The sequence below is a fragment of the Paenarthrobacter sp. TAF1 genome, from assembly GCF_052113825.1.
In the GTDB taxonomy this organism is placed as follows: domain Bacteria; phylum Actinomycetota; class Actinomycetes; order Actinomycetales; family Micrococcaceae; genus Arthrobacter; species Arthrobacter nicotinovorans.
Genome location: NZ_JBFRDO010000007.1, coordinates 1 through 56,892, shown reverse-complemented (window position 1 = coordinate 56,892; position 56,892 = coordinate 1). Strand labels below are relative to the sequence as shown.

The following is a 56,892-nucleotide window of genomic DNA, read 5'->3' as shown; positions in this document are numbered from 1 at the left end:
ACTCCCATTCCGCCCCACGCGAATCCGGGCCGGGAGAAGTACCAGCCCTCCCCGCCGACCGGTGTGGCCGGGACGTTGGCGAAGTGGACCGTGCCGCTCGGGATTTCCTGCAGGCCGCGTGCCGTCCATACCGGGGTTTCCGCGCTCACCCCGGGGTCCTTCAGGTTAACCGCGAAGGCGGCCCTGCCGCCGTCGTCGGGAAGATGCGCGGTGATCACCGCGCCGTCCAGCTGTTGGGCCAGGGAGCACCACGGCTTGGATCCGTGCAGGACGTAGCTGCCGTTCGCTGTGCGTTTGGCTTCGAGCTTCATGCCGGGTCCCTCCGCCGCGAACACTCCCCAGGCGCCTGTCGTGGTGGTTTCGCTTCCGGCCTGGGCGAGGATCGCGAGGGCGTCCAAGTGGGGTTCCAGCACTCGCCCGGCAGCGACATCCACGGCCGTCACTGAAGCCAGGAGTTCCCAGAGCTTGGCTGTGCTGCCCTCCCCGGGCATGGGAGCTGTCTGGCCGAGTTCCCCGGCGATGGCAAGCAGGGCCGGGACATCGCCCACGGCAGCCTTGATCTTTTCCAGGGCTGGTTCCAGGGCTTGGAGCTGTACAGGGACCGAGCTGATGCGTACGGGCTGGGGGTCGGGTGCGCTCATGGACCCAGCCTATTCTAAGCAGCCTTAGTTTTGGCGCGGGTGGAAAGAAGCGACGGCGGGAGAGGCTCCCGCCGTCGTTCGCATTGCTTTGTTTTCGGGTGCTAGATGATCAGGTTCATGGCGTTCCAGCCGGATCCGACCAGGCCGCGGGGGAGCCAGCCTCCTTGGCCGTTGCTGGGGTAGAGCCACAAGGCACCGCCTGCGTCGCGGGCCAGGAGATCCACATTGCCGTCGCCGTTGAAGTCGCCGGGGCCGACGATCGCGGTCATGGCGTTCCAGCCGTAGCCGACCGTGTCGGGGCCCATATATCCCGTTTTGTAACCGGAATACAGGCGTAGAGTTCCCGCTGCATCGGTGGCCAACATGTCCACCATTCCGTTTTTGTCAAAGTCTCCCGGGCTGACCATCGATGTCAGGACGTGCCACCCCGTTCCAAGAAATGTTGACATGATCAGTCCTCCACTCCCGAGGCCGAAATAATGCAACAGTCGCCCTTCTGGGTTGCGGGCTACGACGTCTGCGGTGCCGTTCATGTCGAGGTCCCCCGCGGCGACAATCATGCTGAAGTCACTCCAACCCTGCCCCACTTGGACTCGAGCGAACCAGCCTCCTCGGCCGTTGCCCGGATAGAGCCAGAGTGCGCCGCTGCCATCACGTGCCAGTAGGTCGGCATTGCCGTCTCCATTGAAGTCTCCGGGGGCCACGATGGACGTCATCACGTTCCAGCCTTGCCCAACCTGAATCCGCGGAAACCAGCCACCGTTCCCCTGGCCGGGGTAGAGCCACAGATTTCCATTTCCATCGCGGGAAAGAACATCGGGCTTCAGGTCGCCGTTAAAGTCGTGCCCGACCTTTGCGGTTTTGATCGTGATGCTTATTTGTGGGCTGACACCATCCGGACCATAACCATTGCTGGCAGCGATGCGGAAGGTGTACGTTCCCGGGGTGCTGGGAACGCCCGACAATCCTCCGGTTGATTGCAGTGTCAGCCCCGGCGGCAGTGCTCCGCTGGCAACCCTGAACTGGGGCACGAACGAGCCGCTCGCCGTGAAGAGGTGTTGGTAGAGGACTCCGACAGTGCCTGCGGTGGGAGGGATCGGGGACGTGAAAACCGGTGCAACGTTTTTGCCGTCAATAATCCGGATTTCGGCGGCACCTGCGTCGAGGACGTAGATCTTGTTCGTGGCTTGGTTCACCTCCAGGCCCGCCGGGTTGTTGAAACCTTGGACGTCACCCAGGAGTTTCGCCTGTGAATCATAAACCGTCACCCGGTAACCGTAAAGTCGGATGCATAGACTTTGTTAGTGGTTTCATTGACTGTAATGCTGTGATAAAAGGTTTTGGTGGTCGGCGTGTTAGTTACTTTCAGCGTGGTCCCGTCGATTGCCGTCAGGTACCGCTCACCCTCATCTGATGCATAGACCATGTTGGTTCTGCGATTAATCGCCATGACGCTGGGGCGGGCGCCTGTTTCGGTTCCTACGATCGTCACGCTGTTTGCTCGTCCACTGAGGACCGCAATTGCCTTTGTGGACGGGCAAGCGAAAAAGGCCTGCTGCGTGATGTCGTTCACTACCGCAGACTGTGCCACACAACCGACTTCGACAGTGCTGAAGGCGTGGTCGGCGCCGTCGAAGACCCCAATCTGTTTGCTGGACCAGTCCGTTATAAAGACCCTGTTTGTTGACTCATCGACAACCATCGATTCTGGAATCAGGGGGGCGGGCAGATAGCTTCCCGTCCGAGTGGCTCCGTCAATAACAGAGATTCCGCCGGTCCGGTGGCTAACGAAGATTGTGTTGGTCTTCTTGTTGACAGCAATGGCCGACGCGAGCGAGGTGATGGGGATCGTAGTTGTCGATTCGGACGAGCCGTCGATAACCGTAATCAGGTTGTTGCCGTCATGAGCGACGTATACCTGGTTAGTCACTTCATTGAGAGCAATTTCTTTGGGATATGCAGCAACGGCAATTGATTTGGACGTCATGGTATATCCGTCAATAATCATCACTGATTTACCAAAGTAATTGGCGACGTAGACTTTGTTGGTCGTGGAGTTCAATGCTTCGTCCGCAGGGCGGCTGCCTGCGAATTTTTGATCCGTGAGCATGTCTGCCTGGGCTGGCTCGGCTGCGACGCCTACGAGGACCGTTGCCATCGTGATCAAGGCTAGGAATCCGGCAGCAAGACGCCTCCCGGTGCCCCCAGCAAAAGTCATCAATGTACCCTGAGCAGCCAATGCTCAACCCCCCAAAATCCGGTGCGCGACTATCGCTTCAACCAGCGAAGCTTACAGCCAACTATCAGGAAAATGTGATCGGGGACGCATTGTTTCTCGCGGGCGCTCAAGGGCCAGTTGCCTCCAACGAGCCCACACCGTGCAAAAGTTCCCCCGAGTCCCCGCATGACGCCATATCTTCACAACTTTTGTCATGCGTGTCACATGTACTTGTCACTGACAGTGACAGATTCCGTAGCTTGGAAGGGTCAGCACCTTCCGAGCCAGGAGAACCAATGCCTCAGCCCAACGAATCCGCCTCCGTCCCCACCGACTCCCACAGCCCGCCGGGCCCGGGAACAAAGAAGCCAAGTTTCCTCAGCAACCTCGGTGCAGATCTCCCTGCCTCACTCGTGGTCTTCCTCGTAGCCCTTCCGCTTTCCCTTGGAATCGCCGCAGCCTCCGGTGCTCCGATCATGGCCGGGCTCATTGCCGCAGCCGTTGGCGGGATCGTCGCGGGCAGCCTTGGCGGCTCCCCGCTGCAGGTGAGCGGCCCCGCCGCGGGACTGACCGTCGTCGTCGCCGGTCTGGTCGCAGAATTCGGCTGGCAGGTGACGTGCGCAATCACCGCTGCAGCCGGCGTCGTACAGCTGCTCATGGGCGTCAGCCGCATAGGCCGGGCCGCGCTGGCAGTGTCGCCAGTGGTGGTCAAGGCGATGCTCGCGGGCATCGGAATCACGATTATCCTGCAGCAGCTCCATGTCCTCCTCGGCGGGCAGGCTGCAGGCTCCGCCGTCGAAAACCTCACCGCACTGCCAGCCGCAGTCACCAACGTTGAGCTGCACTCGGCACTGCTGGGACTGGCCGTCGTCGCGATTCTGCTGACGTGGAAGTTCCTCCCCGCTGCGGTGCGTAAAGTGCCGGGACCCCTGGCCGCCGTCGTTGCCGTCACCGCGCTGTCCGTAGCGGTGGCGCCGGGCGTGGAGCGGATCAGCTTCACGGGTTCGATTTTCGACGCCGTCGCACTCCCCAGCCTGCCTGATGGCAACTGGCGCGCCGCCGCCATGGCCGTTATCACGGTGGCGCTGATCGCCAGCATCGAATCGCTGCTGTCCGCCGTTGCCGTGGACAAGATGCACGGCGGAATCCGGACCAACCTCAACCGCGAACTCGTCGGTCAAGGCTCGGCGAACATGGTCTCCGGCATGCTCGGTGGATTGCCGGTCACCGGGGTCATCGTCCGCAGCGCCACCAATGTCGAAGCCGGCGCGAAAAGCCGGACGTCCGCCATCCTGCATGGCGTTTGGGTCCTGGTCTTCTCGGCCTTATTCGCCGGTCTCATCCAGCTGATCCCGCTTTCTGTCCTTGCCGGTCTGCTGTTGGTGATCGGCGCGAAGCTCGTCAAAGTGGCCGACATCCGCACCAGTCTGCGCACGGGCGACCTCCTGGTCTATGCCGTCACGCTGGTGTGCGTCGTCGCGCTGAACCTCCTGGAGGGCGTCATCATAGGTCTGGCACTCGCCGCCCTGTGCGTGCTGTGGCGGGTCCTTCGTGCCCAGATCCAGGCGCACGCCCCGGCAGGAACCGGGCTGCCCTGGCGCGTAACGATCGCCGGCTCGTGCAGCTTCTTCGCGCTGCCCCGGCTCAACCGCGTCCTGCACTCCGTGCCCGAAGGCCAGGACGCCGTAGTGGAACTCAACGCCGACTACCTGGATCATGCCTTCCGCGAAGCACTGGTGGCGTGGGAGAAACAGCAGAGGAACGGCGGAGCAGCCGTGGTGGTGGAGGAGCACGGCACTACCGCATTCAGCGACGCCGAGGACAACTCGCCGCAGCGCCAGGAACCGCGCGAATTTCCGCTGCCGCCGCGTACGTCATGGCAGCCGGTCGATGCCGCCGGCCAAAGGAACGACGACGGCGACTCCCACCCGCCGCTGCGCTCCATCCTCCTGGGCATCGACAAATACCACCGCCGCCACGCAGACAAAGTCCGGCCCCTGGTCCAGGACCTCACCGAAGGCCAGAATCCCGACACCCTGTTCGTGGCCTGCGTTGATTCGCGGGTGAATCCGAACCTGATCACCAGCAGTGGTCCCGGTGATCTCCTCACCCTGAGGAACATCGGCAACGTGGTGTGCAGCGACGATCATGACGCCTCCATTGACTCCACGCTGGCCTTTGCAGTGAAGGCCTTGTCCGTGGACTCGATCGTTGTCTGCGGCCACTCCAACTGCGGAGCCATGAAAGCCGTGATCGCCGATGCGGAAGGATCAGCCGCTGGCCTGGGACGTGGGTTCGATGCCTGGCTTGAACATGCCCGCCCCAGCTACCAGGCACTCCTGGCAGGACACCCCGTGGCCCGCGCCGCTGAAGCAGAAGGTTTCGGCCGCCTGGATCAACTCAGCATGGTGAATGTGGCCCTGCAACTGGGCAAGCTGGCGGAGCATCCCGTCACCGGTCCGGCGTTGGCCTCCGGAACAGTGCAGGCGACCGGTCTGTTCTACGACATCTGCACGGCGAGGGTGGTCCTGGTGACCCCGGAAGGTATCGAGCAGTTGGATCCGAGCATGGCCGTCCGCTAAGCCTCAGCGGTGCACCGCCACCACCTACTTTCGATCCCATACTGCCCCGACACTCCGTACCCGCGGCGTGTCGGGGCAGTTTCACGTTCAGAGTGGGTGGTGGAGGTACAGCCTGTCGGTTTCGACGACGGCGCGCTGGGTACGGATTAAGCACTGCAAGGTGGGGAATACTGGACGGAGAACCACGAATTCCGGCAGACGAGGGCTGCCGTTCGAGGAGGTGGCGGACACGATGAGTGCCGGGAACAACGCTTTCAGGCGGAAGCTGGAGCGCGGGGCCGAACTGAGGGCCGTACGCGGCTGGGGCGGCAACGCCCAGGAGGACGCCGAGCTTGAGGCCGCGGACGCCGAAGAACGCGAGAAGCGCCGAAAGGTGGATGACGCGGCCCGCGTCGAATACCTGATCCGGGACGCCATGAACCAAGGGAAGTTCGACAACCTCAAGTACGCGGGCAAACCGATCCCCGGGCTCGGCGAGCACTACGATCCCGACTGGTGGGTCAAGGGACTCATCCAGCGCGAACGGCTGAGCGGGATCGGCCCTCCTGCCATCTTGCTGCGCATTGAAGACGCCGAACTGGACGCGAAGCTGGATCAGCAATACGGCGAGAAACAAGTCCGGGACATCCTCGAGGACTTCAACAAACGCGTGATCGAGGCCCGGAGGCAGCTCCAAGGCGGGCCGCCGGTCATCACGAAACTCAGGGATGTGGATGCCGAACTCGAACGGTGGCGGCAGCGGCGTGCTGCCGCCTCCCCGCCGGAGCCGGAACCGCAGGCGCCGGGCAAACGGACTTGGTGGCAGCGCCTCTGGAACGGCTCGGGCTAATCCGGGCGCTGCCCGCTTGGGCGGGGCGCACACAACAGCAGCCGACGGCGGAACCAGGGTCCCGCCGTCGGCTGCTGTTTGTTGGTGCTGCCGTTAGGCGAAGCTGTCTTCCTTGGCCTCCGGAGTGGCCGCGGCGGGCTTTCCCTTGAGCAGCGCGGACAGGTGCGCCTGCTGCTGGCGGAAGTGGCCGTGCGCAGTGAGGCCGAACTCGTAAGCGGACTCGGCATGCTGGGTGAGGTCGACGCCGGTGATTTCGTGCTCGTGCGGGACCCGGAAGCCGATGGTCTTGTTGATGATCCGGCCAATGACCAAGGTGCCCACACCGGAGAGCGCGATGGTGATCACGACAGCCACGAGCTGCGCAACGAGCTGCTGGGGGCCGCCACCGTAGAAGAGGCCGCCGGCCACACCGTCCTGGGGGAAGGCGATGAAGCCCAGGGACAGGGTGCCGATGACACCGGCGCCGAAGTGCACGCCAACAACGTCGAGGGAATCGTCGAAACCGAACTTGTACTTCAGGTCAACGAACACCGCGCAGGCAGCACCGGCCACCAAACCCAGGCCCAGGGCGGCCAGCGGGCTGATGTTGGCGCAGGAAGGGGTGATCGCAACCAGGCCGGCCACGACGCCGGACGCTGCACCCAGGGAGGTGGGGTGTCCGTGGCGGACCTTCTCGACCACAAGCCAGCTCAGCATGGCCGCTGCCGGAGTTACCAGGGTGTTGACCCAGATCAGGCCGGCCTGCTCGGCAGTGGTGGCAGCGCCGCCGTTGAAACCGAACCAGCCGAACCACAGGATTGCTGCGCCGATCATGATGAAGGGGACGTTGTGCGGGCGGTGGTTGGGGTCCTTGGCGAATCCATGGCGCTTTCCCACGATCAATGCGAGGACGAAAGCGGCAGTTCCCGAGCTGACCTCAACTACCGCGCCGCCGGCGAAGTCGATGACCTGGCCGAAGACTTCAGTCACGGCCCCGCCGGCGCTCATCAGGCCGCCGCCCCACACCATGTATGCCAGCGGGCAGTAGACAACGGTGATCCAGATCGGCACGAACAGTGCCCAGGCGCCGAACTTGGCCCGGTCGGCTATGGCGCCGCTGATGAGGGCAACGGTGATGATGGCGAAGGTCGCTGCGAAGGTGGCCTTGATGAGGTCGGGCGTGCCCACCAGATCCTGCAGGCCGAAGTGTGCGAAGGGGTTGCCGAACAGGCCCAGGAAGCCATCACCGGTAGTCATCGAGTAGCCCCAAAGGACCCAGACAACACCCACGATCCCCGCGGAGATGAAGCTCATCATGATCATGTTCAGTGCTGCCTTGGCGCGGGTCATGCCGCCGTAGAACAGGCCGAGGCCGGGGGTCATGAAGAGCACCATTGCCGCCGACAACATCATCCAGACGTTCTGCGCAGAGATCTCCACCTGCGTTCCCTTCTTTCAAGCCTGTCCGAAACGAGCCGTGATTTATCCGGCTCCCGTAAAGCCCCCCGATCAATATTCGGTGAGCTATGTTTCCGACTCAGAAGAGCTAAGTTGCAGGTAAGTTACAGAAATCTCCCGTTCGTGAAGATCAGGTCACTGGCATGTTTCGGGGATGTTAACGGCGCTTCTCCCTGGGTCCGGCCGGGTAACCGCCGCGCCTGCTGGCGATGATGATGACCAGCGCTATCGCTGTAGGAACCGCCGCGGCAAGGGGCACCAGCTGGGCGCCCACAGTGGTGAGGGCGAACGCGCCATAGACAGCCCCGACGGCGATCCCCAGTTGGATGGTCACCACGGTGAGGCCGTTGGCAGCGTCCTTGTGCTCGCCGCCGGCCCGGAGAATCGCTGCCTGGTTGTAGATACCCACGGCGCCGAACGCGATACCCCACAGCGTCATCAGCCCGAACGCCCCCACCCAGGTGCCGCCCAGTGCCGGCAGCAGGGCGAACGCAAGAGTCAGGAGTCCGACGGCGGCAATCACCGACGCACGTGGACGGGAGTCGGCGGTCATGCCGGCAATCCAAATCCCCACCAGGCTGGCGATTCCCACCACGGACAGGGAGATGCTGGTGGCCGATTCCGGCAGCCCGGATGCCAGCAGGAAGGGCGCCACGTAGGTGAACAGGGTGAAGTGGGCCAGGAGCAGGAGGGGCCAGGCGATGGCCACGGCGATGACGCCCGGCAGTTTCATGGCAGCACGCAGGGACGGAGCCTTCTGGCTGGCGTTGTCGTGAGCGCCGGGAAGGAGCCAGAAAGCCAACACGGCCAGCAGCACGCCCACGCCCGCGAGAACCAGGAAGGAAGCACGCCAGGTCATCAGTGAACCCATGAGTGTGCCGATGGGAGCCCCCACTGCAAGTGCGATGCTGTTGCCGCTGAACACCACGGCCATGGATTTACCCACGGAGTGTGCCGGAACGATTCGTGCCACGTAGGGTGCCATGCTGGACCACAGCATTCCGTGCGCAATGCCGCCGAGTAGCCTGGCCCCGATCGCCCACCCCAGCTCGGGGCTCAACGCCAGCAGGACATTGCTGAGCGCAAAAGCCAGCACGGTGGCGATCAGCAGCGTCTTGCGGGGAACCCTGCCGGCCAGGAACCGGGATAGGGGGAGCGCCGTGAAGACGATGATCGCCGCATACACGGCGGTCAGCGAACCAACTGCCGACTCGTCGACACCGAGGTCGCGGCTGATTTGCGGAAGCAAGCCGGAAGGAAGAAGCTCGGTGGTTACCGCAGTGAACCCGGCCGCTGCCAGCACAAGCAGTCCGCCCCAGGGGATCTTCCTGGGCTGCTGCCTTTCAGCGGGTGACGCCGTGGGCGATGGTGTTTCGACGACCGAAGGGTCCTGCGTCAAAGATTGCTCCTCAGGGATGGGTCAAGCTCGGGGTGCTGTTTCATGGGGGTCCGTACAACGGTATGCAGCCACGGCGGTGTGAGGGAGTCCCTGTCAGACACCCCCTTGCAGCAACACACTTTGTCTCCCGGCCATTCCTCACGCAGACTGGGCCTGTGAAGCCCTTCCTATTGCTGGCTACCCGCGCCGAAGACGCCGCAGCAGATGACGAGTACCAGGCTTACCTACGCTACTGCGGACTGAAACCGGACGAATTGATCCGGATCCGGCTGGAATCCGGGCCTTTGCCGCCTCTTGAACTGTCGGACTACTCCGGGGTGATCGTGGGTGGAAGTCCCTACACCTCAAGCGATCCTGTGGAGGAGAAGAGCGCAGACCAGGTCCGGGTTGAGACGGAACTCTCATCCCTCCTGGACCGGATCGTGGCGGAAGACTTCCCCTTCCTGGGTGCCTGTTACGGTGTCGGCACGCTGGGAGTGCACCAGGGCGCAGTCATCGACCGGCGCTTCGGGGAGCCGGTGGGAGCTACGGAGATCACCCTGACGACGGAAGGGGACCGGGATCCGCTGCTGCAGGGTCTCCCGCGCCGGTTCGAGGCCTTCGTCGGCCACAAGGAAGCGTGCAGCCAGCTGCCCCCGAACGCAGTATTGCTGGCCAGCTCGGAGGCCTGCCCCGTGCACATGTTCCGCATCAAGAACAACCTCTACGCAACCCAGTTCCACCCCGAGCTGGACGCCGACGGACTCATCACGCGGATCAACATCTATAAGAACGCCGGATATTTCCCGCCCCACGAAGCCGATGAACTCATCGAGACAGCCCGGAAGTCATCCGTGACAGAGCCCATGCGCGTGCTCAGGAATTTCACGGAGCGCTACGCCCGCTAGCCCCTCCCGTTGTGAGGCCCGCTTTGCGCGCTGAGCGCGGGGAATGCCACGCAGAGCGGGCCCCGCAACGCGACGTCCGACGTCGGAAGCCCCCCCGGGGACGTCAACGTCACCTGTGGCACGGCTACCGTTGCGGCGCTGCCGGACTGGTGCTGGGCTGTTGGGCGGGTGGGGGAGCAGGCGCCACAAAGGGGCCGCTTGGGTAGAGCGCCGTGGCTTCCATCATGTAGTTCGCCCATTGCGGGCCGGCGATCATGTAGCCGTCCAAGGATTTGTAGAACTTGCCGTTGATGGTGACGTTCTGGCCCGCCCGCTGTTGTCCCGCCGTCGTGTCCCCAAAGAACGACGCCGTGGCGAGCGCCGTCGTGTACCCGGCCACCCAGGTGGCGCCGTTGTTGTTGGACGTTCCGGTCTTGGCGGCTACCGGGACCCTGCTTTGGACCTTGGGTTCGATGTAGACGCCGGATCCCATCTTGAGCACATCCTGGAGTACGGCATTTACGCCCCGTGCCACAGCCGGCTTGACGGCTTCACGGCATTCCGGCGTCTGCGCTTCGTATTCCCTGCCCTGGGCGTCGCTGATCTCCGTGATGGCGATGGGCTTGCAGTAGGTGCCGTCATTGGCGAAGGTGGCGTAGGCGCTCGCCAACACAAGAGGCGCGACGCCGATGGAACCCAGGAGATTGCCGATCTGGTGCATGTTGATTGGGGCATTGTCCAGCCCGCTGTGCAGGCCAACAGTGTCCACCATCCGCTGGATTCCGCAGAAGTCCAGCTGTGCCGCCGTGGCGAAAGTGGCCGTATTGATGGAGTTGTAGAGGCCGTAGTTGATGGGCATGGGGCGGTAGTAGCCAGGGTCGTTGTTCTGCAGGTCGTCATCCGCGCCAAGGTTCTGTGCCTTCTGTGCCGTACTGTAGCCGCCCAGCACCTTGCCGCAACTGGAACGCCAAGGGAAGCCCACGGGGTATACCCGCCGTGATGCGTCCACCACGGCGGTGGGGTTCTTGCCTTCGTTGAGCCACTCCGCATAGATGAAGGGCTTCATGGTGGAACCGGGCTGGAAACCTCCGGCACCGTTCAGGTCGTAGCCGTTCTCGTCTCTTGCATCCACGTTGAAGTTCAGCTGGGTGTCGAACTTCCCCTCTTGTGGAACGAACACCGTGTTCTGGGCCATCGCCAGGACCTTACCGCTACCGGGCTGCACGGTGGTCATGGCAGCACCCCATTTGTCCGGGTTATCACCGGCGGATGCGTCCACCTGTTGCTGGGCGATGGCCTGGAGCCTGCTGTCCAGTGTGGTGGTGATGGTGAGGCCGCCGCGATACAGGAGTCGTTCACGATCCTGCACCGTGTCACCGTAGGCCTCGTTGTTAAGGATGAGGTGCGAGATGTAATCGCAGAAATACGTGGCAATGGCAGCACCGGCACATCCTTGAAAGGATGGAGTGATGTTCAATTCCACCGGTGTTGCCACAGCCACGCCATGGTCCACGGGGGTGATCTTCCCCTGTTCGAGCATCCGGTCCAGCACCAGGTTGCGCCTGGCCAGTGCTGCCGCCGGGTCGACCGTGGGGTCGTAGATGCTGGGACCATTCACCAGGCCTGCCAACAGCGCCGCCTGGGGCAGTGTCAGCTCCGCGGCGGAGGTGCTGAAGAAGTAGCGGGACGCAGCCTCGATGCCGTAGGCATTCCTGTTGAAGAACACGATGTTCAGGTATCCCTCAAGGATCTGGTCCTTGCTGAAGCGTTTCTCCAGTTCCAGGGCGAGCTTGATCTCGCGCAGCTTGTCTCCCACTGTTTTCTCGCCGCTGAGTACTACGTCCTCGGGGCGGCCCTGTGAAAGCCGGGACTCGTTAAGTACGTTGGTGACGTACTGCTGCGTCAGCGTGGAGGCCCCCTGCTTGGTTCCTTTGGTCAGGTTGGAGGTCAGCGCCCGCATGATTCCGTGCGCATCCACACCCGGATGCTCGTAGAAACGGCTGTCTTCGATCGCTACGATTGCTTCGCGGATGAACGGCGACATGTCCTCGAGAGGAACCTTGACCCTGTTCTCGGCGAAAAACGTGGCGATGAGTTGGCCGTCAGCGGTGACCACCTTGCTGGAAAGGGAAGGTGACTCCACGTCGAGCTGGCTGGGAAGACTCTCGTAGAAACCTATGGACCCACCCACGGTTGTGCTGGTGAGGGCAACCACCGGGACCACGAAGCCGGAGATCAACACCCCGCAGAGCAGGCTCACGAAGAAGAACCCGAAGATCCTTAACAGGACCTTGCCCAGACCCAGTGGTCCTCTGTTGTTCCGCGCCATTTTCGTGCCAATCCGTAGGGATGCCAGGCTGAAAAGTAGCTACAGAATACGTCCGGAACGTCAGTTGTTCCATGGCTCAGGTACCCAATAAAGGTCCCAAATCGGACTCAATCCAGCGGCAGTGTCACCCGGACGCTGGTGCCCCGCCCAACCGCGGAGTCGATGTCGACCGTTCCGCCGGCGTCGTGAACGGCGATCGACATCAACAGCAATCCAAAACCATGCCTGCGGCCGCTGGGCGCAGCGTGGATCTCGAAGCCGTCGCCGTCGTCCGTGATGGTGAGCTGGATGCCATGGTAGACAGCGTTGAGGCGGATAGTGAGTTCACTGGCGTTCGCGTAGTTCAACGTGTTGCTGAACGCTTCCTGCGCCACGTGGTACAGGAGCCCTGCGGCGGAGGACGAGATCTCGATGCCGTGGTGGGGAGTATGCCAGTGGACCGTGACACCGGCGCGGCGAAGCGGCGCGGCAAGGCGGTCGATGCACCCTGCGACACCCAACGCGTAGAAATCCACGGGGTTCTGGTCCTGGATGATGCCCTTCACGGCCACCACCTCGTCGACGGCTGCTGACTGTTCCACTGGTTCCCCCACATCGTTGTGCTTCATACCGGAAATTCGTTGTCGGAACGCCTTTGTATTGGTATTCCGGCTGATTCCAGCGTGGCGCCGCTACATCAAGGAACCTTTTCGATTGGCTCAAGTTCGCATCAAGTTTGCGGGCGAGGCTTGCGGCGGGGACGCGCCTCGTGCAGTGACGCCCGACGGCGGCCCTTGCGGACCGCCGTCGGGTTGCGACTGGCGTGTGGTCAGCTGTCCTTCGCCAGCAAGGTGAGCAACAGCCGGCAGGCGCTGGGAACCGGTTGGATGATGGCGACGGAGGTGGACTCGGCAAGTCGCCGGGCGGTGGCACTGAGCGGGCCACCGGCGATGATCACTGCGTCCGCACCATCCATCTCCGATGCCGCAGACACAGCATGGGCCAGTTCCCGGTACTGCCTTTCGGGGTCGGCCGCCAGGACCAGGGGCTCGGACTCCGTCAAGCGAACACCGGCAAAGGACTCTTGGAACCCGTGGGCTGCCACCAGTTTGCCCAGTGCCTCCACCAGCAACGGTGTGCTCGTTGCCATGGCGAAACGGCGAAGGTGCCCGTCGGGGTGGTAGGCGGCGGCATGGAGGGAACCCTGACCGATCCCGACCACGGGAATCTCCAGCTCCCGGTCCAGTTGCTCACGCCCGGGATCGCCGATCGCCGCCACGATCACTGCGGCGACCCTGCCGCCGTCGGGTCCTGAAAGGTAGCCGTGGGCTGCTTCCCTGACGTGTTCCGCGGACTCGGCCAGACTCTCCGGGTCCACGATCATGGAGGGTCCGGCGGCTGCGGTGATTCCGGTGACCCGGAGGCCGTGTGACGCGAGAGTCTCCGCGGCGAGGTCCACCATCATGGCGGTGGTGTTGCTGTTGGTGTTCGGATTGATCAGCAGGACTGTTTTGTCCCTCGGCGCGTGACTGTCAGTGCCCATAGATGGCAGGCTCCTCGTCCTCGTTCGGTTCGGCGTCTTCTTCCAGGGGCTTGCCGAAGGTTTCCGGTGGGAACTGGACCACGACGGCCAGGACAATGAACAACACTGCCAGTGTGGTGAACATCCCCGGCAGTCCGGCCGAATCGAAGACAGCCCCTGAAATGAGCGGGAACAAGCCGCCGGAAAGGGAACCCGCGGCCAGGATGATGGACGTTCCGAACCCGCGGGTGCGGGTGGGGTAGAGCTCCGGAGCGAACAGCCAAATAGTGGTGTTAAGGATGATCACGGAGAAGTTGAAGAGCACCCCGAAGATCACAATGAGCACGATGTCGCTGGCCAGGAAAGCCATGGACAGGCCGGACAGGCAGCCCAGGATCGCAGCCGATGTCAGGACCTTTTTTCGGGGCAGCCGGCTGGCGAGGTATGCGGCAGTGCAGGCGCCCAGCAAGGAACCTGATTGCATGATCAGCGTGAACCACAGGCTGGTGTTCACGGCGTAACCCCGGGACACCAGGATGGTTGGCATGAGCGTCAGCATGGAGATCTGGGCGGCGTAGGACATGCAGACGGCGACACACAGCAGGACCGTACGCTTGAGGAGCTTGCCGCGGAGTGCGTCCTTCCAATGGCCGGACGTCTTCACCACCACGGGGTCGGGGACTGCGGTGATATAGGTTTCGGGATTGGTGACGGGGCCGGAGAGCTTGTTGCGTGCCAGCCGGGTGATGACCAGGTTCGCTTCGTCGATCTTTCCTTGCGAGGCCAGGAAGCGGGGCGTTTCCGGAACGTAGCGACGGAAGAACATCACCAGCAGTGCGGGGATGAACAGAAGGCCGAACACCCAGCGCCACTTGTCCGGGCCGTCGAAGAGGGTGAAGACGAGGATGCCGAAGGCCGGTGCCAGCATGTTGCCTAAGCCTGCAGCGGTGACGTTGATCAGGCCAACCGCCGTGCCACGGTGTTTGGCAGCGAAGAACTCCGCCATCATGATCACGGCTACCGCGATTTCGCCGCCCAATCCGAAGCCGACGATGAAGCGTCCGACCGCCAGGATGGGATAGTTGGGGGCCACAGCGCAGAGCAACGAGCCTCCGGCGAAGATGATGAGGTTGATGACCAGCATGTGACGCCGGCCGTATTTGTCGACGATCAGGCCCGTCGCCAGCCGTCCGAGTGCGGTTGCCGTAAACGTCATTGTGTTCAGCAAGCCGATTTCGGTGGCGCCCAATCCCCAGGACTGGCGAAGGATGGGGCCGGTGATGCCTACGGCATTTTGTTCAAGGGCGTCGAAGAAGACACCCAGCAGGATCATGAAGACGATCTGGCGGTGCGCGCCCGTCACCCCGATCCGCTGATACGCGCCTTCGATTTGTTGTGCCAGGGATCCGGTCCGCGGTGTTGCAGCCTCCTGGGCAAGGTCTTTTTCCACAGTGCGCTCCTTACTGAGCTCTGAAGGGGTTCCGTCATACGGAATGCGAATATCGCATGAGGGAATGTGATGGAGATTACACTTTGGGATACCAGAAGGCCATAGCTGCCGTGTAAACAGAATGTGACCGGTCCTCAGCGCGGGCCTTGATGTGGTGGACCATTGACCCCCGTTGAATGACCCGCACATCAAATTCATCCAAAAAGGGTTGATTTAGCGACCTCCAGCGGTCGAAAGAGAGCAGTAAGGCTCACTCCGGACGCTACTCAGGCTCACCAGGGGGCTGTCCTGATCCGAGGACCGATCACAGCGTTGTATGCCATCGCGGACCAGTAGCCCGACTCAGTGCGTCCCGTTTTCTGCTGGATCATTCGCTTGTTCCCTCTGAAGATCCCCGGATTACCGGGGACCGCGTCGGGGCGATGACGAATGATCCAGCAGAATTGCACCTGCCACGAAGCTCAGCGGCGGCCGGGACCTTGCGCCTGGGTGTACTGGCCCGCGGTCACGGTGCCCTGTTGCTTGGCGCCATCGATGGATCCCGTCGTGAGGCCGGCTGTGGCATCGGCGGTGCCGCCCGTGTACACCGTGTACGTGGCACCGTCGGCGATCGCGGAAGAGGAGAACACCAGGGATGCGATGGTCTTGGTGGTCACGAACGTCGCCACCACGGCTCCCGACGAGTCGACGATGTGAACCGGGGTGCCCGCAGGTACGGAGGAGCTGAACGTGATCTGCACGCCGGACTGTGTGGAGGAGGTCCCGGGGGTTACGGCCATCCCGGCGCTTCCCGCAGCAGCCACGGTGCCTCCGGAAACGGCCAGCTCGCCGTTGACATCAAGTGCTCCGTTGCCGTCGTTGGTGGGCCCGTTGACCACGACGGTCCCGCCGGAAATGCTGGCGTTTCCGTTCGAGTCCAAACCGTCACCCTGCGCATTGATGGTCAGTGTCCCGCCGGAGACATCAACGCTGTAATCGCCGACGGTCTCGCCGCCACCCATGCCGCCGCCCATCCCGCCACCCATGCCGCCGCCGTCGGCAGTGCTGGAGGAGGCTCCGCCCGAGGCGTTCACGCCGTCATCGTTGGAAGTGACTGTCACGTCCCCGCCGGAGATGGCGATGTGCTGCGCCTCCAGCCCTTCTTCGGACTTGGTTACGTTCACTGTGCCGCCGGAAACAGTCAGGGTGTTGAAAGCCTTCACGCCGTCGTCTCCCGCGGTCACGGAGAGGGAACCACCGCTGACCAGCAGCCAGCCCCGCCCCTCGTCCGTCTCGTTGTCGGCCTTCACCCCGTCGCCGCCCGCGGTCACCTGGTAGGCGCCGTCCAGGAGCACGGTGTAGTCCTTCCCCCGGATGCCGTCGTCTGCTGCCTCGACGGTGACTTTGCCCGATGCCAGGACCAGGCCGTCCTTGGAGACGATGCCGTCGTTGTACTTTCCGGTGACCTTCAGGGAACCGGGCCCGGCAATGGTCAGGTCCGCCATGGAGAAGAGGGCCGCGTTCGGTGCGTCGTCGCCTTGGTCCGCGTAGCTTGCGGCATCCGTTACGGTGTTGGTGCTGCCGTCCTCCAGGTGCAGGATCGCTTCATCGGCGCTTTGCACCACGAGCGGGGAACCGCTGGAGTTACCAAGCTGCACCCCGTCCAGGATGATCCTCACCGTGTCTGAATCGCCCGCGGCCACCATGATCTTTCCGTCAGTCAGCGAGCCGCTGAGGCGGTAGGTTCCGGCGGCACTGATGGTGACGGTATTGCCGTCCACCGCCACGCCGGTGGAGGACGACGACGTCACTTTGCTGCCGCCGTCGGCCAGGCTGATTGCCACTTCCGTTGAGGCGTCCCAGCTGAGGTCGTCGCCGTCGTAGTGGGTGTCTTCTTCGATGGTGGCGGCGGTGACTGCCTGCTGGGTGGTGGTCGTCGTGGCCGTGCCGGAGGTGCCTGAGGACGTGGAACCGGTGGTTGGGGCGGAGCAGCCGGCCAGGGAGATCGCCAGCGCGACGGCGGCAACGGACAGGGAGGTGCGGAAGGAGCGCATGGTTGATTCCTTAGCTTTGGGGGAGTTGGTTGAGGGGGCGCAGGGGCATCCTGCGCCGAAGGGTTTGATTCCACCGGTTTGCGGGCAGTTCCGGGTGGAGTGCGGCCATGCCGGTGGCGAACTTGGAGATGCGGCACGGCCGGACACCGTTGGCCCAGAGGTGCCGGTCCAAGGGGCCCGGGGCGGAGCCGGACTTGGTCTCCACCACCACCGCGTTGTCCAGGACCCAGGGCTGCCCGTCCGGCCGCTGCCAGGTGACGTCGGAATCGATGGTGGCGCGGCTTCCCGACTCAGGCAGGAACAGCGTGGTGCGGTTGTACTGCGTGGACAGGACGGGGGACAAGGGGCCGAACGTGACGTCCCCGATGGCCGCGGAAAGGGTCTCGTTGACATAGAGAAGGCCTTCGTCAGTCAGCCGGTCGCGGTCGCTAAGTTCGTACGGGATGCGTTCCTTGACGGTGGCTTCACGTGCTCCTTCGGTCTTGACTTCAAGGAAGCTGACGGCGCTGTCCACGTAGGTCCGGGTGCGGATCTTGAAGCGCCGGCGCCGCCCGTGGGCTGCCAGCATGTAGCTGTCCAGTGCCGGGGTGTCGAAGTACACGGAGTCGTAGGCGAAGGTCCGGGCCCCGTCCATTTCCAGGACACGGGCGTGGGTGGTGAAAGTGGAGAGGACGCGTCGGGCTGCTGCCGAGGGAACCAGGTACTTGCGGTCAACACGGGTCAGCAGCGCGGCTTCAGCAGTGAGTTCTTCAAGCCCGACGGCGGGAAGCCGGCCCAGGTGGGGCATGACCCCTGGAGCTTCGGGCCGGCTCATGCGACACCCGCAGAGGTGGGCATGGACGGCTGGGGCGTCGGCTGGGCAGGCAGTTCCTGCGGCGCCTCTGTCAGCGCGCCCGCTGGATGGTTGACGGTGAGCCGGGCGGGGCGGACCGCGTAGCGGACATCCACGATCGTCTTGTCATTCACCAGGTCCAGCTCCTGGATGGTGGCCGAGTGGACGGTACCGTTGAGGACTTCTTCCAGCCGGACGTAGAGTTCGGCTTCGTCGTTGATGGCCCGGTCCAGCACCACCGTCTGGTGGCGGTAGGAGGGCAGGACCTTCGGGTTGTCACCAATGAACATCACCAGCAGGACCAACGACATGAGGGACAACGTCAACCACAGAGGCTCGACGCCGATGCCCGAGATCAGGCCCAGCGCCAGTGCCGAGAAGTAGTAGGCAACCTCGTGCTGGGCAAGTTCGGTGGAGCGGAGCCGGATGATCGAGAGCACACCGAACAGCCCCAGGCCCAAACCGACGCCGGCAGCAGAACCGGACAGTGCGGTGGCGACTGCGAGGACTCCCACGTTCATGCCGAGGTAGGACACCACCAGGTCACGGCGCCTGTGGCGGCGGAGGTACAGGGCCAACGTGAGGATGGAAATGGCAGCGAGGTCTGCCGCTATGAGGATGAGGGTGTTCATCGGTTACTCCGGAATCTCTGGGGGAATTGATGTCCACTTTTCAGGGCCACGCTGTGCTGGAACTGTGCCGGGACCAAGGGTGGGGTATGCGTTTCCTTCTGCGCGGCACGGCCTTTGCGGGAGAACAGAAAACGGTGCTGCACTACGAAACTGATGCCCAGCAGCGCGGCCTCCGTGAGGATCTTTGCGGGCAGGTCCGGGACGGAAACGGACGTCAGCGCCAGGATCGAGGCGTAGTTGGCCGCCAGCAACACCAGCACCAGGGCCACATAGCCGGCCGCGGCCACCCGCAGGGGCCGGTCTTTGCCGTGCTCGAACACCAGGCGCCGGTTGACCAGGAAGTTCACTGTGGCGCTGACCAGCCGGGCACCCAGCACGGCAATGAGCAGGGAATCCGTGACACCGATGAGCACCAGGAACATCACCATGTCCACCACGAAAGCGGAAAGGGACGAGCCCAGGAACTTCAGCAGGGGCGCGTAGATCCTGATCGAGTCCGCGACAGGCCGGAAGTGCGAGCCTGCGTTGTCGTTCAGATACACGGTGGCGATCCCGACGCTGCTGATGCCGTAGCCCGCCTGCTTCGCTTCGAGCAGCAGGTTCAGTTCGTACTCGTACCGCTGCCCGCGGACCGTCAGCAACCACGGGAGCATGTCCGCTTTGTAGCCCCGCAGGCCCGTCTGGGTGTCCGTGATCCGCTGGCCCGTCGCTAGCCTGAACAGGCCGCGGGTCACGGTGTTGCCGAACCGGCTCCGGGCCGGGACATTCCCGGTGAAGGTCCGGGAGCCCAGGACCATGGCCGCGGTGACGTGCCGGACCCGGTCGGCGACGGCCAGGATATCCGCCACGCCATGCTGCCCATCGCTGTCGGCGCATACCACGTCATGTCCCGGAAAACGCTCAGCGATGAAGGCGAAGCCGCTCTTGAGGGCGTGACCTTTCCCGCCGTTCACGGCGTAACCAAGCACATGGCACCCAAACTGGGCGGCGGCGTCGAACGTGTCCTTGTACTCGGGGCCGGAACCGTCGTCCACCACCACGATGCTGATCCACGGTTCTGCTTCCTGGAGGTTTCGGACAAGGGTGATGAGCTGGTGGTCCGGCTCGTAGGCCGGTATCAGGATGATCATGACCGGGCGATGTAGAGGATGTCCGAGGTGCCGCGCTCTTTGTTCTCGCCGAGCGGGTTGTTCACCAGGGATCCGTTGAAGTACATGGTGGAGGAGCCGCCGCCGTCGATGTTGTACGCGGTGGTGGCGCCGAGGTCCTTCATGATCTGCGCCAGGCCCGTCATGGTGACGCCGGCGGAGTAGCCGGGGCTGCGCCCATCCACCACCACGAACACCAGATGGTTCTGGTCGATGACGCCCACCGCCGTGCGCGGCTGTTCGCCCTGGATGGAGTGGTTGCCGAAATTGGTATCAACTTCCACGTCCTCGATGCCCGAGGCAATCTCGCCGTTGTCCAGCAGCGACGGGCCAAACGAGAGGGTGTTCCAAACGCCATCCGCGATGAGCTGGTCAGCGGTGGTGGTGGTCTCGTCGTACACCTTGACGGTGCCGTCCTTGTAGAAGGCCAGGCCCTGCCGTGCGCCCTCATCCCGATACACCACACCGTTGCGGATCACGATGCCGGTGTCCCGGAAACCGTAGTAGTCGCCGTTGATGGCGAAGATCGCGTTGTGGTCCTGGGCGATCGCGGAGGTGTTTTCAGTGATGTTGCCGCCGTACGTGTCCTCCGCGAATGCCGACTTCAGCGTGGTGGCCGCATCAAGCACGACGTCGGCAACGTAGTACGTTACGGTGCTGTCGCCGCTGCCGGTAGTTACCTTGCTGATGCTGATACCGGTGTCACCCGAGGTGTAGCCAGTATCAGTGACCACGGCGCTCGCGGAGGAATCAGCGGCGCTGCTGTCCGTCGTCGTGGTTTCGGTGGTGCCGGCCTGGCTCGCTTCGTATTCCGAGACGTTGGTGATTTCGGCGTGCGGAATGACGAAGCGGTCCAGGGCCCAGGCTGTTGCACCCCCGGCAGAGAGAGAGACCGCCAGGACGGCGGAGACGATCGCTCGCCGTGTCCGGCGGCCTTTGCGGTTTTCGGTCTGTGGAGGAGTCATGCCTCATTTCTACGGAGGCAGGCTACGCCTGAGGTTTGCCTCGCATATGCGGCGGCTGTGAAGGTCTCCCCGTGCCTGTGAAAGTCAGCGCCCGTCGGCTTCCAACGCTGCCTGTTCTATGCGCCGGCGGTGTGCGGCCAGTTCTTCTGCGGTCCGTTGAGGGATGTTGGGATCATTCGCGCGCTGGCCGGCCTGGCCGTCGATGAGTTCCCGGATGATGTCCGCATGGCCTGCGTGGCGGGCCGTTTCGACGCACATGTGGACCAGGATCTGGTGCAGGGTGACGTTCTTTTTCTCTTCGGACCACCACGGCACTACGCCCGGCGCGTCCAGGGGAAGGGACTCGATGGTTTCGTCGCTGTGCTTGGCGGAGAAGTGGTGCAACTCGATGATCTCTTCGCGGCTCTGGGTGGCAGGCACCCACATGTCGGCGTCGGGTTCGGCGGTGGCCTCGTACCAGGGGAGTTCCCGTCCGTTCGGTCGCCCGAACGTTTCGCCGAAGTATCCCAGCTCCACACCGGCAACGTGTTTCACCAGGCCCAGCAGGTTGGTTCCCGTGGGGGTCATGGGCCTGCGGACATCGTATTCGCCGAGGCCGTCCAGTTTGTCCAGCAGGTCCTGCCGGCGGGTACGGAGATAGTTGAGCAACGTTGCTTTGTCATCCATGGTGAGCACTCTACCGAAGGGGTGCTGCAGCGAGATCGCCGCGAACCCGGGGCAGTCCGCGACAGTCGGGACGAAGCTCTCTTCATCAGTACCATTCTGGTACCATTGATGCATGGCCATGAACCTGCGCGTACCTGAAGACCTGGATCGACGGCTGGAGAAGTTGGCCGCCGAGGAACACACATCCAAGTCCGCGCTCCTGCTACAGGGGGCAGAGCTGGTTCTGCAGCGCCATGCGCGCCGACGCGAAATCAGCGAGGGCCTTGATTTCGTCATGAGTCATGATGCTGAGCTCCTGACGCGCCTTGAAGACGCGTGACAGCATACCTGGACATCGAGGATGCCCTTCAAGTCGTTGATCGGTACGGCTTCCATATCCGCGATGTCGGCCTGCTCGCCTCGGCTTTGGCCAGGCCGGCTACAACCGTCTTGGGCACAGATGCCTATCCCGACCTTGCGCTGAAGGCGGCTGCGCTGTTGGAGTCCGTCGCCCGGTTCCACCCACTCATTGATGGCAACAAGCGAACCGCATGGACACTCATGGTGCTGCTGCTTTGGGTCAACGGATATCAGCATGACTTCACCACAGATAAGGGCTTCAAGCTTGTCGTCGGTGTCGCCAGCGGCACCATCGAACTGCGGGATTCTGCCGCCGAAATCTCCCAACACCTGGTGCCACGTTAGTCGTACCGGGAATCAGCCGCCCGTACAGTCTCCCAAGCGACGCTCCGTAGGCAAAGCAGTGCAGAAAGCCCAACTGTTCGCCGCAGCCGGGGCCCGGGAGGTCTCGACGGCGGTCCCGCACGTTTCCGGCGACGTGGACGTGACCAGGTACTGCTTTATTCCTCTCTTCGGCATCGCGTTGACTTCAACCCAAGCCAGTGGCGGACCCGGCGAAGGACGCCGGACCCCGTCCCGCCACGAGTGTTAGGAGCAACTCCTTGTCACTTCAATTCCCCCGCAGGACCCTGCTCCAGGGTGCCGGCGCACTTTCCCTGGCGGCAGTGGTCAGCTCGATGTTCGCACAGAACGCCTGGGCCGACGCAGAACCGGGCGCCGCGGAGTTCGCAGCGCTGCGAAACCGTTGGGTGGACCAGATCACGGGCCGCAACGTCATCCAGGCCGGCGACCCTGACTTCGCCAAAGCCATCACGGCACTGAACAACAAAGCCGCAGACTCTCTGGCCAAGCTCAACACGTCGTCGGGTCGAACCTCGGTGTTCACGGACCTGTCCTTGGCCAAGGACGCAGAAATGGTCACCACCTACACCCGCCTGTCCCAACTGGCCACGGCCTGGGCCACCCCCACAGCGGCCGTGTTCGGGGACGCCGCGGTCCTTGCCGCCATCAAGGCCGGCCTGGCTGATGCCAACACCCTTTGCTACAACGACAGGAAGGAAGAGGTAGGAAACTGGTGGTCCTGGGAGATCGGCGTACCCCGGGCACTCGCCGACGCCATGGTGCTCCTGCATGCCGAATTGTCGGCCGCTGAACGCACTGCCTACTGCGCGGCCATCGACCATTTCGTGCCCGACCCGTGGCTGCAGTTCCCGCCCAAGCGCGGCAAGATCACCTCCGTTGGCGCCAACCGCGTGGACCTGTGCCAGGGCATCATCATCCGTTCCCTGGCAGGAGAGGACCCGGCCAGACTCAACCATGCTGTGGCCGGACTCAGCCAGGTGTGGCAGTACGTCACCAGCGGAGACGGCATTTTCCGCGACGGCTCGTTCATCCAACACAGCACTACTCCGTACACCGGTTCCTACGGAGTTGTCCTGCTCACCGGGCTGTCCAAATTGTTCTCCTTGCTGGGAGGTACGGCGTTCGAGGTTTCCGACCCAACGCGCAGCATCTTCTTCGACGCCGTGGAGGGCTCGTTTGCGCCCGTCATGATCAACGGGGCCATGGCCGATGCCGTCCGCGGCAGGAGCATCAGCCGTGAGGCCAACACTGGCTATGACCTGGGGGCGTCGGCGATCGAGGCCATCCTGCTCCTGGCACGGGCCATGGATCCAGCGACGGCGTCCGGATGGCGGGGTTTGTGCGCGGGCTGGATTGCGCGCAATACCTATCGACCGATCCTCAACAGTGCGAGCGTGCCCAGGACGGCACTGGTCAAGGAGCTCCAAGCTACTGGTGTTGCCCCCGTGGCAGAAGCTACGGGCCACAAGCTCTTCCCCGCGATGGACCGCACCATGCACCGCGGACCCGGCTGGGCATTGTCGCTCGCCCTGTCCAGCAACCGCATTGCCTGGTACGAATGCGGCAACGGCGAGAACAACCGCGGCTATCACACTGGCTCCGGCATGACCTACTTCTACACGTCCGACCTCGGCCAGTACGACGACGCGTTCTGGGCCACGGCCAACTACAACCGCCTCCCCGGCATCACGGTGGACACCACTCCCTTGCCGGACAAGGTGGAGGGGGAGTGGGGCGCTGCCGTTCCCGCGAATGAGTGGAGCGGGGCCACAGCGCTGGGTGAGGTTGCCGCCGTCGGACAGCATCTGGTGGGGCCGGGCCGCACGGGCCTGACCGCGCGGAAGTCCTGGTTTGTCAGCGGCGACGTCACCGTTTGCCTCGGCGCGGACATCAGCACTGCTTCGGGCGCCAAGGTGGAAACCATCGTCGACCACCGCAACCTCCACCAAGGCAGCAATACACTCACGACGGCGGCGGGCACTATCGCTGGAACGGCAGGCACCGTTGAGGTGCTGGGCGATGGGCGCTGGGTGCACCTGGAGGGATTCGGCGGGTACGCGATGCTCGATGATTCCCCGCTCCACGTGTTGCGGGAAACCCGGTCCGGCAGCTGGTCCGGGGTCAACATCAACGGCAGCGCCACGGTGCAGCAGCGCAATTTCGCCACCCTCTACGTGGACCACGGGGTCGGGCCTGTCGCCGGCAGTTATGCGTACATGGTGGCGCCGGGAGCATCGGTAGACCTGACCCGGAAGCTGTTGCAGGGAAACAAGTACAGCGTGATCCGCAACGATGCTACGGCCCAGTCCGTGGAGTTCAAGACCGCGAAGACCACGGCCGCAACGTTCTGGAAGCCCGGAATGGCGGGGGACCTTGGGGCGTCGGGTCCTGCCTGCGTGGTGTTCTCCAGGCATGGGAATGAGCTGAGCCTGGCCGTCAGCGAGCCGACGCAGAAGGCCGCCGGCCTCACGCTGACCTTGCCGGAGGGTACGTGGTCCAGCGTCCTGGAGGGCGCCGGCACCCTGGGGACGGACGCCGACGGGCGGAGCACCCTGACGCTTGACACCACTGGGCTCAGCGGCCAGACAAAGCTCATCAAGCTCCGCCGCTAGAGCCTCGTTGCGGGGCCTGCTCTGCGCGCCATTTAGCCCCCGGAGACCGCAGAGCGGGCCTCACAACGCTTCGCCCCGCAGGAGTCACGGACAACAATGCGTGGCCGCAACCGGATTTGGTACAACGGACATGCGTCACCTTCGGTCAGCCGACGCAGCAGGACATCGGCGGCCATGACGCCCAGCCTGTGCTTGGCGGGCGAAACCGCCGTGAGCGGTATCCGGGCGAGGTCAGCCATTTCGTCGTCATAGGAGACGAGCGCGAGGTCCTCGGGAACCCGAACCCCGTGCCTGGACGCGGCGCCTTCCAGCAGAGCGGCTTCCCGGTCTCCGAAGACCAACGCCGCCGTGGCACCACTGCCAGCCAGCAGCCCGAACATGTGCTCGGCCTGGTCGGCTTCCCACTCCGGCTTGGTTGCGCTGAACGCCATGTGCCCGTCGTTCTCCAACCCCAACGCCGTGATGGCAGCCGTATACCCTGCGATGACCGCAGCCTGCGTGGGATTGCTGCTGCGAGCGGCCTCGTTCGCGCGCGTGAGCAGCCCGATCTTTCGGTGACCCAAGCGGTGGAGGTGCATGACGGCGTCGTACGCTCCGCCTTGGTGATCCGAGCAGACGTGTTCCGTGCGGTCGCCGGGCCCCAGATCGTCAAGGCTCCGCTCCAGGAGGACAACCGGCACGGGAAGGGCCATGAGCTCGGCGACGCGCTGCTGGGGATCGGCCAAGCCGGTCAGCGTCGGCACCAAGATGAGGCCGTCCACTCCGGCATCCAGAAGGAACTGGATTCCGGCGTTCTCGCGCGTGAAGTCGTAGTGGTACGTGGACAGTTGCAGGCTCGCGCCCCGGGCCGAGAGGTGTTCCTCGATCCCTTGGAGGACGCGCGGGTAGTACAGCTGCGTGTCCGGGAGCAGGACGCCGATGACGAACCTCGAGCGTTTCTGCGTGCGCTGGGGTGCAGCGACGAAGCTGCCGGCGCCCTGCCGCCTGACCACCAGCCCTTTGCCTACAAGGTCCTCGAAGGCCCTCCGCACCGTGGTCAGGGAAAGGCCGGTCTCTGCCGCGAGTTGCTGCTCGGTGGGGAGCTTGGTCCCCACGGCCCACGTCCCGGCGAGGATGTCCCTGCGGAGGTCGTCGCTCAAGTCCTGGAACTTCAAGTTGGCCTTGGCAGTGTCGCGAAGGGGTGCGCCACCGGAGTCCGGTTCCTGTTTCCTCTTTGGCATGATCCATCTCCACCTGTGGACAGACGATTTCTCTCATCATGCACCACAATTTAGAGAGTATTTGAGGAGTAATTGTCAGATCCCCGGAGTATTTTCACGCCAACCGGGAATGCTCATTGATTCCTTGCCTTGAGGCTCAGTAGCAATGGGAGGGTGTCCAACAAGAAGCCGAACATCCTTTTCATCCTCAGCGACGACCAAGGCGCCTGGGCGCTGGGTTGCGCCGGAAACCCCGAAATCCACACGCCAAATCTGGACGGCCTCGCTGCCCGCGGCACGCGGCTGGAGAACTTCTTCTGCGCCTCACCGGTCTGCTCCCCGGCGCGCGCCAGCCTGATGACCGGGAACATCCCGTCGCGCCACGGCGTCCACGATTACCTGGCGGGCGTCGAAACCGGACCCCAGGCCATCGACTACCTGCAGGGGCAGCGGTTGTTCACGGATGACCTCGCCGATGCCGGCTACCGCCTGGGCCTGTCCGGCAAATGGCACCTTGGCGCCAACGATGCTCCACGGAAGGGCTTCAGCCACTGGTTCGCCCTGGAAGGCGGCGGCAGCCCGTATGACCGCTCGGTCATGTACAGGTTCGACGGCGGCACCAGCCACCGGGAAACGGTCACCGAGTACTTGACGGACGCGATCACCGGCGATGCCCTGGACTTCATCAACGATGCCTCGCAAGAGCCCGAACCCTTCTTCCTGGCCCTCAACTACACAGCTCCCCACAAGCCGTGGAAGGGGCAGCATCCGCCGGAATTTGAGGATCTCTACAGCGACTGTGAGTTTTCCAGCTGCCCGCAGGAAGCCATGCACCCGTGGACTCCCACGGTGGACGGGGTGCCGATCGGCGGCGAAGCAGACACCCGTGCAGCCCTTGTGGGGTACTTTGCCGCCGTCAGTGCCATGGACGCCGGGATCGGGACGGTCCTCAGCCGGCTGGAGCAACTCGGGATCCAGGACAACACCTTGGTGGTCTTCAGCAGCGACAACGGTTTCAATTGCGGCCACCACGGCATTTGGGGGAAGGGCAACGGGACGTTTCCGCAGAACGTCTACGATTCCTCCGTCAAAGTGCCGGCGATCTTCGCGCTCCCGGGCAGGATCCGGCATGGCGCTGTAGTGACGGAACTGTTGTCCGCCTACGACGTGGCGGCCACCATCCTGGAGCTGGCGGGGGTAAACCACTGCCCCTTCGAAGACGGGCCGGGACAGTCTTTCGCGGAGCTTTTAGGCGGGCTGCCACCGGCGGCCGGGGATCGCGCCGTCGTGGTCTTTGACGAATACGGTCCCGTCCGGATGATCCGCAGCACCGACTGGAAGTACGTGCACAGGTATCCGCACGGTCCGCATGAACTCTACGATCTCCTGGCCGACCCGGACGAGCGAGTCAACCTTGTGAACGAGCCGACGCACGCTGCACGGGTGTCCGCCATGCGTTCCCGGCTTCAGGAATGGTTCCAGCTGCACGCCGTCCCTGGCCTCGACGGGAGTTGGCTTCCCGTGGCCGGGGCAGGCCAGACTGCGTCCGTGCTGGATGATCCCCTGGGGGCTTTCACCCCACCCAACTGGGATGGCACGGACGCAGCCGGAGGGTCGTCCTAACCGGCGTCCGTGAGGGCGAGTCCGGCACTGAGTTCCTGGGCACTGAGCTCTTGGGCACTGAGCTTTTGGGCACTGAGCTCCTGGGTACTGTCCAGGAGAACCACGGCCTGGCCGCTTCCGGCAGCCTCGTAGGACGCCAGGACTACCTCCACGATGTGGCGGGCGTGCTCAACACTGACTTTGGGGACACCGCCGTCGAGCACAGTGATGAAATCCTGCAGCTGCAGGAAGAAACCCTCCTGGATGTCCTCGGGCCGCGGCTCCCATACCGTGCGTGTCACGCCGTCGCGCCGGACCAAGGTTCCATGGTGGGGGCTGCAGGACAGGGTGCCGTACTCACACACGATCAGGACCTCGTCCAAGCGCTGCACGGCGTCGGACACCACGGAGATGCTGACATGCACCCCGTTCCTGAGGGTCAACGCCATGGCACCGTCGGTTTCCACGGGAACGCCGAAGCGCTTGAGGGTAGAGGCGCTCACGGACTCAACGGGTGCGCCACCGAACCAGATGGAGCGGTCAAGGCAATGGCCGCCGATGTTCATCAGTGCACCCCCGCCTGCCATGGCCTCGCTGAAGAACCAATCCGGCCGCGTTCCCGGACGGTAATCGGTGGTCCGGTAGTCGCGGATCATCAGGACCCGTCCGAGTTCGCCGCTTGCCAGTACGTCCTCGGCGGCCAGTTTCTCCGGAAGGAAATGCTGGATTTGCCCGATCACCAAGGACACCCCGGCCTTCCGGCACGCTTGAATCATGCGATCGCAGTCGGCCACGGTGGTGGCCATGGGCTTTTCCACCAGCACGTGCAAGCCGTGGTCGGCTGCGGCCAGCACCATCTCCAGGTGCAGGGCGTGCGGGGTATTGATGATGACGGCGTTCAAGCCGGCCTCGCGGTACATGGCCAGGTAGTCCCCAAAGACGGAAGCCCCCCATGGCGATGCGACCCTCTCTGCGGCTTCAGGCCGCAGGTCGCAGACGGCGGCCAACTCCACGTTGCTGATCCGCGCTGCGGATGCTGCATGGAAATGTGCCACGGCGCCCGCGCCAATGATTCCAAGTCGTATCAATTTCCCTCTTTAGCTCGGAGCCGGAGCGCGGGCTCGTTCGATCGGAACGCCGCGCAGGTCTCCTCGATTGTTGGGCAGCCGGAAAAGAGGAATAAATGCCTAATTGGGTCCCACCGCCCACGGGCTGCCAGGCAGGTGGAGAAACTTTCCAAAATACTCATTGAATCCTGCTTTCGGGGACTGTGAGAGTCGTCTCACTGAACCGCATCCGGCTGGTTCCCCCTCACTCGAAAGGTGATTCCCATGGGCAAAACAGCCCGTCATCTTCGCCCGCTGGCCGCCCTGTTGGGTGCAGCGCTTGCCTTGTCCACCACTGCCTGCGGCGGAGCCACCGATGCCTCCCCGGCCGCCGAAGCCGTGGATATTTCCGGGTCCATTTCCGGCCAGACCATCAACTATTGGTCGATGTGGAAGGACGGCGAACCTCAGCAAAAGGTCATCGCCACTGCCATCGCGGACTTCGAAAAAGAAACCGGCGCCAAAGTCAGCGTCCAATGGCAGGGACGCAGCAACACCGAAAAGCTCGTCCCTGCGCTGAACACCAACAACGTCCCGGACCTGGTGGACGGAACACTCGCCAAGCTCGCTCCGGTGATCGGCGAAACCGGGCAGGCAAGCCCCCTGACGTCCGTCTACGCGTACGAGCTGGACGGGAAGACCGTCAGTTCAGTGATTCCGGAGAAGTTCACCAGCAACGGCGTCTTCAAGGGAGAGGACGGACAGCCTTGGATGGTGCCCTACAGCATCAGCTCGGACGGCATCTGGTTCGATGCTGCCAAGCACCCGGAGCTCAAAGCAAAGCCGCCAGCCACCTGGGATGAATTCATTGCAGTCCTGGACAAGCTGAAGGCCGGCGGAACAGCCCCCATTGCCGCCGATGGTGATATCGCAGGCTATAACTCCACCTGGTTCGTTACCTCGCTGCTCCGGCTCAAAGGCGCTGGCAGCTTCAAAGCCCTCGCAGAAGACAAATCAGGCGCAGGATGGGATGACCCTGCCGTCCTTGAAGCAGCACAAAAGGTGGAATCACTGGTCAAGGGCGGATACCTGAACAGTGGCTACAACGCCAGCAAGTTCCCGGCGCAGCAGCAGCTCTGGGCAAACGGTGACGCCGCCCTGATCCTCAACGGCTCGTGGACGCCCACCGAAACCGGTTCATACGCCGCCCCGGGCTTCGAATACTCCTCGTTCCAGTTCCCGGCCATCGGCGACAAGCCGGCCAGCGCCCGCGTGGACTTCATCGGCTTCGCTGTTCCGGCAAAATCCAAGAACCAGGTTCCTGCCCAGCGGCTTGCGGCGTACCTGCTGGGCGCCAAGTACCAGGACGCCCTCGGAACGGACGCCAAGGTGCTGCCGGTGAGGCAGGACGCACCGGTGGATCCCGCCGTCGCAAGCGTCAAAGCCGCCATCGACGCCGCTCCGGCCACGCACCTGCAGAACGACGGCGTGACGTTCCCCGGCTACACAGAGAAAGTCTTCTTTCCCAGGGACGATGAACTGTTCCTTGGAAAGACCACAGCCGCAGAGTTCGTGGCCAAGATGAAGGAAGCCCAGATCCAGTACTGGAAGGACAACGGCTGATGTCCGTCGGCCTGAAAGAACCCCGCGCCGGTAAAGCGGCACTGCAGAATCCCGAGTCCCGGAAAACGGTGACCAGGAAGGCCTCAGCTCAGGGCCGCCAACCGGGAAGCTCCATCGATGTGCAGCGCAAGAAGCTGCTGGTTCCCTTCGTGGGTCCGGCGTTCGTCCTGTACACGGTCCTGTTCATCGTTCCCGCCCTTGGTGCAGTGTGGATCAGCCTCCACAAATGGGCCGGCTCCGGACCCATGAAATTCGTGGGCCTGGACAACTACGGCCGGATCTTCCGGGACCCGCTGTTCCTGTCATCGTTCGGCAACACCCTGCTGCTGCTGTTCGTGGTGGGAGCCGCAATCTTCATTCTCGCTTTCGCCATGACGCTCGTCCTCCGGGACATGGCAGGGAAGAAGGTTGTTCGTAACGTCATCTTCTTCCCCCACCTCATCAACGCGCTCGTGTTCGGTGTCCTGGCCGGCTTCATCTTCAACCCCGGCGGAATGGTCAACAGCCTCCTTGCGCCCCTTGGGGTGACGGACCCGCCCAAGTGGCTGGCACAGGACAACATCTTCCCGCTCATCATGGTCACCCTGGTCTGCACCACCACCGGTTACTTCACCACCATCCTGATGGCCGGCGTCGACCGCATCCCGCCCTACTACTACGAGGACTGTGCCCTGGCAGGAGCCTCCGCGTTCCAGCGGCTGCGGTACGTCATCCTCCCGCTGACCTGGGATGTCTTCGGTACCTGTGCGGTGCTGTGGACCATCTCGTCGGTGAAGATCTTCGAGATCGTGTGGGTATTCGGCGGCAGCTCCGGGGCAGGGGTGCCTCCCACCCAAAGCTGGACGGCAGCCGTCTACACCTACGTCAACGCCTTCTCCGGACAGTCAACGCCTGCCTACGGTGCCGCAACGGCCTCCGCTGTGTTGTCCCTGGCGCTGATCTCCGTCCTGGTTGTCCTGCTGCGCCGCGCCATGCGTCGCGACGCCGTCGAGTTCTAAAGGAAATGACATGAGCGAATACAAACTGCTGGCTCCCTTGACCGCCCGCAGGCGGGGACGCCGCGGTGTCAGTCCCGCCCTGCGGGGGGAACGCAGCGTAGTCCGGGGCATCGGTGTGGGGTTGCTGTGGCTGGTGGTTGCGATCAGCATCGCGGCGCTGGTGTGGATGGTGGCGCAGGCCTTCAGGGATACACGGGCCATTCTTGACGACCCCTGGGGCGTGCCGGCCTCCTTGGACTTCGGCAACTTCGTTCGGGCCTGGACCGTGGGAGACTTCGCGGTGGCCACGTGGAACAGCCTGCTGACCACAGTGGTGTCGTCGGTCCTTACCGTCGCCATCGCCGCGCCGTGCGCCTACTACCTGAGCCGGGTGGACAACAGGCTCACCCGCGGCCTGAGCCTGTACTTCATCCTGGGCCTCGGAATTCCGGCGCAGGTCATCCTGATTCCGCTGTTCGTGATGCTGAACAAGGTGTACCTCACGGACAGCATCATCGGATTGAACCTCGTCTACATTGGGGTTTCCATGCCGTTCACGGTCTTCCTGCTGACCGCCTTCTTCCGTTCCCTTCCCCTGGAAATGGAGGAAGCCGCAGCCCTCGACGGGACCACGGCCTTCGGAACCTTCTGGCGCATCACCCTGCCTTTGGCCAAGGGAGGCATCCTCACTGCCTTCATCCTCCAGGTCATCTCGCACTGGAACGAGACCCTTCTGGCCTTGACCCTGCTGCAATCCACTGAGAAGTACACGCTCCCGGTAGCGCTGATTTCGTTCGTCCAACAGCAGACCTACTCCGGCGCTGACTGGGGTGGACTGTTCGCAGGCTTGGTGATGGTGGTGCTGCCCATGCTGGTCATCTACGTGTGGCTGGGCCGCCGACTTACCGAGGGACTCACACTGGGGATGGGCAAATAGACCCTCGACGCCGGGGCTACCGCGGCCGGTCCAGCCTAATTGCGGGTTGCCCGGGATGTCTTGTCCTCGGAGGAGCGCCAATGCCACAGTGAACCATGGCCACCGAAGAGGACGTCAGGAGGATCTGCCTGGAGATGCCGGGTGTCAGCGAACGCTTGAGCTGGGGTCAACCCGCCTGGTTCGCCAGGACGCTGATGGCACGTATCTGGGAAGACGGGGTTGTCACGGTCAAGACCGATGAACGTGAAGCGCTCGCAGCCATGGAACCGGACACCTATTTCTGGACACCTCATCACGACCAGTCCCCGAAGCTGCTCCTGATCCGACTGGAGGGGRTCGATGTGGACGAGCTCGACGAACTGCTGCAGGAGTYGTACAGGATCGCCGGCGGCCGCGCAGGCTAGACTCGGCCGAATGGGGGACAACAACACGCCTGGGGAACACCACTCACCGCAGCCCGCCCGGAAACTGGCGGTCGTCGTCGTGCCTTTGCTGGGCCTGGTTGCCGTGATCGTGGGGCTGATCGTGGCGTGGAACAACCAGAGCACAGGCTTTGGCTTCTTTGCCTATGCGCCGCTGAGCGACACGGTCTTCGTGGGGGATAACGGCTCATTCGTGAGCAAAGGAAGCCAACTGGGACTGGCTGTAACGGGGGCCGGCCTGCTGGTCCTCGCCTTCTGGGCCGGGCTGGCCATCGGCCGCCGCCAAGTTCGCCGCTGACTTCGCCGCGGGAACGCGAAAACGCCGCAGAAACGCGAAATCGCCGGAGAGCTCCAGCGAACTGGCAGCTTTCCGGCGATCTCGGCGCAAGCAGAAGACTAGGTGAGCTTCACCTGGCGGTTCATGTCCTTGTACAGCAGGTAGCGGAACTCGCCCGGTCCACCGGCGTAGCAAGCCTGCGGGCAGAACGCGCGCAGCCACATGAAGTCGCCGGCTTCCACCTCAACCCAGTCGTTGTTGAGCAAGTACATGGCCTTGCCTTCCAGCACGTACAAGCCGTGCTCCATGACGTGGGTTTCCGGGAAGGGGATCACGCCGCCGGGCTGGAAGGTCACAATGTTGACCTGCATATCGTGGGCGAGGTCGCTGGAGTCCGTGAAGCGAGTGGTCTTCCAGACGTCGTTGGTGTCCGGCATGGAGGTAGGCTCCACGTCCTTCTCGTTGGTGACGAAGGACTTGGCCTCGAAGCCTTCAAGGCGCTCGTAGGCTTTGCGGATCCAGTGGAAGGAGACGATGTCGTCCGAGACGTTTTCCAGGCCCCACTCCGCGCCGGCGGCAAGGTAGGCGTAGCCGCCCTCCTCGAGGTGGTGCAGTTCGCCGTCGAGCGTCAGGTTGACCTGGCCCTTGGTCACGAAGATGACGCCTTCAACGCCGGCCTCGAACTCTGCCTTGGGTGCCCCGCCGCCCGGTGCGATCTCGACGATCAGCTGGGAGAACGTGGTGGCGAAGCCGGAAATCGGCCGCGCGATGATCCAGGAACGCGTGTTGGAGAAGCCCGGCAGGTTGCTGGTGACGATGTCCGTCATCACGCCCTTGGGGATCACCGTGTAAGCCTCGGTGACGATCGCCCGTTCCGTGGTCAGATGTGTCTGGGGCGGCAGTCCGCCCTGCGGGTAGTAGTAGTTGCCCATGCGGGGAGCTCCTATCAGTGGGAAGTCGGTTGTGCGAGCCGCGGGTGCGCAAGCGCGGTCAGCTGTGAAAGTTCGACGCCGGCAAGCGCCTTGACCTCGTCGGTCCCCACTGCGCCGCACTGGACGCCGCGGAGGACGAAGCCTGCGAGGGCACGGGCCGTGGCGGGCTCGTCCATGACGCCGCCTTCGGTGCGTTCCACGTAGTTGCGCAGGCGCAGTGCCGCGGCGGGAAGGCCTTCGCGGTAGAACGCATACGACGCCGAGAAGCGGCTGGGCAGCTGGGCGGCGTGGAGATCCCATCCTTGGTAGTAGCCGTTCTCCAGGGAACGGCGGACCAGCCGGCCGTGCAGCTTCCAGGCATCTTCCACGGCGTCACCGACGGGGATGATGTTGGTGGAACCGTCGGAGAGGCGGATTCCCGTGCCGGCAACAGCGAGCTGCATGACTTCCTTGGCGAAGTCGGCCACGGGGTGCTCCATGGACTGGTACTCGGCGGAGATACCCAGCGAGGCGCTGTAGTCGTAGGTCCCGTAGTGCAGGGCGCTGATACGGCCCGGAACAACGTGGGGGAGCTGGGCTACCGGAGAGGTCCCGTCGGCACCGATGATGAGCTGCGGCGTTTCCACCTGCACCTCGAAGCGGAGCCGGCCTGCGGGGAGTCCGTGCACCTCTTCCAACCGCGACACTGCGAAGTCCATGGCCTGCACCTGTGCCACCGTGGTGACCTTGGGCAGGGTGAGGATCAGCCCGGCAGGGAGTTCCCCGGCCTGGGCCAGGGTGGAGACGAACAGGTCCAGGGTCTTCAGGCCGCGGGCACGCGTCGGTGCTTCGAAGCACTTGAAGCGGATGCCGATGAACGGCGGGGCCGTTCCGGCCGCAACTGCAGCGGCAACTGCGTTGGCGGCAGCAACGGCGTCGGCGTCTTCTGCCTCATCGCCGCGGTCGCCGTAGCCGTCCTCGAAGTCCAGACGGAGGTCCTCGATCGGCTCGGAAGCGAGCTTCGCGGCGACGCGCTCGGCAACCGCGGCAGCCAGGTGCGGTTCCTGGCCCAACAGCTGACCGAGCTTTTCGAGGCCACCGTGGGCTTCCGCCGTCGCGAGTGCCTGGGCGCCCCAATCTGCCACGAAGGTGGGCGTGAAGCGGTCGGCGGGGATGTAGACGGTGTGGATGGGCTGGCGTGAGCCGTCATCGCCGGGGTAGTTGCGGTCAAGCAACTGGTCCGTTGCCTCCAGCTGCGACTCAATGTGTGCCAGGTCGGATGCAGAGAATGAACCCATCTCAGCCCACCAGCTCATACGCGGGCGTGGTGAGGAAGTCCGTGTAATCGTCGGAGAGACAGATGTCCTCGATCAGCTTGGACGCCGGCTCGTAGTACTTGGTGAAGTTCTCGTCGCCGAACTCGATCCGCAGGCGCTCGGTTTCTTCGCCCAGGATGCGGGTGACCAGTTCGCGGGTCACGGTGTTGCCCGTGTCCGCGAGGACGGACTTGTTGCGGATCTGCTGCCACACCTGCGAGCGGGAGATTTCCGCGGTCGCGGCGTCTTCCATGAGGTTGTGGATGGCTACCGCGCCGCTGCCGGAGATCCAGACGCCCGTGTAGGCGACGGCGACGTACAGATTCAGCCGCAGGCCGGCTTCCGTGACGGTTCCGCCGGCGGACGCGACGTCGATCAGCTGCTCAGCGGTGACGTTCACCTCCGGGCGCTGCTTGTCCAGCTGATTCTTCTTACCGCCGTTGGCAGGGTCACCGAGCACGGAGTCGAAGACTTCGCGGCAGGTGGGAACGAGGTCCGGGTGGGCCACCCAGGAGCCGTCGAAGCCGTCGTTCGCCTCACGGGTCTTGTCGGCGCGGACCTTGTCGAAGGCAGCGGCGGTGACATCGGGCTGCTTGCGGTTGGGGATGACGGCGGCCATGCCACCCATGGCGAAAGCGCCGCGCTTGTGGCAGGTCTTGACCAGGAGTTCGGTATAGGCGCGCATGAACGGAGCCGTCATGGCAACGGTGGCGCGGTCCGGGAGGACGAACTCTTCGCCTGCATCACGGAAGTACTTGATGATGCTGAAGAGGTAGTCCCAGCGGCCGGCGTTCAGGCCAGAGGCGTGGTCACGGAGTTCGTAGAGGATCTCGTCCATTTCGAACGCGGCCGGTATGGTCTCGATCAGCACGGTGGCGCGGACGCTGCCCTGCGGGATGCCGAGGAAGTCCTGGGCGAAGACAAAGACGTCGTTCCAGAGGCGTGCCTCCAGGTGGCTCTCCATCTTGGGCAGGTAGTAGTACGGGCCGTGGCCGTTGAGCAGAAGCTGCTTGGCGATGTGGAAGAAGTGCAGGCCGAAGTCCACCAGCGCACCCACGGCGGGTTCGCCGTCGATCAGCAGGTGGCTCTCTTCCATGTGCCAGCCGCGGGGGCGGGCCACCACAACGGCCAGGGGAGCGTCCGTGCGGAGACGGTATTCCTTGCCTTCGGGGGAGGTGTAGCCCAGGGTTCCCTGGGCGGCGTCGCGGAGGTTGAGGATGGCGTCGATGACGTTGGGCCAAGTGGGCGTGCTGGCATCTTCGAGGTCAGCCAACCACACCTTGGCGCCGGAGTTGAGGGCGTTGATGGCCATCTTGGCCGGGGTCGCGGGGCCGGTCATCTCAACGCGGCGGTCCTGCAAAGCTGCGGGTGCCTCGGCAACCTTCCAGTCGCCGTCGCGGATTTCGCGGGTCTCCGGAAGGAAGTCCAGGCGGCTGGTTTCGGCGACCTTTTGGCGCTTGGCCTTGCGGGCCTCCAGGAGTTCGTTGCGGGTGCCTGCGAAGCGCTGGTGCAGTTCCTCGATGAAGGCCAAGGCCTTGGGGGTGAGGATTTCCTCGGCGCGATCGATCGGCTGGGGATCTGTGACTGTGATAGCCATGTGAGCGGATTCCTTTTTCTAGAGTGCGCTGGCGGCGTTGGCGTGCGCAGCGTTGGCTACGGCGGTCGCTACATCGGCGGCAACATGGGGATCGAAGACGCTGGGGATAATGTAACTCGCGTTCAGCTCCTCGTCAGCTACCCGGTTGGCGATTGCCTCGGCTGCGGCTACCAGCATGTTCGGCGTGATGTCCGACGCTCCGGCATCCAGCAGGCCCCGGAAGAACCCGGGGAAGGCCAGCACGTTGTTGATCTGGTTCGGGAAGTCGCTGCGGCCCGTGGCCACTACTGCTGCGTGCTTGGAAGCAATCACGGGATCGATTTCCGGCGTCGGGTTGGCCATGGCGAACACGATCGCGTCCTCGGCCATGGAAGCAACCTGCTCCTCGCCGATCACGTGCGGGGCGCTGACGCCGATGAAGACGTCCGCTCCCTTGAGGGCGTCGTGCAGGGTTCCGGAGAAGCCTTCTTCGTTGGTGTTCGCGGCGATCCAGCTGCGGTGCTCGTCGTCGTACTTTTCGCCCGAGTGGATGGCTCCGGAGCGGCCGGCGGCGATGATGTGCTGCGCGCCCTGGGCCTTGAGGAGTTGGATGATGGCCGAGCCGGCAGCGCCGACGCCCGAGACCACGATCTTGACTTCGGAGAGCTTCTTGTCCACCACACGCAGGGCGTTGACCAAGGCAGCGAGCGTGACGATCGCGGTGCCGTGCTGGTCATCGTGGAAGACCGGGATGTCGAGTTCTTCGCGGAGGCGGTTCTCGATTTCGAAGCAGCGCGGCGCGGCGATGTCTTCGAGGTTGATGCCGCCGTATACCGGTGCCATGGCCTTGGCGATCATGATGATCTCTTCGGTGTCCTGTGTATCCAGACAGACCGGCCAGGCATCCACGTTGGCGAACTGCTTGAAGAGCGCAGCCTTGCCTTCCATCACGGGAAGGGCGGCTGCGGGGCCGATGTTGCCGAGGCCCAGGACTGCGGAACCGTCGGTGAGGACGGCGATGGTGTTGCGCTTGACCGTCAGGTTGCGGGCAGCGGCCGGATCTTCCGCGATCGCCATGCAGACACGGGCGACGCCGGGAGTGTAGGCGCGCGACAGGTCGTCGCGGTTGCGCAGGGCTACTTTGGGGACAACTTCGAGCTTGCCGCCCAGGTGCATGAGGAAGGTGCGGTCCGAGACGTGCTGGACGGTGACGCCGTCGAGGGCGTTCAGGGCGTCCTTGACGCGGGCTGCGTGGTCGTCGTCGGTGGTGTTGCAGGTGACGTCAACGACGATCGTCTCGTGGTGGGATTCCGTGACGTCCAGCGCGGTGATTGCTGCACCGGCTGCGCCGACGGCTGCTGCCAGTTCGCTGGTAGCGGTGAAGCTCGACGGTGCGGCGACGCGCAGGGTGATCGAGTTTCCGGGGCTCGGATTCGCCATTGAAATTCCTCCTGTAAGGCCCGTTCCCGGGCCGCCGTTCCAAACTGAATGTTTTCGTATTATGGATATTATTATCTACAAAGTGGAAACACAAGCCCTTGCTTGGTCATGTTCGGTGTCATCGCAGAGGTGCGCCTCGTGCTGTATCTTGGGTGTTCTAAGCAATTCTTTTCACGATGCGGATAAGAGTTGTCGGAATCTGAGTCATTGGAGACAAGGGAATGGCTGAAAAAGCCTCCGGAGGCGTGCAGTCCGTTGAGCGCGTCTTTGAACTGTTGGAACTGATCACGGACGCGGGCGGCGATGTCACCCTGAGTGAGCTCTCGTCGTCCACTGACCTGCCCCTGCCCACCATCCACCGGCTGCTGCGCACGCTGGTGTCGCTGGGCTACATCCGGCAGCTGCCCAATCGCCGCTACGCCCTGGGCCCGCGGCTGATCCGGCTGGGGGAGGGTGCCAGCAAGCAGCTTGGTGCCGTGGCTCGTCCGCAGTTGAAGACCCTGGTGGAACGCCTCGGCGAAACTTCCAACATGGCAGTCCTCGATTCCGACATGGTCATCTACGTGGCGCAGGTCCCGTCCATGCACTCCATGCGCATGTTCACCGAGGTGGGTCGACGTGCCCACACGCACGATACCGGCGTCGGCAAAGCCATCCTGGCCCAGCTGGACGATGAGCAGGTCCGCGGAATCGTTGCACGCACCGGCATGCCTACTCCCACGGCCAAGAGCATCGGCGATATCGACTCCCTGCTGGCAGACCTGAAGCTCATCCGTGAGCGCGGCTACTCCATTGACGAGGAAGAGCAAGAACTCGGTGTCCGCTGCTTCGCCATGGCCGTTCCCAACGCTCCCACGCCCACGGCGATCTCCGTCTCCGGCCCCATCACCCGCGTGGACCAAAGCTTCGCGGACCGCGCCGTGCCCATGCTGCGTGAAGCAGCCATGGCCATCTCCGCGGAGCTGAACCAGAACTAACTTCCCACCCGCGCTTCCAGCGCGCGAGGTGGCAAAAGATGGCAATGTTCCCCAGGAGCATTGCCATCYTTTGCCATTTCGGCGAGGTCTTTGAGCAGCCAGGTGACCGAGCCGCAAAGGCGAGTGCCGTCGTCGTACCTTCCGCCCAGGCGACAAAAAGGCGGCAGCGTCCCCCAAGGAAACACTGCCGCCTTTTGTCATCTGCGGACCGGAGCTAGTGCTCGGACGCGCTGGATGTCTTGAGCGGAACTTCGTTGCCGTCCGCGTCGATCAGCTTGCCGTTTTCGAAGCGGTCGCCTTCGCTGAGGCACTTGATGTCCTCTTCGCTGACGATCCGGTCCGTGCCCGCGACGAACACCGACTGGTTGTCCGAGTTGCCTGCCTTGAAGTGGTTGAAGAGGATGTTCAGGATGATCGCCATGACTGCGGCGGAGCTGATGCCGGAGTGGAAGATCGTGGAGAACCAGGAGGGGAACTGGTCGTAGAACTTCGGTGCCGCAATGGGGATCATGCCGAAGCCAATGGAAGCGGCAACGATGATCAGGTTCATGTTGTTCTTGTACTCGACCTTGGCCAGGGTACGGATACCGCTGGCTGCCACCGTACCGAACAGTACGACGCCGGCGCCGCCCAGGACGGGCGTCGGAACCGCTGCGACAACCCGGCCGAGGATCGGCAGGAGACCGAGGATGACCAGGATGAGGCCGCCTGCGCTGACTACGAAGCGGCTCTTGATGCCGGTGATGGCGACGAGTCCCACGTTCTGGGCGAAGGCGCTCTGGGTGAAGGAGTTGAACAGCGGGGAGATCGCGCTGGAGAGCATGTCGGCGCGGAGGCCGTCGCCGATGCGGCGGGAGTCAACCTTGGTGTCGACGATTTCGCCCACTGCGATGATGTCTGCCGAGGTCTCGGTGAGGGTCACCAGGATGACGATGAGCATGGAGATGATCGCGGCAATTTCGAAGGTGGGAGCACCGAAGGCGAAGGGCGTGGGGAATGCCACGATGTCGCCCTGGCCAACCTTGGAGAAGTCAGCCATGCCCGCAACGAGCGCGATGATGGTTCCGATCACCATGGCCAGGAGGATCGAGAGCCGGGAAATGGCGGCGTTGCCCACCTTGCTCAGCAGCAGGACGATGCCCATGGTGGCTGCGGCGAGCCCGATGTTGGAGACGCTGCCGTAGTTCTCGGCCTTGGCGTTGCCGCCCATGGCCCAGTTCGCGGCCACGGGCATCAGCGTCAGGCCGATGGTGGTGATCACCGTGCCTGTCACCACGGGCGGGAAGAATTTGATGATCTTGGAGAACAGTGGAGTGATCGCCAGGCCAATCAGCGATGCCACGATCACCGAGCCGAAGACCGCCTGGATCCCGCCACCGCCTTGGACGATCGCCACCATGGTTGAGACGCCTGCGAAGGAAACGCCCTGTACCAGCGGCAACTGCGAGCCGAACCACGGGATGCCCACAGTCTGGAGGATGGTGGCCAGGCCGCCAACGAACAAACAGGCGGCAATAAGCAGGCCGATGTCCTGCGAGGACATGCCGGCGGCTGCACCGATGATCAGCGGCGGGGCGATGATTCCGCCGTACATGGTGAGGACGTGCTGGAAGCCGTAGGCGAAAGTGCTTCCGATGGAGAGCCTCTTGTCCTCGGGCCGTTCAGGACGGTGCGAGGCGGTGGTATTCGCAGGGCGGGATTTTTTCTTGATGTTCATGGCAGACTTCCTGGGTTCATGGCAGACGTCTTCGTCTGGCTAACTGTGTCTGGCTAACAAAATCTTTGGTGTTGTGGGGTTTTTGGGGTCGGGTTTGGGTGCAGGCCCGGCCTTTGCGTGGCGCTTCGGAGCCGGACCTGCACACAAGTCCCTGGGGTGTTGCGGTTTAGCAGAAGCCGGCGATGCCGCTCCATGCAACGGGTGCAGCCTCGATGTTCTCGCGCTGGACAGTTGCTTCGATGAGGCCGTACGGGCGGTCGGCGGCGAAGAAGACCTCGTTGGGGTTGTCCAGGCCGAACGGGCTCAGGTCAACCAGGAAGTGGTGCTTGTTGGGCATGGAGAACTTGATTTCATCAACTTCGCTGTGTGCTTCCAGGACCTTCTTGCCCATGTCGAACAGCGTCTGCTGCAGGGCGTGGGAGTAGTTCTCGGTGAAGCCTTCCAGCAGGAGGGCCTTGATGTCGTCGTAGCTCTTGTTGAAGTCCGTGCCGGCGACGTCCAGGTTGGTGTTGTAGCGCCAGCGGGCGGATACGTCGGTGGCCAGGATGCGGTCGGTGGTCTCCGGCAGGGTGGTGTACTTGTCGCGCGGGTAGCCGACAAAACCGGACTGCGTGGTCTTGAGGACGGTCAGGTCCTTGAGGCCGGAAATCACGTGCGTGGTTGCGCCATCACGGACGACGACGGCGGTACGCACCTCCTGGCCGTTGCGGACGAAGCTGTGGTCGTGTCCCTCTCCGTGTGCCTGGATGCGGTCCCAGCTGTAGGCCTCGGCTTCCCAACGGCCGCCGGTGACCCAGTCAAATCCGCCGGTGAAGTGGTCCGCGAGGCGCAGGAGGAAGGATTCGGGCGAGCCGATGCCTTCACGGGCAAACGCGTAGACAGTGTTCTTCTGGGTGTCCGTGGCAACGACGTGGCCGTTGTCGCCCTGAAGGTGTGCGGCCTTGAAGTCGCCGCGCAGCTGCGAGGTGACGTTCAGGTCTTCGATGTGGTGGCGGTCCGTATCCCGAGTGACCTTGACGACGCGGACTTCTGCTTTGCCGTACTGGTTTTCGCCGAGGACGATGTTGTTGCTCATGGTCATATCCCAACTTCTGTGAGGTGGAACCTACGTTCCATCAATGAAATTAAGCGCGTGTTTCCACTGCGTTTCTGGTGGAGCCGACCCAACAAAAAAGAGCCGGCATCCATGGATGCCAGCTCATTACGACCCTGCCTGCTGCTCTCAGGTTACGTGACCTACGCCACGAACTGATTCGAGAGTAGCGCATGTTTTCGGGTTGTGTATATGGCTTCCCGGTGATCGTTATGAACTACCCGAATGTGACCGGGGCAACTCCATTTGCCTTCTCCAGGGGGTCTTGACTGGCGGCGCACCCCTTGCCTACACTTTCCACATAACAATAAAAGTTTTCCGAAGAGCGGAAACTGAGCACGAGAAAGAGGAGGAACAGATGGACTCGAAGGATACGAACAGCGTCGTGGAATTCCCGGCGCCGGGCCAGGAACTGTACCTGCCCTTTGGTGCGACAGATCCGGACTTCTACATTCCGGCCGACTGTGATCGCAAGGCCGGCGGGTTCTCCCGTTGGCTGCGTGCGCTTCCGGTGTTCGGCCGGCAGCGCCCCTGATCTGCAACAGGGGCGCGGACTCTGCGCAACAGAGCCAACGGCGGGCGGCGCCTGGGGAGGTGTCGCCCGCTTTGTTGTGCCCGGACGCGCTTGGTTCTCCCGCTGTTTCGATGCTTCGCTGCACAGTATGCCGTGCGCAGCATCGAGTGTGCAGTGGACCCCCGAACCGGGTTCAACTCCGTTGCCGCAGCGCACGAAGGACCCGCATTTTGAACTCCTGTTCCCGGTGCAAGTCCCGCCAGCGGACGCGGATGAACGTCCAGCCGAGCTCCATCAAGGCCTTCTCGCGCAGCCGTTCCTTGTACAGCACCTCGGCCGTGGGCGCGTAGTCGAAGTACTTGACCTTGCCATCAAACTCCAAGGCCACCTGCTTTTTCCGCCAGGCAAAGTCCAAGCGATGATCTCCCTCGGCTGATGAGACCCTGACCTGCAGCTCAGGCATCTCGATCCCGAGGCGTTGCAGGAGCTCGCGCGTCAATGTTTCGCCGGGGGATTCCGACCTCGCGTCCGCGTTCTCCAGGGCTCTGCGTAACGAGAGGACTCCATGGCGTCCCTTGAGGAGGGCGCACATCCGCCGGATTTCCCTGGCGTCAGCGCCTTTTCGTAGGGCGTGGTCCATCAGCACCAGGGATTGCTTGTCATTGAGTATGAGGCAGCTATCCACCACAGTTCGTTCCAGTGAGGTGCAGGGCATGCCCCTTACCGTCTGGACGTCGCCGGCCGCCAAGGCACGGGTATGCGGCGCAACGTCAGCTCCGTGGGACGTGGAAGACGCGGTGGTTGGGGTGGTGATGTGCACCCGGTCATCAACGTTAAGGAGAAGCAGGCCATGAAGTCGCGCCGCCGAAGTGTGGCTGTAGACGAAGCCGCGTGCCGACGTCGTTAGTGTTCCGTGGGCGTGTGCGGCAATCAGCTGCAGGCTCCTTACGCCGGGTTTTTGAGCTGCCCACGTACTGCCCCTGAGATAGCACCCCCTGCGAAGCCTCACCAACTCCCCGCTCCGCACCAGGGAAGCAATTCTCCTGTCGTTGAAGCCGGCCTGGTGGAGTTCGTTGGTTCGCCATAAATCCATGCCTTCCGGTAACTGCCGGGATTTCGTCGTCATCAAAACAGCCTCGATTGCGAGGGCTCCCACGAACAGTCGCGGGTTGTCCTATGTGGAAAACCCGTTTCGTTGCCCGGCTGCAGCCTGTGCCGTGCGCGCGGCACGTTGTGCGGCGGGGCATCGAACCGGTCGGATGTGGGTGCGTCACATTCAGTTCAGATGTGGCCTGCGTCACGTAAGCTGGGCTGGCGGCCGCCCTCCGGGTTCTTCAAAGGCCGTCGCGACCCCACGACGGGCCGCACATGCGGGCTCGATGACGCCGGACAGAAGTCCGCACGCGTCGCATTGCCGCAGGTCGGGCAAGGACAGGCGCTCGTCATCGGGCTGAGCCGGGACACGGATTCCCGGTCGATAATCCCTGCGCTGCAGGAGACAAAAGAGAAGCCGGGAGTGGGGATCCGGCGCCACGGCAGTCCGGTTGCGGCTGCTACCCAAAGGAAAACAATGTCATGAAACCCACCATCATCACGCTCGGGGCGGTGCTCGCGTTGGCCCTCGCCGGCTGCACGGACCCCGGCACGCCCCTGCCCACGGAAAGCCCGACGGTCACGTCGACGGCGGAACCCACCTCAACTGCGACGGCGGAGCCCACCTCAACTGCGACGGCCACGCCCACGTCAGAGCCAACGTCGACGCCCACCCCGACCCCAACAGTGACGGCCACGCCCACGCCGACGCCAACACCCACGCCAACGCCAACCCCAACCCCCACGCCAACCCCAACGCCGACCCCAACAGTGACGGCCACGCCCACGCCGACGTCGACGCCGACCCCAACAGTGACGGCCACGCCGACGCCCACGCCGACGTCGACGCCGACCCCAACCCCCACGGCAACGCCAACGCCCACCCCAACCCCAACGCCGACCCCAACCCCCACCACGCCCCCGGGCACCGGCAGCCTCGCCAACCTGCCCAGGATCCCGTGGGACGGCGGCCCGGATTACTGGAAGCAGTTCCCGAAAGCCGATGCGGCCGGCTGGGATGATCCGGCGTTCCTGCCCATCGTCGTCTGGTACGGCTCGCCCGGAAGCGACGCGCAGCTGAAGTACGACAAAGCGCTCGGGATCAACACCTACGCCCAGGGCAACCCGGCGACTCCGTCCGCGGGCATCACGGCCAACGGCATGTTCACGTTGTTCTCGCCCAACGACGCCCCCGCGGATTGGGCCAGTCAGGTGGGAACGCTCCTGGACGATGAAGTGGATGGCCGGTTCGACACCGCCTCGGGCCTGGCGCACATGCGTTCACTGGCCGCCCAGTTCGATCCCGCCAAGACAGGCCGGTTTACCTACTCGAACTGGACTTCGGGGATCGTTACCTATGACCGGTCAATGGCGTTCAGCGCGGACTATTACAACACGGCCAATGTGAACTCAGTGGACCAGTACTTCTACGCAGTACCGCAATGCGACTGGGGCGACAACCAGCTCCGTTGGCGTACACCGGTGGGACAGACCCCGATCGTGACATCGAACTGCCGTACGGCGTCGAGCTACGGGAAGATCATTTCCCTGCAGAATGAGGTGAACGCGGCCCGCAATGTGCAGGCTCCCATTTGGGCCCTGCCAACCGTGGTGTCCACGGGCGGCTCCACTGGGGGCTACAGGCAGCTCACGCCGGAGCAGACCAAGGCCCAGGTGTGGGCGTCGATCATTCATGAGGCCCGGGGCATTGTCTGGTTCAGCCAGTCGCCGGACCAGCAAAACATCAATGACTGCATCAGTGGTGACGCCTTCGCGGACGCACGGCTCAGGGGCACCGCATGCCTCAAGGACCAGGTAGCTGCAGCCGGTGCGGTGAACAACCAGATCAAGGCCCTGGCGCCCGTGATCAATACCCAGTCCTATGTATGGGACTTCGGTGACGGCATTGATTCGATGCTGAAGGTCAAGGATGGATCCGCGTACATCTTTGCCATGGGCGAGGACGGCACTACAGGTTCCAGGACCTTTGCGCTTCCCTTAGGGATCACCGGCACGCAGGCGGAGGTTGTGGGCGAGAACCGGAGCATCGCGGTGCAGGGCGGGAAGTTCACGGATTCCTTCGCCAATGAGTACACGCACCACGTCTACAAGATCACGGTCTAGCCAAGGCCCTTCGCGTCATCGCTGGAGAATGACGCGCGGGAACATCGGGTGAACCCGTTTCGTTGGCTCACTGCGCACTGTGCCGCACGCACGGCACAGTGCGCAGCGAAGCCACGAATCGGGCCACCGGAGAGGCCGTAAAGCTAACCGGCTACGAGCTTCCGCGCCGCAGCCGAGTGTTCGGCGATCAGCCCGGCCACGTCAAGGTCGGGTATCGCCCCGTCCACTACGCGCCACTGACCGCCAACCATCACGCGGTCTGCCCGGTCCGCGCCGCAGAGCAGCAAGGCGGCAACGGGATCGTGGCTGCCGGAGAACCGCAGCTCGTCAGGCTTGAACAAGGCCAGGTCGGCCTGGAGCCCGGGAGCCAGCTGCCCGATGTCGGAGCGACCCAGAACAGCTGCGGATCCCCGCGTCGCCCAGCCCAGGGCGCGCTCCACGGGCACGGAGGCGCCGTAGCGCAGACGCTGCAAGTACAGTGCTTGCCGCGCTTCGAGGATCATGTTGGAGGCATCGTTCGACGCCGAACCATCCACGCCCAGCCCCACCGGCACACCCGCCGCCTCGAGTTCCAGGACGCGTGCGGTCCCGGATGCCAGCCTCATGTTGGAGGTGGGGCAATGCGCGACGGCGGTTCCGGCGGCTCCCAGCCTGGCGATCTCCTCGTCATTGAAGTGGATGCCGTGTCCCAGCCAGGTTCGGGATCCCAACCAGCCCACCGATTCCAGATAATCCACGGTCCGCAGGCCGAACATGGATCGGCAGAAGTCCTCCTCATCGATGGTTTCCGCGAGGTGTGTATGGAGCCGGACGTCGAAGCGTTCGGCCATGGCGGCGCTTTCGGCCATGATTTCCTTGGTCACGGAGAAGGGAGAGCACGGTGCCAGCGCGATCTGCACCACGGCTCCATCGCCGGTCTCGTGGTACTGGCGGATCAGTCGTTCGCTGTCCGCAAGGATCGCCTCAGGTGACTGGACCGTGGTCCTGGGCGGAAGCCCGCCGTCGTCCTCTCCCAGTGTCATGGACCCGCGGGTGAGTGTCGCCCGCATGCCCATGGAACGGACGGCCGCGACTTCGATATCGATGGCGTCTTCCATACCGTCGGGGAAGAGGTAGTGGTGGTCGGCGGCCGTGGTGCAGCCGGAGAGCAGCAGCTCCGCCAACGCGACCTGCACCGCGAGTTCCAGGCTGCGGGGCGTCAGCCGTGCCCACACCGGGTAGAGATTTTGCAGCCATGGGAACAATGGCGCATTGGCCACGGGACCCCAGGCGCGCGTGAGGGTTTGGTAGAAGTGGTGATGGGTGTTGATGAGGCCGGGAAGGACCACGTGTCCGGACGCGTCAAAGACGGTGGCAGGGGATGACGGTTGGCCGCCCGAGGGCACCAACTCCACGATTTTCCCGTCGGAAACCACCAGGCCGCCGCCGGCGTCGAGGTCGTTTGCGGTGAAGATGCCCAGCGGATTCCTGATCCACAGCCGGGAGGGGGATTGCGACATAAGGGGTTCCTTGTCTGGTCGGCGTGTTCGCGTTCCAGCTCAGTTAGGCCCTGTCTGCTGATCCAGGTTACGCGCCACCTAGGGCGTCGTTCAGAAAAGCGTAGAAGCCCCGACGGCGGCAGTCAACGCCCGCGGGCAGTCACATTTGGCCTGCACCCACCCGGATTAAGTAATTTCGTATGACGAAATTAAGTTTTCAAAAAACTATGGCGCGGCTCACAAACGTGGTGCTACGCTCTAACTGCCAAAGGCGGGCACCCGGACTTCGGGAAGCTATCTACCAGGCGCAACTTAACCTTCATCGCACATGCTGAAGCCTGGTAACCGAGCTGACTGGAGCTCTTTTTGCAGCGCCCCCAAACGGTCACCCGGCTTCCACAGCACTAAGGAAGTCGCAACATGAGTACAACCGTCACGGCCGAGCAATTCCTGGCCACATCCATTGAGCTGGCAACAGCCAATGTCCTCAACAGTGGGGGCCCGTTCGGGGCCGTCATTGTCACCGCGGACGGACGAGCCTTTGAAGGCGTCAACCGCGTTACCGCCTCGAACGATCCCACCGCACACGCAGAAGTCACGGCCATCCGCAACGCCTGCCGCGAACTGGGAACCTTCGATCTGAGCGGAGCAACCCTCTACACCAGCTGCGAGCCATGCCCCATGTGCCTGGCTTCCGCGCTCTGGGCACGCGTTGACCGCGTGTTCTTTGCCGCAGACCGTCACGACGCCGCATCCGTCGGCTTCGATGACGCCGTCTTCTACGAGTACTTCGAGAACGACAACCGGGACGCGCTGATGCCGGTAGCCAAGCTGGAACTGGGCGACCCCCAGGCTCCGGAGGCCCTCCAGCCGTTCAACACATGGAACACGCTTGATTCCAGGATTGATTACTAGGGCCCGGTGGCTGACATGAACATCCTGGACAACGCAGAAATGCAGACAGCAGCTGAAAAGCAGGCTGCGCTCTTCCCCGAGGGAAGCAAAGGCGCAGAGCCCACAGCCGCAAAGCACACGGCAACCGGACAGGCCAACGGCAACAGCAAGCCCCSGGTGTCGAACTCCTTCCTGGACAAGTTTTTCCAGATCTCCAAGCGTGGATCCACGCTGGCCCGTGAATTCCGGGGCGGCCTGGTCACCTTCTTCACCATGGCGTACATCGTCATCCTTAACCCGCTCATCCTGGGCGGTTTCTCCGCGGAAAACGCCCCGACGGACGTGGCCGGCGGTTGGCTTTCGGCCGCCCAGGTCGGTGCCGTCACCGGCTTGACCGCAGGGGTCATGACCATTGTTTTCGGTCTGATCGCCAACCTGCCGTTCGGCCTGGCAGCAGGCCTGGGCATCAACTCCTTCCTGGCGGTAGCAGTCATCCAGGAAGTCACGTGGCCGGAAGCCATGGGCCTGGTGGTCATCAACGGCATCCTGATCGTCCTCTTCGGTGCCACAGGTGCCCGGACGGCGATCTTCAAGGCGGTCCCCAAGGAACTCAAGGCCGCCATCACCGTTGGCATCGGCCTGTTCATCGCCTTCATCGGCTTTGTCGACTCCGGTTTTGTCCGTCCCACCGCGGGCGGCCCGCCGGTCCAGCTGGGCAATGATGGATCCATCACCTCCATCCCCACCCTCGTCTTTATTGTTGGATTGCTGGCCATGGGCATCCTCGTGGCACGCAAAATCCAGGGCGGCCTGCTGATCGGCATCGTCGCCACCACGGTCCTTGCCGCTGTTGTCGAGGCCATCTTCCACATCGGACCCGGCACCGCGGACAACCCCGGCGGTTGGCACCTCAACGTGCCCATCCTGTCCAGTCAGCTGGTGTCCGTTCCGGACCTCAGCCTGGTGGGCCAGTTCGACCTCTTCGGTTCGTTTGCCCGGATTGGCGGTCTCGCCGCCACCATGCTGGTCTTCACCCTGGTGTTCACCAACTTCTTCGACGCCATGGGCACCATGACCGGCCTGGCCAAGAGCGCCGGCGTGGCACACAAGGACGGCACGTTCCCCAAGCTGAAGTCGGCCTTCATCGTTGAAGGCATGGGTGCAGTGGTGGGCGGGGCAACTTCGGGTTCATCCAACACCGTGTACATCGACTCCGCAGCCGGCATCGGCGAAGGCGCACGCACCGGCCTGGCCTCCGTGGTCACCGGCCTGCTGTTCCTGGGCTCGATGTTCTTCACACCGCTTACCTCGGTTGTCCCGCTGGAAGTGGCTGCTGCGGCACTGGTGGTGGTGGGCGCGATGATGATGGCGCAGATCCGCGAGATCAAGTTCACCAAGTTCTCCATCGCGCTCCCTGCGTTCCTCACCATCGTGACCATGCCGCTGACGTACTCCATCGCCAACGGCATCGGGGTCGGGTTCATCTCCTTCGCGGTGATCAGCGCAGCCTCGGGCAAAGCCAAGAAGGTCCATCCGCTCATGTGGGTGGTCACGGTTGGCTTCATCATCTACTTTGCCCGCGGACCCATCAACGCCCTGATGGGCGTCTGACCGGGACCGCACCCCGCGCCGGCGGGTCCCTTCCGGCACTCCGATCGACGGTCCGTCGGTACCCACCGCATGAATAGGCGTCCGTCGTCGTGGTCCCTCTCACCAGGCACGACGACGGGCGGCGGCCGGACGCCGACGCTCCGTCAGGGAACGGGGGCAGGGAGATGAAGCCCTTGCCCCCGTTCCTATGAACACTGACCGATTGAACTCTTACTGAAAAACCGCGACTACCCCTCAACATCCTCCGGAAATGAGAATATGGGGCAAGATCGCGCACTGCTCCGGCTGGGCCATCCCGGCCGGGACACCTGGAAAAAGGACGTGTTGCCATGCTGGATCTGATGCCTTCACTGGGCAGCTGGCGGCCTGCGGTCTCCGGCCAACGACTGGCCGTGGCCACGATCGTAGGGAGCGGAGGTTCCGTGCCGCGGCCCTTGGGGACCTCCATGATGGTCTCCGAAAACGGCGAAATCCTGGGCAGCTTGTCCGGTGGTTGCGTTGAAGGCGCCGTCGTGGAGGCGGCGCTGGAAGCCATGCGCGACGGCGGTCCGCGCCTTGAGTCCTACGGCTTCAGTGCCGAGGACGCGTTCGCCGTCGGACTTACCTGCGGCGGCGAGCTGGAAGTCCACATCCAGCCTTTCGGGGCCGGCGCGCCGGAACTGTCGTTGTTCGCCGGACCGCAACGCCCGGCAGCGTTGATTCGCCGGCTCGATGCCAAGGGCGGAGTCATGGTGGTGGATGACCCTGTCCGGTTCCGGGCCATGGAGTCGCAGGAACTTGCCGTACTGCTGGGCGACCACCCCTCCACGCTTTTTGCCGCAGCTGCCCAGGTGGAGCCACTGCTCCAGGGCGGCCGGGCGGGCTTGGTCCGGCTGGCCCCGCCGGAAGGATGCATCGACGGATGGGTCACCACCGAAAGGCTGGCCGCCCCGCCCCGGGAAGAAGAAGAGCCACAGCCCATCACGTTGTTCGTGGAAAGCCGCTTGCCGGCGGCACGGATGATTGTCTTCGGAGCCAACGACTTCGGCGCCGCCCTGTTGCCGGCCGGGCAGCTCCTCGGCTACAACGTCACCCTCTGTGATGCCCGGCCTGCCTTCGCCTCCCAGCAGCGTTTTTCGGGTGCAGACCAGGTGGTCACCGACTGGCCGCACCGTTACCTCGAGTCCGAGGCAGCCGGTGGGCGACTCGATTCCCGCACCGTGGTGTGCGTCCTGACCCACGATCCCAAGTTCGACATCCCCTTGATCCAGGCCGCGCTCCGGCTGAACCTGTCCTACGTCGGTGCGATGGGTTCGCGCCGCAGCCACCGCCAACGGGTGGACGCACTCCTGCAGGCCGGAACACCTTCCGAAGACCTGGACCGCTTGCATTCGCCCATCGGGCTGGACCTCGGCGCCGTGACTCCGGCCGAAGTAGCCGTCTCCATCACAGCCGAAATCATCGCCGGGCGCGGGACCAGCCACCACAGGGACAGCTTCCCTTCCCTCAAAGACAGCACCGGTCCGATCCACCCGGCCCCTCGACACCTCACTCAGGAGGACCCATGGACATGAACACCATCGAGGCCGTGGTCCCCACCACGGACCCCGCGCAATGGCGTGAAGGCGATGCCTGGCTCGCCGGAGGCACTGTCCTCTTCTCCTACGGAAGCACCGTACTCACGCGGCTGCTGGACCTTGGCCAAGCCGGCTGGCCGGCCATCACCGTCACCGATGACGGGATTGAACTGGCCGCTACCTGCACCGTTGCGGAGCTCTATGCCCTGCCGCTTTCCGCCGGTACCGCGGACCGTGAGTGGCCGGGACTGGCACTGATCCGGCCGTGCTGCGACTCGTTCGTGGCGTCGTTCAAGATCTGGAACATGTCCACGGTTGGCGGGAACATCTGCACCGGGCTGCCGGCCGGGCCCATGACGTCCCTCTGCGCAGGACTGGACGGTACGGCAACCATCCTCAGCCCTGACGGAAGCAGTCGGACCGTTCCGGTGGCAGACGTTGTGGTGGGCGATATGCAGACAGTGCTGGAGCCGGGGGAGTTGCTCCGCAGCATCCACCTCCCCGCCGAAGCGCTCTCCGCCCGGGTGGCTTTCCGGCGTTTGTCCCTGAGCAACCTGGGGCGCTCCGGAGTGCTGCTTATCGGCAGGCTCGACCCCGTTTTTGGCCTGGTCATCACCGTCACCGCAGCCACCAAAAGGCCGGTACAACTCAGGTTCCCCGCCGGCCAGGTTCCGGACGCAGCAGCGCTGGCCCACGCCGTCGGGCATTCCATTCCCTGGCCGCTGTACCACGACGACATCCACGGGCTCCCGGCATGGCGCCGCGACATGACCCTCAAGCTGGCCGAAGAGATCCGGGCCGAGCTGTTGGATGAGTCGATGACGGTGTCCGGCGATTTCTGGCCGCCGCATGACACTTCGCCCCAGCCGTCCACGCAACCCGAAACGTCAGGCACCCACAAGGAGGCCTCCCATGGCAATTGAGATCAACGGCACCGCCGCGCAGGACGCCCCCCGCCCCGGCCAGTGCCTTCGCACGTTCCTCCGGGAGCAAGGCAACTTCGGCGTCAAGAAGGGCTGCGACGGCGGTGACTGCGGTGCCTGCACAGTGCACGTCGACGGCACGCCCGTCCACAGCTGCATCTACCCGGCGGTCCGTGCCGAGGGCAAAGCAGTCACCACCATCGAGGGCCTGGCCACGGCCGATGGCCTGCACCCCGTGCAGGAACAGTTCCTGGAGGCGCAGGGTTTCCAATGCGGTTTCTGCACCGCCGGGATAATGATGACGGCAGCCACGTTCGACGACGAGCAACGCGCCAACCTGCCCCGCAACCTCAAGGGCAACCTGTGCCGCTGCACCGGCTACCGCGCCATCGCGGACGCGGTCTGCGGCCACGGCGGCGATCAGCGGCACGAAGATCACGACGCCGGAGCGGACGTTTCGGGGGCACAGGAACCTGCCGCCGGCCACGCCGCCGTTCCCGCCACCGCAGCTCCCGTTCCCGCCACGCCCGGCCAGCTCGGGGACAACGTCCCCGCACCCGCCGGACAGGCCGTGGTGACAGGCACTGCCCGCTACACCCTGGATGTCCCTGCTGAACAATTGCCGGGCCTGCTGCACATGAAACTGCTGAGGTCCCCGCACCCCCACGCGCGGATCGTGTCCATCAACAACGCCCCCGCGCTGGCGGTTCCGGGCGTGGTGGCCGTCTTCACCCACGAGGATGCCCCGCAGCAGCTCTTTTCCACGGCGCAGCACGAGAACTTCACGGACGATCCCGACGACACCCGAGTCCTGGACGACGTGGTGCGGTTCATCGGGCAGCGGGTGGCCGCTGTGGTCGCCGAATCCGTGGGCGCGGCTGAGGCCGGGGCCCGTGCGCTGGAGGTGCAGTACGAACTCCTGGAGCCGGTTTTCACTCCCCAGGAAGCCATCCTCCCCGGCGCGCCGGCCATCCACGGTGAGAAGGACGGCGAAGCGTCACGCATCTCCCGTCCGCTGCAGAACGTGGTGGCCGAGGTCCATGCTGAACTTGGCAGCGTGGCTGATGGTTTCGCTGCCGCCGATTTCATCCACGAACACACTTACCAGACCCAACGCGTCCAGCACGTGGCCATGGAAACGCACGCCTCCTTTGCCTGGCTGGATGACGATGGCCGGCTGATGGTCCGTTCCTCCACGCAGGTTCCGTTCCTGGTGAAGCGGACGCTGAGCCGTCTGTTCAACCTGCCGCCGGAGACCATCCGCGTGGTGGCCGGTCGTGTTGGTGGCGGGTTCGGCGGCAAGCAGGAGGTGCTCACCGAGGACCTCGTTGCCCTTGCAGCCCTCACGTTGAAGCGGCCCGTCCAGCTGGAGTTCACCCGTACCGAACAGTTCACCGCAACCACTACGCGCCACCCCTTCACGATTCACCTGAAGGCCGGCGCCAACAGGGACGGATACCTCACCGCGCTGCAACTGAACGTCCTCACGAACACCGGCGCCTATGGAAACCACGCTCCCGGCGTGATGTTCCACGGTTGCGGCGAATCGTTGGCCGTGTACAAGTGCGTGAACAAGAAAGTGGATGCCCACGCCGTCTACACCAACACCGTTCCTGCCGGGGCTTTCCGTGGTTACGGGCTGAGCCAGATGATCTTCGCGATCGAGTCGGCCATTGATGAACTCGCAGTGGGCATCGGCATGGATCCCCTGGAGTTCCGGCTCAAGAACATGGTCCGGCCCGGCGATCACATGCTGTCCACTACGCCCGAGCCGGAAGAAGACGTCCACTACGGGAGCTACGGCCTTGACCAGTGCGTGGCGTTGGTGCGCGACGCCCTGGACCGGGGGAAGGAACGCTACCGTGCGGCAGGGCTGGACAACCTCGGGCCGGAATGGATGGTCGGGGAAGGATCGGCGTTGTCCATGATCGACACCGTGCCGCCGCGTGGCCACTTCGCCCACACCCGGGTGAGCCTGGAGGCGGACGGAAGGTTCGCCGTCGACGTCGGAACTGCGGAATTCGGGAACGGCACCACAACTGTCCATGCGCAGCTGGCTGCCACCGCGCTGGCAACCTCGGCGTCAAAGGTGACGGTGCGACAGTCGGATACCGACCTGGTGGAGCACGACACCGGCGCGTTCGGTTCAGCCGGAATGGTGGTGGCCGGGAAAGCGACGCTGGGCGCTGCGCTCGAACTCGCCACCCGCATCCAAACAGTTGCGTCCTCGCTGACCGGTGCGCCCCTGGGCGATTGCCGTCTGGTGGACGGAGCCGTGGAGTGCGGCGACCGCTCGGTGCCGCTGAAGGACATCGCCGACGCCGCCCGGCTGCAAGGCGTTCGGCTCGCCACGGATGGGAACTGGGGAGGGACGCCGCGTTCGGTGGCGTTCAACGTCCATGGTTTCCGCGTCGCCGTGAACAGGGGAACGGGGGAGCTGCGGATCCTGCAAAGCGTGCAGGCAGCCGACGCCGGAGTGGTGGTGAATCCGCGGCAATGCCGGGGACAGATCGAGGGCGGGATCGCGCAGGCGCTCGGCGCGGTGCTGTACGAGGAAGTGAAAGTGGACGACGCCGGACGGGTCACCACGGACATTTTGCGGCAGTACCACATCCCGTCGTTCGCGGACGTGCCCCAGAGCGAGGTGTACTTCGCCGCCACCAACGACTCCACCGGTCCGCTGGGTGCCAAGTCCATGAGTGAGAGCCCGTTCAACCCGGTGGCACCCGCACTGGCCAACGCCATCCGCAACGCAACGGGCGTCCGCTTCGGTGAGCTGCCCATCGCGCGGGACAAGATCTACCTGGCCCTCCGCGACCGGACCACTGCGCCCGTCTAACGAGGCAGCCCGCTAACCCAAGCAACCCGCCAACCCAAGCAGGGGACAGCAAATGTCGGTATGAGCCTTCATTACGACGATTGTTGTCCCCTACTTGGGTGAAACGGGGAGTTCCATGAACACGCTGTGGGGGTCCAGGGTGTAGTCGCCGAACGGCGGGCATTCGGTGAAGCCGTGCCGTGCATACAGGCGGCGGGCCGGGGCGAAGTAATCCTCCGTGCCGGTCTCGAGGCTGAGCAGTTCATAGCCCCGGCGCCCGGCCTCGGTCACGATGTGTTCAAGCAACCGGGTTGCCACACCCTGTCCCCGGGCCTGGGCCGTTGTCCGCATGGACTTGATCTCGGCATGCCCCGCGGACAACGCCTTCAACGCGCCGCATCCCAACAGCACGCCGTTCTCGCGGGCCGTCCAGAACGTGATCGATTCGTGGGACAACGCGGAGTGATCCAGCGCGTGGACGCTCTCGGCCGGAGACGTGGCGAACATGTCGGCCAGGTGCTCGCTCAAGAGGGCATGGACGTCAGGGCGTGCGGGATCGTCAGGTTCGATGCGGATCATGGAACCAATTTACCCGTCCAGAAGATGCAGCTGGTCCTTCGTATCCAGGTCCTCGCCCGAGCAGAGATCGCTGCAGTCCACCAGGTCTACCAACCCCGGATGGGCTTTGAGGAAGGAACGCGCGCCCGTGTCACCATGGGCGGCTGCGGCCGCCTCGGAGCGGAGGCCGACGTCGAAAATCACCGGGTGCCTGCGTTTCAGGTGGCCTGACGCATCCGGGTAGGCGGCTGCGGTGACCCGGCCGGGACGATGGCTGCCCAGCAACCTGCTCACCGCCGTCGGGGTCAACCCGGGCTGGTCGACCAGAGCCACCATGATGTTGTTGCCGGAGGTGGCGGCGTCGATGCCGGCGCGGAAGGATCCGGCCATTCCCTTGGCCCAGTCGGGGTTATCCACCACCGTATGCGGGCCCAGCTCCGTGGCGCTCCGGACGCGGTCGGCCTCTGCGCCGAGGACCACCACTACCTCGCTGCAGCCGCCGTCGAACAGTGTGTCGGCCAGGACTTCCACCAGCGTGCGGGCGCGGAAAGGCAGCAGCGCCTTGGGGCCACGCCCCAGGCGGGTGCCGGCGCCGGCGGCGAGCAGGACACCGGTGGTGGATGTCGTGCCGGATGGAGTCATATCCTCACCATACGCGCGGGGGTTCATGCGGTCTCTAGCTCCTGGGTGGCTTTCCATTTGATCTACCGATATCGGTTTCAAACTACTGCTGAGTAGGGCTGTTGGCCCCGTGAATTGGCTATTAGGGTCGATGACGGAGTTATGAAGTCAGCTCGGTTACGCAACGACGCGTGAGGACAGGGGAAAATGGCGGGCAGTTTCGAGATTCTCAAAGCAGGTACCAATTCATTCCGTTTCAGGCTCACAGCCGAGGACGGCACAGTTGTGGCAGTGTCGCCGCAGTTTCCCAATTTGAAGGCCGTGGTGGCCGGTATCAACGCAGTCCGCGAGAACGCGGCAACGGGCTTTGTGGTCGACCGGCGGAACCTGGGCACCTGAGCCCGGTCCGGCGAAACCAGCACAACGACAGTTGGCGGCAGTGTTCTTCACGAACACTGCCGCCAACTGTCGTTAGTGCGGGTTGTCAGGCGTCGCCGCCTGCTCCGCCGGTGGTACCGGCGTTGACGTCGAGCAGTTTGTAGCGGTCAATGGCGTACGACGGCGCGCCCTCCTCGACTTCACCCCTCGCCGCCAGCAACTGGAGGGTTTTGGCGACGATGGAGTGGGTGTCGTTTTTGAAGTAGCGGCGTGCGGCTTGGCGGGTGTCGGAGAAGCCGAAGCCGTCTGCTCCGAGGGAGGCGAAGTCGTTGGGGATGAATTGTCGGATTTGGTCGGGGACGGCTTTCAT

General features: G+C 63.9%; 51 protein-coding genes (1 of these 51 only partly in view). 22 read left to right on the top strand and 29 right to left on the bottom strand.

The genetic code is table 11. The annotated features are described in order from the left end of the window. The 3 genes from AB4Y81_RS11855 to AB4Y81_RS11845 form a co-directional block, all read right to left on the bottom strand. Positions 1 to 641, bottom strand: partial view of an acyl-CoA dehydrogenase family protein gene (locus tag AB4Y81_RS11855; protein ID WP_441995952.1) — the 5' portion only. 436 nt of this gene lie to the left of the window's left edge; only the first 641 of its 1,077 coding nucleotides appear in the window; the start codon lies at positions 639 to 641; its stop codon lies off the left edge, out of view. 101 nt (positions 642 to 742) lie between these two features. Then, the gene (locus AB4Y81_RS11850) at positions 743 to 1,909 is read right to left on the bottom strand and encodes an FG-GAP-like repeat-containing protein (protein WP_441995951.1); all 1,167 of its coding nucleotides are present in this window, start codon (positions 1,907 to 1,909) and stop codon (positions 743 to 745) included. Next, on the bottom strand, positions 1,906 to 2,859 hold the full coding sequence (locus AB4Y81_RS11845) for a YncE family protein (protein WP_441995950.1): 954 nt from the start codon (positions 2,857 to 2,859) through the stop codon (positions 1,906 to 1,908). The genes AB4Y81_RS11850 and AB4Y81_RS11845 overlap by 4 nt, the downstream gene beginning before the upstream one ends. Before the next feature lie 296 nt (positions 2,860 to 3,155). On the opposite strand from AB4Y81_RS11845, the gene AB4Y81_RS11840 reads away from it, so the two are divergent. Further along, entirely contained in the window at positions 3,156 to 5,441 is a 2,286-nt protein-coding gene (locus AB4Y81_RS11840; protein WP_441995949.1) for a SulP family inorganic anion transporter, read from the top strand. A 232-nt stretch (positions 5,442 to 5,673) separates the two neighbouring features. Continuing rightward, positions 5,674 to 6,270, top strand: coding sequence for a J-domain-containing protein (locus tag AB4Y81_RS11835; protein WP_064722698.1), 597 nt, complete (start codon positions 5,674 to 5,676; stop codon positions 6,268 to 6,270). 93 nt (positions 6,271 to 6,363) lie between these two features. Here AB4Y81_RS11835 and AB4Y81_RS11830 read toward each other — a convergent pair whose 3' ends face one another. Next, a complete protein-coding gene (locus tag AB4Y81_RS11830) occupies positions 6,364 to 7,689 on the bottom strand; it encodes an ammonium transporter (protein ID WP_039242895.1) in 1,326 nt (441 codons plus the stop codon). A gap of 175 nt (positions 7,690 to 7,864) precedes the next feature. Next, complete coding sequence (locus tag AB4Y81_RS11825; protein WP_039242894.1) at positions 7,865 to 9,106, bottom strand: MFS transporter; 1,242 nt, start codon at positions 9,104 to 9,106, stop codon at positions 7,865 to 7,867. Between the two features lie 155 nt (positions 9,107 to 9,261). Here AB4Y81_RS11825 and AB4Y81_RS11820 point away from each other — a divergent pair, with 155 nt between their 5' ends. Beyond that, positions 9,262 to 9,993 (top strand): glutamine amidotransferase, encoded by a 732-nt coding sequence (locus AB4Y81_RS11820; RefSeq protein ID WP_193590002.1) that lies wholly within the window; start codon positions 9,262 to 9,264, stop codon positions 9,991 to 9,993. A 124-nt stretch (positions 9,994 to 10,117) separates the two neighbouring features. Here AB4Y81_RS11820 and AB4Y81_RS11815 read toward each other — a convergent pair whose 3' ends face one another. The 10 genes from AB4Y81_RS11815 to AB4Y81_RS11770 form a co-directional block, all read right to left on the bottom strand. Next, positions 10,118 to 12,301 carry a transglycosylase domain-containing protein gene (locus AB4Y81_RS11815; protein WP_441995948.1) on the bottom strand — a complete coding sequence of 728 codons (2,184 nt, stop codon included), beginning with the start codon at positions 12,299 to 12,301 and terminating at the stop codon, positions 10,118 to 10,120. Positions 12,302 to 12,408: 107 nt separating this feature from the next. Continuing rightward, positions 12,409 to 12,909, bottom strand: a complete 501-nt coding sequence (locus tag AB4Y81_RS11810) for a sensor histidine kinase (protein WP_018778828.1) — start codon at positions 12,907 to 12,909, stop codon at positions 12,409 to 12,411. 200 nt (positions 12,910 to 13,109) lie between these two features. After that, a complete protein-coding gene (locus AB4Y81_RS11805) occupies positions 13,110 to 13,823 on the bottom strand; it encodes an aspartate/glutamate racemase family protein (protein WP_441995947.1) in 714 nt (237 codons plus the stop codon). Next, on the bottom strand, positions 13,813 to 15,252 hold the full coding sequence (locus AB4Y81_RS11800; protein ID WP_441995946.1) for an MFS transporter: 1,440 nt from the start codon (positions 15,250 to 15,252) through the stop codon (positions 13,813 to 13,815). The genes AB4Y81_RS11805 and AB4Y81_RS11800 overlap by 11 nt, the downstream gene beginning before the upstream one ends. A gap of 461 nt (positions 15,253 to 15,713) precedes the next feature. Further along, positions 15,714 to 17,285, bottom strand: a complete 1,572-nt coding sequence (locus AB4Y81_RS11795) for a carbohydrate-binding domain-containing protein (protein ID WP_441995945.1) — start codon at positions 17,283 to 17,285, stop codon at positions 15,714 to 15,716. 10 nt (positions 17,286 to 17,295) lie between these two features. Further along, positions 17,296 to 18,099 (bottom strand): polyphosphate polymerase domain-containing protein, encoded by an 804-nt coding sequence (locus tag AB4Y81_RS11790; protein WP_441995944.1) that lies wholly within the window; start codon positions 18,097 to 18,099, stop codon positions 17,296 to 17,298. Continuing rightward, positions 18,096 to 18,749, bottom strand: coding sequence for a DUF4956 domain-containing protein (locus tag AB4Y81_RS11785; protein WP_441995943.1), 654 nt, complete (start codon positions 18,747 to 18,749; stop codon positions 18,096 to 18,098). Before AB4Y81_RS11785 ends, AB4Y81_RS11790 begins: the two co-directional genes overlap by 4 nt. Continuing rightward, positions 18,746 to 19,879: a GtrA family protein gene (locus AB4Y81_RS11780; RefSeq protein ID WP_441995942.1), complete on the bottom strand. Its 1,134-nt coding sequence runs from the start codon at positions 19,877 to 19,879 to the stop codon at positions 18,746 to 18,748. The genes AB4Y81_RS11785 and AB4Y81_RS11780 overlap by 4 nt, the downstream gene beginning before the upstream one ends. Beyond that, the gene (locus AB4Y81_RS11775; protein WP_441995941.1) at positions 19,876 to 20,862 is read right to left on the bottom strand and encodes a phosphodiester glycosidase family protein; all 987 of its coding nucleotides are present in this window, start codon (positions 20,860 to 20,862) and stop codon (positions 19,876 to 19,878) included. Before AB4Y81_RS11775 ends, AB4Y81_RS11780 begins: the two co-directional genes overlap by 4 nt. An 84-nt stretch (positions 20,863 to 20,946) precedes the next feature. Then, positions 20,947 to 21,528, bottom strand: coding sequence for a DinB family protein (locus tag AB4Y81_RS11770; RefSeq protein WP_039242981.1), 582 nt, complete (start codon positions 21,526 to 21,528; stop codon positions 20,947 to 20,949). Between the two features lie 112 nt (positions 21,529 to 21,640). On the opposite strand from AB4Y81_RS11770, the gene AB4Y81_RS11765 reads away from it, so the two are divergent. From AB4Y81_RS11765 to AB4Y81_RS11750, 4 genes are read left to right on the top strand one after another with little or no spacing between them, the layout of a single operon-like run. After that, positions 21,641 to 21,847 carry a ribbon-helix-helix protein, CopG family gene (locus AB4Y81_RS11765; RefSeq protein WP_223941739.1) on the top strand — a complete coding sequence of 69 codons (207 nt, stop codon included), beginning with the start codon at positions 21,641 to 21,643 and terminating at the stop codon, positions 21,845 to 21,847. Then, positions 21,844 to 22,212 carry a type II toxin-antitoxin system death-on-curing family toxin gene (locus AB4Y81_RS11760; protein WP_018778838.1) on the top strand — a complete coding sequence of 123 codons (369 nt, stop codon included), beginning with the start codon at positions 21,844 to 21,846 and terminating at the stop codon, positions 22,210 to 22,212. The genes AB4Y81_RS11765 and AB4Y81_RS11760 overlap by 4 nt, the downstream gene beginning before the upstream one ends. A gap of 58 nt (positions 22,213 to 22,270) precedes the next feature. Next, entirely contained in the window at positions 22,271 to 22,459 is a 189-nt protein-coding gene (locus AB4Y81_RS11755) for a hypothetical protein (protein ID WP_144027665.1), read from the top strand. A gap of 10 nt (positions 22,460 to 22,469) precedes the next feature. Then, on the top strand, positions 22,470 to 24,842 hold the full coding sequence (locus AB4Y81_RS11750) for a polysaccharide lyase 8 family protein (RefSeq protein WP_275776164.1): 2,373 nt from the start codon (positions 22,470 to 22,472) through the stop codon (positions 24,840 to 24,842). A 32-nt stretch (positions 24,843 to 24,874) separates the two neighbouring features. On the opposite strand, the gene AB4Y81_RS11745 is transcribed toward AB4Y81_RS11750, so the two are convergent. Further along, positions 24,875 to 26,062, bottom strand: a complete 1,188-nt coding sequence (locus AB4Y81_RS11745; RefSeq protein WP_055972395.1) for a GntR family transcriptional regulator — start codon at positions 26,060 to 26,062, stop codon at positions 24,875 to 24,877. Between the two features lie 153 nt (positions 26,063 to 26,215). On the opposite strand from AB4Y81_RS11745, the gene AB4Y81_RS11740 reads away from it, so the two are divergent. Further along, positions 26,216 to 27,664 carry a sulfatase-like hydrolase/transferase gene (locus AB4Y81_RS11740; RefSeq protein ID WP_275776162.1) on the top strand — a complete coding sequence of 483 codons (1,449 nt, stop codon included), beginning with the start codon at positions 26,216 to 26,218 and terminating at the stop codon, positions 27,662 to 27,664. Here the strand turns inward: AB4Y81_RS11740 and AB4Y81_RS11735 are convergent. Next, on the bottom strand, positions 27,661 to 28,731 hold the full coding sequence (locus AB4Y81_RS11735) for a Gfo/Idh/MocA family protein (protein ID WP_275776160.1): 1,071 nt from the start codon (positions 28,729 to 28,731) through the stop codon (positions 27,661 to 27,663). The genes AB4Y81_RS11740 and AB4Y81_RS11735 overlap by 4 nt on opposite strands. Before the next feature lie 243 nt (positions 28,732 to 28,974). Between AB4Y81_RS11735 and AB4Y81_RS11730 the strand changes: the two genes are divergently transcribed. The 5 genes from AB4Y81_RS11730 to AB4Y81_RS11710 all read left to right on the top strand — a co-directional run bounded on the left by AB4Y81_RS11730 (position 28,975) and on the right by AB4Y81_RS11710 (position 32,946). After that, on the top strand, positions 28,975 to 30,312 hold the full coding sequence (locus AB4Y81_RS11730) for a sugar ABC transporter substrate-binding protein (RefSeq protein ID WP_431229636.1): 1,338 nt from the start codon (positions 28,975 to 28,977) through the stop codon (positions 30,310 to 30,312). After that, positions 30,312 to 31,310 carry a carbohydrate ABC transporter permease gene (locus AB4Y81_RS11725; RefSeq protein WP_441995940.1) on the top strand — a complete coding sequence of 333 codons (999 nt, stop codon included), beginning with the start codon at positions 30,312 to 30,314 and terminating at the stop codon, positions 31,308 to 31,310. The genes AB4Y81_RS11730 and AB4Y81_RS11725 overlap by 1 nt, the downstream gene beginning before the upstream one ends. A gap of 10 nt (positions 31,311 to 31,320) precedes the next feature. After that, positions 31,321 to 32,226, top strand: coding sequence for a carbohydrate ABC transporter permease (locus AB4Y81_RS11720; protein ID WP_018778845.1), 906 nt, complete (start codon positions 31,321 to 31,323; stop codon positions 32,224 to 32,226). Positions 32,227 to 32,321: 95 nt separating this feature from the next. Next, complete coding sequence (locus tag AB4Y81_RS11715; protein ID WP_441995939.1) at positions 32,322 to 32,630, top strand: MmcQ/YjbR family DNA-binding protein; 309 nt, start codon at positions 32,322 to 32,324, stop codon at positions 32,628 to 32,630. 10 nt (positions 32,631 to 32,640) lie between these two features. Then, positions 32,641 to 32,946: a hypothetical protein gene (locus AB4Y81_RS11710; protein WP_441995938.1), complete on the top strand. Its 306-nt coding sequence runs from the start codon at positions 32,641 to 32,643 to the stop codon at positions 32,944 to 32,946. Between the two features lie 98 nt (positions 32,947 to 33,044). Here the strand turns inward: AB4Y81_RS11710 and AB4Y81_RS11705 are convergent, their stop codons facing one another. Genes AB4Y81_RS11705 through AB4Y81_RS11690 form a run of 4 tightly spaced genes read right to left on the bottom strand, consistent with a single transcriptional unit; the run spans position 33,045 to position 38,168 of the window. Further along, positions 33,045 to 33,857 carry a bifunctional allantoicase/(S)-ureidoglycine aminohydrolase gene (locus AB4Y81_RS11705; protein ID WP_055972375.1) on the bottom strand — a complete coding sequence of 271 codons (813 nt, stop codon included), beginning with the start codon at positions 33,855 to 33,857 and terminating at the stop codon, positions 33,045 to 33,047. 14 nt (positions 33,858 to 33,871) lie between these two features. Then, a complete protein-coding gene (locus tag AB4Y81_RS11700) occupies positions 33,872 to 35,134 on the bottom strand; it encodes a DUF6986 family protein (RefSeq protein WP_018778849.1) in 1,263 nt (420 codons plus the stop codon). A gap of 1 nt (position 35,135) precedes the next feature. After that, the gene (gene aceB / locus AB4Y81_RS11695; protein WP_441995937.1) at positions 35,136 to 36,749 is read right to left on the bottom strand and encodes a malate synthase A; all 1,614 of its coding nucleotides are present in this window, start codon (positions 36,747 to 36,749) and stop codon (positions 35,136 to 35,138) included. 18 nt (positions 36,750 to 36,767) lie between these two features. Beyond that, complete coding sequence (locus AB4Y81_RS11690; protein ID WP_018778851.1) at positions 36,768 to 38,168, bottom strand: NAD-dependent malic enzyme; 1,401 nt, start codon at positions 38,166 to 38,168, stop codon at positions 36,768 to 36,770. 221 nt (positions 38,169 to 38,389) lie between these two features. Here AB4Y81_RS11690 and AB4Y81_RS11685 point away from each other — a divergent pair, with 221 nt between their 5' ends. Further along, positions 38,390 to 39,145, top strand: coding sequence for an IclR family transcriptional regulator (locus AB4Y81_RS11685; RefSeq protein ID WP_018778852.1), 756 nt, complete (start codon positions 38,390 to 38,392; stop codon positions 39,143 to 39,145). 214 nt (positions 39,146 to 39,359) lie between these two features. On the opposite strand, the gene AB4Y81_RS11680 is transcribed toward AB4Y81_RS11685, so the two are convergent. Next, positions 39,360 to 40,862: a nucleobase:cation symporter-2 family protein gene (locus AB4Y81_RS11680; protein ID WP_018778853.1), complete on the bottom strand. Its 1,503-nt coding sequence runs from the start codon at positions 40,860 to 40,862 to the stop codon at positions 39,360 to 39,362. A gap of 166 nt (positions 40,863 to 41,028) precedes the next feature. Beyond that, positions 41,029 to 41,943: a factor-independent urate hydroxylase gene (pucL, locus tag AB4Y81_RS11675; protein ID WP_431229631.1), complete on the bottom strand. Its 915-nt coding sequence runs from the start codon at positions 41,941 to 41,943 to the stop codon at positions 41,029 to 41,031. A 370-nt stretch (positions 41,944 to 42,313) separates the two neighbouring features. Between pucL and AB4Y81_RS11670 the strand changes: the two genes are divergently transcribed. Beyond that, positions 42,314 to 42,490 carry a hypothetical protein gene (locus AB4Y81_RS11670; RefSeq protein WP_018778855.1) on the top strand — a complete coding sequence of 59 codons (177 nt, stop codon included), beginning with the start codon at positions 42,314 to 42,316 and terminating at the stop codon, positions 42,488 to 42,490. A gap of 172 nt (positions 42,491 to 42,662) precedes the next feature. Here the strand turns inward: AB4Y81_RS11670 and AB4Y81_RS11665 are convergent, their stop codons facing one another. Both AB4Y81_RS11665 and AB4Y81_RS11660 read right to left on the bottom strand, forming a co-directional pair. Continuing rightward, the gene (locus AB4Y81_RS11665) at positions 42,663 to 43,595 is read right to left on the bottom strand and encodes a type IV toxin-antitoxin system AbiEi family antitoxin domain-containing protein (protein ID WP_441995936.1); all 933 of its coding nucleotides are present in this window, start codon (positions 43,593 to 43,595) and stop codon (positions 42,663 to 42,665) included. 427 nt (positions 43,596 to 44,022) lie between these two features. Next, positions 44,023 to 44,385 carry a hypothetical protein gene (locus AB4Y81_RS11660; protein WP_200942121.1) on the bottom strand — a complete coding sequence of 121 codons (363 nt, stop codon included), beginning with the start codon at positions 44,383 to 44,385 and terminating at the stop codon, positions 44,023 to 44,025. Here AB4Y81_RS11660 and AB4Y81_RS11655 point away from each other — a divergent pair. Further along, entirely contained in the window at positions 44,375 to 45,685 is a 1,311-nt protein-coding gene (locus tag AB4Y81_RS11655) for a hypothetical protein (protein ID WP_441995935.1), read from the top strand. The two genes, AB4Y81_RS11660 and AB4Y81_RS11655, sit on opposite strands and share 11 nt — an antisense overlap. Before the next feature lie 143 nt (positions 45,686 to 45,828). On the opposite strand, the gene AB4Y81_RS11650 is transcribed toward AB4Y81_RS11655, so the two are convergent. Next, positions 45,829 to 47,184, bottom strand: coding sequence for an 8-oxoguanine deaminase (locus tag AB4Y81_RS11650; protein ID WP_018778859.1), 1,356 nt, complete (start codon positions 47,182 to 47,184; stop codon positions 45,829 to 45,831). Positions 47,185 to 47,583: 399 nt separating this feature from the next. Between AB4Y81_RS11650 and AB4Y81_RS11645 the strand changes: the two genes are divergently transcribed. The 5 genes from AB4Y81_RS11645 (at position 47,584) to AB4Y81_RS11625 (ending at position 54,986) form a co-directional block, all read left to right on the top strand. Next, positions 47,584 to 48,078: a nucleoside deaminase gene (locus tag AB4Y81_RS11645; protein ID WP_018778860.1), complete on the top strand. Its 495-nt coding sequence runs from the start codon at positions 47,584 to 47,586 to the stop codon at positions 48,076 to 48,078. Between the two features lie 6 nt (positions 48,079 to 48,084). Continuing rightward, positions 48,085 to 49,668, top strand: coding sequence for an NCS2 family permease (locus AB4Y81_RS11640; protein ID WP_441995934.1), 1,584 nt, complete (start codon positions 48,085 to 48,087; stop codon positions 49,666 to 49,668). A gap of 329 nt (positions 49,669 to 49,997) precedes the next feature. Beyond that, positions 49,998 to 51,221, top strand: coding sequence for an XdhC family protein (locus AB4Y81_RS11635; RefSeq protein ID WP_055975503.1), 1,224 nt, complete (start codon positions 49,998 to 50,000; stop codon positions 51,219 to 51,221). Next, positions 51,212 to 52,147 (top strand): FAD binding domain-containing protein, encoded by a 936-nt coding sequence (locus AB4Y81_RS11630; protein WP_018778863.1) that lies wholly within the window; start codon positions 51,212 to 51,214, stop codon positions 52,145 to 52,147. The genes AB4Y81_RS11635 and AB4Y81_RS11630 overlap by 10 nt, the downstream gene beginning before the upstream one ends. Further along, the gene (locus tag AB4Y81_RS11625) at positions 52,137 to 54,986 is read left to right on the top strand and encodes a molybdopterin-dependent oxidoreductase (RefSeq protein ID WP_441995933.1); all 2,850 of its coding nucleotides are present in this window, start codon (positions 52,137 to 52,139) and stop codon (positions 54,984 to 54,986) included. The genes AB4Y81_RS11630 and AB4Y81_RS11625 overlap by 11 nt, the downstream gene beginning before the upstream one ends. 90 nt (positions 54,987 to 55,076) lie before the next feature. Here the strand turns inward: AB4Y81_RS11625 and AB4Y81_RS11620 are convergent, their stop codons facing one another. Continuing rightward, positions 55,077 to 55,544: a GNAT family N-acetyltransferase gene (locus AB4Y81_RS11620; protein WP_431229624.1), complete on the bottom strand. Its 468-nt coding sequence runs from the start codon at positions 55,542 to 55,544 to the stop codon at positions 55,077 to 55,079. Positions 55,545 to 55,553: 9 nt separating this feature from the next. Continuing rightward, positions 55,554 to 56,192, bottom strand: a complete 639-nt coding sequence (nboR, locus tag AB4Y81_RS11615) for a nicotine blue oxidoreductase (RefSeq protein ID WP_441995932.1) — start codon at positions 56,190 to 56,192, stop codon at positions 55,554 to 55,556. A 159-nt stretch (positions 56,193 to 56,351) separates the two neighbouring features. Between nboR and AB4Y81_RS11610 the strand changes: the two genes are divergently transcribed. Then, a complete protein-coding gene (locus tag AB4Y81_RS11610) occupies positions 56,352 to 56,543 on the top strand; it encodes a YegP family protein (protein WP_044569301.1) in 192 nt (63 codons plus the stop codon). 85 nt (positions 56,544 to 56,628) lie between these two features. Here the strand turns inward: AB4Y81_RS11610 and AB4Y81_RS11605 are convergent. Beyond that, positions 56,629 to 56,892 (bottom strand): hypothetical protein (locus AB4Y81_RS11605; protein WP_441995931.1); only part of this gene is annotated, 264 nt, incomplete at its 5' end.

What these genes read in the sequence shown, in the direction of transcription:
- AB4Y81_RS11845 (WP_441995950.1), bottom strand. Translation starts at nt 2,859, where the DNA reads ATGACTTTTGCTGGGGGCACCGGGAGGCGTCTTGCTGCCGGATTCCTA.
- AB4Y81_RS11840 (WP_441995949.1), top strand. Translation starts at nt 3,156, where the DNA reads ATGCCTCAGCCCAACGAATCCGCCTCCGTCCCCACCGACTCCCACAGC.
- AB4Y81_RS11835 (WP_064722698.1), top strand. Translation starts at nt 5,674, where the DNA reads ATGAGTGCCGGGAACAACGCTTTCAGGCGGAAGCTGGAGCGCGGGGCC.
- AB4Y81_RS11815 (WP_441995948.1), bottom strand. Translation starts at nt 12,301, where the DNA reads ATGGCGCGGAACAACAGAGGACCACTGGGTCTGGGCAAGGTCCTGTTA.
- AB4Y81_RS11810 (WP_018778828.1), bottom strand. Translation starts at nt 12,909, where the DNA reads ATGAAGCACAACGATGTGGGGGAACCAGTGGAACAGTCAGCAGCCGTC.
- AB4Y81_RS11805 (WP_441995947.1), bottom strand. Translation starts at nt 13,823, where the DNA reads ATGGGCACTGACAGTCACGCGCCGAGGGACAAAACAGTCCTGCTGATC.
- AB4Y81_RS11795 (WP_441995945.1), bottom strand. Translation starts at nt 17,285, where the DNA reads ATGCGCTCCTTCCGCACCTCCCTGTCCGTTGCCGCCGTCGCGCTGGCG.
- AB4Y81_RS11790 (WP_441995944.1), bottom strand. Translation starts at nt 18,099, where the DNA reads ATGAGCCGGCCCGAAGCTCCAGGGGTCATGCCCCACCTGGGCCGGCTT.
- AB4Y81_RS11785 (WP_441995943.1), bottom strand. Translation starts at nt 18,749, where the DNA reads ATGAACACCCTCATCCTCATAGCGGCAGACCTCGCTGCCATTTCCATC.
- AB4Y81_RS11780 (WP_441995942.1), bottom strand. Translation starts at nt 19,879, where the DNA reads ATGATCATCCTGATACCGGCCTACGAGCCGGACCACCAGCTCATCACC.
- AB4Y81_RS11775 (WP_441995941.1), bottom strand. Translation starts at nt 20,862, where the DNA reads ATGACTCCTCCACAGACCGAAAACCGCAAAGGCCGCCGGACACGGCGA.
- AB4Y81_RS11770 (WP_039242981.1), bottom strand. Translation starts at nt 21,528, where the DNA reads ATGGATGACAAAGCAACGTTGCTCAACTATCTCCGTACCCGCCGGCAG.
- AB4Y81_RS11765 (WP_223941739.1), top strand. Translation starts at nt 21,641, where the DNA reads ATGGCCATGAACCTGCGCGTACCTGAAGACCTGGATCGACGGCTGGAG.
- AB4Y81_RS11745 (WP_055972395.1), bottom strand. Translation starts at nt 26,062, where the DNA reads ATGCCAAAGAGGAAACAGGAACCGGACTCCGGTGGCGCACCCCTTCGC.
- AB4Y81_RS11730 (WP_431229636.1), top strand. Translation starts at nt 28,975, where the DNA reads ATGGGCAAAACAGCCCGTCATCTTCGCCCGCTGGCCGCCCTGTTGGGT.
- AB4Y81_RS11725 (WP_441995940.1), top strand. Translation starts at nt 30,312, where the DNA reads ATGTCCGTCGGCCTGAAAGAACCCCGCGCCGGTAAAGCGGCACTGCAG.
- AB4Y81_RS11720 (WP_018778845.1), top strand. Translation starts at nt 31,321, where the DNA reads ATGAGCGAATACAAACTGCTGGCTCCCTTGACCGCCCGCAGGCGGGGA.
- AB4Y81_RS11710 (WP_441995938.1), top strand. Translation starts at nt 32,641, where the DNA reads ATGGGGGACAACAACACGCCTGGGGAACACCACTCACCGCAGCCCGCC.
- AB4Y81_RS11705 (WP_055972375.1), bottom strand. Translation starts at nt 33,857, where the DNA reads ATGGGCAACTACTACTACCCGCAGGGCGGACTGCCGCCCCAGACACAT.
- AB4Y81_RS11700 (WP_018778849.1), bottom strand. Translation starts at nt 35,134, where the DNA reads ATGGGTTCATTCTCTGCATCCGACCTGGCACACATTGAGTCGCAGCTG.
- aceB (WP_441995937.1), bottom strand. Translation starts at nt 36,749, where the DNA reads ATGGCTATCACAGTCACAGATCCCCAGCCGATCGATCGCGCCGAGGAA.
- AB4Y81_RS11690 (WP_018778851.1), bottom strand. Translation starts at nt 38,168, where the DNA reads ATGGCGAATCCGAGCCCCGGAAACTCGATCACCCTGCGCGTCGCCGCA.
- AB4Y81_RS11685 (WP_018778852.1), top strand. Translation starts at nt 38,390, where the DNA reads ATGGCTGAAAAAGCCTCCGGAGGCGTGCAGTCCGTTGAGCGCGTCTTT.
- AB4Y81_RS11680 (WP_018778853.1), bottom strand. Translation starts at nt 40,862, where the DNA reads ATGAACATCAAGAAAAAATCCCGCCCTGCGAATACCACCGCCTCGCAC.
- pucL (WP_431229631.1), bottom strand. Translation starts at nt 41,943, where the DNA reads ATGACCATGAGCAACAACATCGTCCTCGGCGAAAACCAGTACGGCAAA.
- AB4Y81_RS11670 (WP_018778855.1), top strand. Translation starts at nt 42,314, where the DNA reads ATGGACTCGAAGGATACGAACAGCGTCGTGGAATTCCCGGCGCCGGGC.
- AB4Y81_RS11665 (WP_441995936.1), bottom strand. Translation starts at nt 43,595, where the DNA reads ATGACGACGAAATCCCGGCAGTTACCGGAAGGCATGGATTTATGGCGA.
- AB4Y81_RS11650 (WP_018778859.1), bottom strand. Translation starts at nt 47,184, where the DNA reads ATGTCGCAATCCCCCTCCCGGCTGTGGATCAGGAATCCGCTGGGCATC.
- AB4Y81_RS11645 (WP_018778860.1), top strand. Translation starts at nt 47,584, where the DNA reads ATGAGTACAACCGTCACGGCCGAGCAATTCCTGGCCACATCCATTGAG.
- AB4Y81_RS11635 (WP_055975503.1), top strand. Translation starts at nt 49,998, where the DNA reads ATGCTGGATCTGATGCCTTCACTGGGCAGCTGGCGGCCTGCGGTCTCC.
- AB4Y81_RS11630 (WP_018778863.1), top strand. Translation starts at nt 51,212, where the DNA reads ATGGACATGAACACCATCGAGGCCGTGGTCCCCACCACGGACCCCGCG.
- AB4Y81_RS11625 (WP_441995933.1), top strand. Translation starts at nt 52,137, where the DNA reads ATGGCAATTGAGATCAACGGCACCGCCGCGCAGGACGCCCCCCGCCCC.
- AB4Y81_RS11620 (WP_431229624.1), bottom strand. Translation starts at nt 55,544, where the DNA reads ATGATCCGCATCGAACCTGACGATCCCGCACGCCCTGACGTCCATGCC.
- nboR (WP_441995932.1), bottom strand. Translation starts at nt 56,192, where the DNA reads ATGAACCCCCGCGCGTATGGTGAGGATATGACTCCATCCGGCACGACA.
- AB4Y81_RS11610 (WP_044569301.1), top strand. Translation starts at nt 56,352, where the DNA reads ATGGCGGGCAGTTTCGAGATTCTCAAAGCAGGTACCAATTCATTCCGT.